Here is a 52,810-nt window from a genome sequence, read left to right on the forward strand (position 1 = left end):
GCCGAACCGGTAGATGCCGACCTTGTCGCCGAGCGCCTGCTTGAACGCGGCGCCCAGCGCGAGCGCGGTGTCCTCGATCGTGTGGTGCGTGTCCCGGCACCGTGACCTGAGCGTTTCGGCCGGCCCGGGGAATCAATCAGGGCCGCCGAACGCTGTCCAGTAGGTGAAGAAGATCGGATTCCTCTCCTTCGGACACTGGTCGCCGAACCCGCACTCCGAGACGCGTACCGCCGCCGACTTCCTGCATCAGTCGATCGATCTCGCGGTCGCCGCGGAAGAGCTCGGCGCGGACGGCGCGTACTTCCGGGTGCACCACTTCGCGCGGCAGGCGGGCAGCCCCTTCCCGCTGCTCTCGGCCATCGGCGCGCGGACCTCGAAGATCGAGATCGGCACCGGTGTGATCGACATGCGGTACGAGAACCCGCTGTACATGGCCGAGGAGGCCGGCGCCGCCGACCTCATCTCCGGCGGCCGGCTCCAGCTCGGTATCAGCCGCGGGTCACCGGAGCAGGTGATCGACGGCTGGCGCTACTTCGGTTACACCCCCGCCGAGGGCGAGAGCGCCGCGGACATGGCCCGCCGGCACACCGAGGCGTTCCTCAAGGTGATCGAGGGCGACGGCTTCGCGCAGCCGAACCCGCGCCCGATGTTCCCCAACCCGCCCGGACTGCTGCGGGTCGAGCCGCACAGCGAGGGGCTGCGCGAGCGGATCTGGTGGGGTTCGGGCTCGAACGCGACCGCCGTGTGGGCCGGGCAGCTCGGGATGAACCTGCAGAGTTCCACCCTGAAGGACGACGAGACGGGCGAGCCGCTGCACGTCCAGCAGCGCAAGCAGATCGAGGCGTACCGCGAGGCGTTCCGAGCGGCCGGCCACCAGCGCACCCCGCGGGTGTCGGTCAGCCGCAGCATCTTCGCCCTGACCAACGACCTGGACCGGGCCTATTTCGGCCAGGACCGCGAATCGCGCGACCAGGTCGGCATGATCGACGACACGACCAGGGCGATCTTCGGCCGGTCGTACGCCGCCGAGCCGGACGCGCTGGTCAAGCAGCTCCGGGAGGACGAGGCGATCCAGGCCGCGGACACCCTGCTGCTGACCGTCCCGAACCAGCTCGGGGTGGAGTACAACGCGCATGTGCTGGAGAGCATCCTGACCCACGTGGCCCCGGAGCTCGGCTGGCGCTGACCCGCCCACCCGGGCCCGGGTCGCCCCGGCCCAGCCGCTCACCCCGGCTGGGCCGCACCCGTTTTCGGGGCCGCCGCCGCGAAAGGACCGTCACCGCGCCGGCGAAGTATACGACCGGCCCGCCCGGGCCGCCGCCCCACCGTTCCGCCTGACAAGCCGCAATACTCCGCGCCACCGGTCCGGCCACCGCACGCGTCGAACGGCCGCTCCGACAGCGACTTCCGTCGACTTCAGTCAGAAATATCCTCGCACGCCACCCGCCGAGGCCGCCCCGGAACGCGCCCGTTGGTCAGGATCGAGCCGACCGGCGCGGGCACACCGGGCACCACCCGCGCACCAGGGCGCGAAGTCGCCCGGACCCGGCTCCGACCTGGGCTGACGACCGCTTTTAGGCATATTCAACCCCGCTCGCCGCTACCCGCGCCGGCCCCGCCCAACCGCCCGATCTCCTTGCCAAAGCGCCTATCTGACGCATCGTGCGGGTTCCGTGGGAGTCCTGAAGGAAGTCTTGACTTCTGCTCATACCAAGCTGAACAGTGTGTCAGCGAGATTTCGTCAGCCCGGCAGGCAGCCGCGATGCACGGTGCGTCGTACGCGAAGGAGACATCGTTGTCATACCTACGCAATCCGCGCACTCCGCGCATGCCACCGTCAAACGGTGCCGGCCTGCTCCCCCATGAACCTGTGCCCCAGCGGGGTATGACGTGAAGGAGACAACCATGCGCTCCCGAAGACTCAGATCAGCAGTTGGACGACGAGTGCTGACCGCCGCGTTGGCGGTGAGCGTGGTCGCCGGGGTGCCGGCGGTGGCGCAGGCGAGTCCGCAGTCCGCGGCGCTGTCCGCCGCGGACTCGACGCAGCCGATCTACCTGAACACGCACTACACCTTCGCCGAGCGGGCCGCGGACCTGGTGTCGCGGATGACGGAGGCCGAGAAGGTCGCGCAGCTGCAGACCAACAACGCGCCGGCCATCCCCCGGCTCGGGGTCCAGCAGTACACGTACTGGAGCGAGGGCCAGCACGGCATCAACCGGCTCGGCGCCGACACCCAGGCCGGCGGTCAGGGCGAGCTGGACGTCACGGCGACCAGCTTCCCGGTGAACTTCGCATCCACGATGTCGTGGGACCCGGAGTTGACGTACCAGGAGACCACCGCGATCTCGGACGAGGTGCGCGGCTTCCTCGACAAGTCGCTGTGGGGGAAGGGCCAGAACAACATCGGCCCGTCCGCGTCGGACTACGGCGACCTCACCTTCTGGGCGCCGACGGTGAACATGGACCGTGACCCACGATGGGGGCGGACCAACGAGTCGTTCGGCGAGGACACCTACCTGGCGTCCACGATGGCCGACGCGTTCGTCAACGGCTACCAGGGCCAGACCCTCACCGGCAAGGCGCAGACCCCGTACCTGAAGGTCGCCGCGACCGCCAAGCACTACGCGCTCAACAACGACGAGAACAGCCGGCACACCCAGAGCGCGAACACCACCGACGCGAACATCAGGGACTACTACACCAAGCAGTTCGCCAGCCTGGTGCAGAACGCGCACGTCTCCGGTGTGATGACCTCGTACAACGCGGTGAACGGCACGCCGGCGCCGGCGGACACCTACACGGTGGACCAACTGCTCCAGGCCACCTACGGGTTCGGCGGGTACACCACCTCCGACTGCGGGGCGATCAGCGACGTCTACTCCTCCGGCGGCCACAACTGGGCCCCGCCCGGCTGGACGACCAACGGCACCACCTGGACGAACACCGCCACCGGCAAGCAGGTCCCCGCGGCCGCGGGCGGGCAGGCGTTCGCGCTGCGCGCCGGCACCCAGCTGAACTGCGCCGGCGGGGAGATGAACACGCAGAACATCGACGCGGCGATCTCGATCGGGCTGCTGACGCCCGGCGTGGTCGACAGCGCGCTGACGAAGCTGTTCACCGTCCGGATGCAGACCGGCGAGTTCGACCCGGCGAGCAAGGTCGCCTACACCAAGATCACCAAGGACCAGATCGAATCGCCCGCGCACCAGGCGCTGGCCGAGAAGGTCGCGGCCCAGGACCTGGTGCTGCTGCAGAACGACAAGGTCTCCGGCACCTCGGCCCCGCTGCTGCCGGCGAACCCGAAGAAGCTGAACAACATCGTGATCGTCGGCAACCTGGCGAACACCACGACGCTGGGCGGCTACTCCGGCCAGCCGACGCTCAGGGTCGACGCCGTGCAGGGCATCACCGCGGCGGTCAAGGCGGCCAACCCGTCGGCGACCGTCACCTACGACGCCTGCGGCACCTCGACGGGCGCCACCACGCCCGCGGCGTGCTCGGCCGGCACGCAGTCCGCGATCAAGAAGGCGGACCTGGTGGTCGTGGACGTCGGCTCGGACATGGGCGTGGCCGACGAGGGCACGGACCGCTCCACGATGGCCCTGCCCGGCAACTACGACTCGCTGATCAGCCAGGTCGCCGCCCTCGGCAACCCGCGTACGGCGCTGGTCATGCAGGCCGACGGCCCGTACGACATCCAGCAGGCCCAGAAGGACTTCCCGGCGATCGTGTTCAGCGGCTACAACGGCGAGAGCCAGGGCACCGCGCTCGCGCAGGTGCTCTTCGGGCAGCAGAACCCGTCCGGCCACCTGGACTTCACCTGGTACGCCGACGACTCCCAGCTGCCGTCGGTCGACAACTACGGGCTCTCCCCGTCCGAGACCGACGGGCTCGGCCGTACGTACATGTACTTCACCGGCAAGCCGACCTACCCGTTCGGATACGGCCTGTCCTACTCGCAGTTCAAGTACTCCGGCGTCAAGGTCGGACCCGGTTCGGTCTCCGCGGACGGCACGGTGAAGGTGGGCTTCGACGTCACCAACACCGGTACGACCGCGGGCGCGACGGTCGCCCAGCTCTACGCGGCGCCGCAGTCCGCGGCGTCCGGCAGCCAGTCGCCGAAGGAGCAGCTGGTCGGCTTCAAGAAGACGGCGGTGCTCGCGCCGGGGCGCACCCAGCACGTCAACCTGTCCGTCAAGGCCGCCGACCTCAGCCAGTGGGACGAGAGCGCGCTGAAGCAGGTCGTCCGCAACGGCTCCTACCAGTTCCGCGTCGGGCCCGACTCCGCCACCGTGGCGGGCTCCGGCACGGTGCGGGTGCACGGCGCCATCACGCCGAAGGTGCGGTCCGTGACGGTCCAGCCGGACGAGGTGCTCTTCCAGCCCGGCGGCACGCTGGACCTCACCGGCACCAACCCGATGAAGGCGGCGGACACGAATCCCTCGCTGGAGCAGAAGCACGCGCCGGCGGACCACATCGTCGAAGCGGCCGACAACGACCAGTCGCTCGCCGACCTGTCGCACGCGCATGTCACCTACCGCAGCAGTGACCCGCGGGTCGCCACGGTCAGCGCGCGTGGTGTGGTCACCATGCGGGCGCCCGGCGCCGCGACGATCGACGTGACGGTGAACGGCGTGACCGGCAGCACCCCGATCGTGGTGCAGAACCCGTTCGCTCTGGCGTCGGCGGCCGTGGTGAAGCCGAACACCACGATCACCGCGACCGCGACGTTCGCCAACACCAGCGCGCAGGCCGTCCGCAAGCTCTCGCTGGGTCTCGACTCGCCGAGCGGCTGGACGGTGAAGGCGACCTCTCCGGTGTCGCTGTCGAACGTGGCGCCCGGTCAGAAGGTGACGGCCACCTGGAGCGTCACGGTGCCGGCGTCCGCGAGCCCGGGCACCCAGGCGGAGTTGGACGCGTCGGCGGAGTTCACCGGCGGTGCCGGTGCCTACTCCGAGGCCGCGGTCAGCGCGGTCACGGTGACCTCGGGTGCCACGCCCGAGCAGGTCACCCCGGTGGTGACCGGGACCAACCCGCCGGCCGGGAAGTTCCAGGTCGTGCTGAAGAACCCGTCGGACACCCCGACCACGGTGACCGGGGTCAACTGGAAGCTCGGCAGCGCGTCGGGCACCCAGCCGGTCAGCGCGACCATCGCGCCCCAGGAGTCGGCCACGGTCGACGTGCCGGTGACGGGCGTCACCTTCGGCAAGGGATCGTCCTTCACGGTGACCAGCGTCATCGCCGGCGACCTGCCCTCGGAAGCCCTGTCCGGGCATGTCTCCTTCCTGCCGGTGGTCAACAAGAGCCTCGGCAAGTCGTGGACGCTCGACCAGGTCAAGGACGGCCCCGCGGTGGACATGTCCGCGACCGCGGACGGGAAGTGGGTGACGCTGGACGGCTCGCAGCCGTACGGCGGCGACTCCGACCTGTCGGGCAAGGTGTGGCTCGACTGGGACTCCGACAACCTCTACATCACGGCGAACCTCACCGATGACGTCCAGTCGCAGCCCGCGACCGGAGCGGACATCTGGCAGGGCGACTCCCTGCAGTTCGCGGCGACCTCGGGCGTGCCGGGTGCCTCGGCCACGGAGAGCACCGCCTCCGCCAACGGGCACTACGAGTACGGCGCCGCCCTCACCTCGGCCGGCCCCCAGCTCTACCGCTGGACCGCACCGACCGAGGGCAGCGGACAGGTCACCGACGCGACCGTCACCGTGACCAGGGACGAGGCGACCCACACCACGCTCTACGAGATGGCGCTCCCGTGGAGCGACGTCAGCTCGGTCCAGCCGACCGACAACACCGTGTTCTCCTTCGCGTTGGACGACAACGACAAGGACAACGGGGTGCGCAAGGGCTACGACCAGTGGGGCGACGGCATCGGCTCCAGCAAGGACGTGGCCGGCTTCAACATGGCCCAACTGATGCCCGCGAGCTGATCGCACCCGCTCCCCGCACGACCCCCTCGTGCGGGGAGCACGGTTCCACCTGACACCCACCACGGCCACCTGCCGCGCTTCGATCCGGTCCAAAGGACCCGAAGCGCGCCAGGTGGCCGTGCCCTTGCGCCCGTCCGGCGGGTCCGCCCGATCTGCGCCGCGGCCCAACTTCCCTATTCGGTAGGCGAGTTCGGGGTGGGCGGGTGCGCTCGGTGTGCTCTCTTCACCACCGGGCGCACGACTGCCCGGGGTGGGGGGTTCGCTGCGATCGTGGGGAGCGCATGCGAGTGCCGTGGATGACCTCGTCGAGGAGTGATCGTGGGAGAACGCCAACTGATATGCCATATGCGGACGTTGCGCGGGCGGAGATGCCAACGTCCGGCGATGGAGGGCTCGTCGCGGTGCGCGGACCACCAGGGTGCGTGGACGTCGTACGAAGCGGAGAAGCGCGGGGGCGCCGAGCGGGAGAGGTGACGGCCGGCCGCGCGGGGGGCGCGACGGGGTCCGCGCGACCACCGGGGCAGGGGGCGCCCGCCGTCGGGGGCGACGGGTGAGCGGGGGCCGGGGGCTGATCTAGTGTTCTGGGCTATGAACGCAGCAGAGGAGCTGACCGAGCCCGATCGGATGATCGCGTACGCCCTGCAGGTCAACGGGCGCGCGACCTGGGGGGCGATCGCCCGGGCGCTCGGGTTGTCGGAGCGGACGGTGCAGCGGCGGGGGCAGCGGCTGCTGGACGCCGGACTGGTGCAGGTCTCGACGTATCTGGACACCACGATCGTCGGCGAGGCGCATCCCCTGGTGCTGCGGCTGTCGACCCGCACCGGGGTCGCGCTCCAGGTCGGCGAGGAGCTCGCGCGCCGCCCGGACGCCTCGTCGGTCTCGGTGGTCGAGGGGTCCGGCGACGTGGTGTGCATGCTGCTGCCGCGCACCCGCCAGGACAGCTCCCGGCTGCTGCTGGCCGAGCTGCCGGCGATAGACGGCGTGGTCTCGGTGGAGGCCAGCACGGTGCTGCGCTACTTCCGGTCCGGTTACGACTGGAGCGTGGGCGTGCTGCCCGCGCCGGTGGTGCAGACGCTGCGCGCGGACACCCCGGCGCGCGGCGCGACCGCGTCGGGGCCGGTGCAGCTGACCCAGGAGGACGAGGCGCTGGTCGCCGCGCTCGCCGAGGACGGCCGCGCGACCGTGATCTCGCTGGCCAAGGCGGCGGACATCTCCGCGCCCACCGCCCGGCGCCGCCTGGAGGCGCTGTTCGGCGCGGGCGCGCTGCACGTACGGACCGAGCTCTCCTCGGCCGTGCACGACCTGCGGGTGGAGGCGCTGATCTGGCTGAGCGTGCCGCCGGACCAGGTGGAGGCGGCCGGCGCCGCGCTGGGCTGCCGCCCGGAGGTCCGTTTCTGCGTCGCCTGCACCGGCTCCTCGCAGATCCTCGTGGACTGCCTGGTCTCCGACCCGGCCGCGCTCTACTCCTTCCTCACCGGGGCCATCGGCTCCCTCGGCTCGGTCACCGTGGCCCGCTCCTCGGTGGTCCTGGAGGCACTGCGACGCGGCCCGATGCAGATGGCGAACATGAGACACGAGTGAGCCTCATCTGTCGGAACCAGAAAGAAACCATTGCCGAAATAGCCGACTAGGCATAATCTCTCCTCATCCAGAACGAGGAGAGATCGATGCGGCTTCACGACGCGGCTCTTGCCGCAGGGCTCGACTGGTCGGCCGGCCACCTGGTGGACGGCCGGCGGGTCCAGCCACACGGGGAGCGGGAGATCACCGTGGTCAGCCCGCGCGACGGCAGCGTCGTCGGGCTCCTGGCCGCGGCCGACCGGACGGACGTGGACCAGGCCGTCCGCGCCGCCCGGCTGGCCTTCGAGGACGGCCGCTGGTCGCGGCTGCCGGCCGCCCGGCGCGGCGAGATCCTCATCCGCTTCGCCGACACGGTCGCCGCCCACGCCGAGGAACTGGCGCTGCGCATCGCGATCGAGATGGGCAAGCCGGTCCGCGAGGCGCTCGACGTCGAACTCGCCGCCGTCGCCGGCTGCCTGCGCTGGTACGGCCAGCTCGCCGACAAGCTCGCGGACGAGAACCCGGCCTCGCCGGGCGACGCGCTCGCCCTGGTCACCCGCGAGCCGGCCGGCGTGGTCGCGGCGGTCGTGCCCTGGAACTTCCCGCTCACGATGACCGCGTGGAAGCTCGGACCGGCCCTGCTGGCGGGCAACAGCGTGGTCCTCAAGCCCGCCGAGCAGACCTCCTTCTCGGCGCTGCGGCTCGGCGAACTCGCCCTGGCGGCGGGACTCCCCGCGGGCGTGCTCAACGTCCTTCCCGGGTTCGGCCCGGAGGCCGGCGAAGCGCTCGGCCGCCACCCCGACGTCGACGTGCTCGCCTTCACCGGGTCCGTCGCGGTCGGCCGCCGCTTCCTCGGCTACGCCGCCGAGTCCAACGGCAAGCGGGTCTGGCCCGAACTGGGCGGCAAGTCCGCCAGCGTGATCCTCCCGGACGCCGACGTCGCGAAGGCCGGGCGCACCACCGCCTGGGCCTGCTTCTACAACCAGGGCCAGATGTGCAGCGCCTCCTCGCGCATGATCGTCCACCGGGACGTCGCGGACGAGGCGATCGCGGCCGCGGTGGAGGAGGCGCGGCGGATGCGGCCGGCCGACCCGCTGGACGCCGACGCTCCGTCGGGCGCGCTGGTGAGCGAGGCGCACCTGGCGCGCGTGCTCGGGCACGTCCGCGGCGCGCTGCGCGACGGCGCGACGCTCGCCGCCGGAACCGCGGAGCGCTTCGTGCCCAGCGAGGCGCTGGTGCGCGGCAGCTACCTCGCGCCCGTAGTGCTCACCGGGGTCACCGAGAAGATGTCCATCGCCCAGGAGGAGGTGTTCGGCCCGGTGCTGTCGGTGCTCGTGGTCGACAGCACCGACGAGGCGGTCCGGCTGGCCAACGCGACACCCTACGGCCTGGCCGCCGGGCTGTGGACCCGTGACCTGTCCACCGCCCACACGGTGGCGCGGCGGCTGAAGGCCGGATCGGTCTGGGTGAACTGCTACGAGGAGGGTTCCATGGCCATGCCCTTCGGCGGTACGGGCGCGAGCGGCTTCGGCCGCGACAAGTCCGCGCACGCGATCGACAAGTACACCGACCTGAAGAGCACCTGGTTCCAGCTGGAGCCCCGATGACCAGCCCGGTGCCCGCCACGCACCGCCACGCGCCCGCCGCCAACGGCCCGGTGCCCGCCACGCACCGCCCGGTACTGGTCGCCGTCACGAGCTGGCGCCGCCCGCTGGACACGTACCTGGGGGACGGCACCGACCTCTACACCCTCGGCACCGAGTACGCCCACGCGGTGAGCGCGGCCGGCGGCGTCCCGGTGCTGACCCCCACCCTCACCGCGGAGGAGGCCGAGGTCGTGCTGGACACGGTGGCCGGGGTGCTGCTGTCCGGCGGCGGCGACGTCCATCCGGCGACGTACGGCGCGGCAGGTGCCGCGGGCGCGGCGGGCGCGGCGGGCGCGGCGGGCGCGGCGGGCGCGGGCGCGGCCGACTCCGCCGACTCGGCCGGCGACCTCGACCCCGGGCGGGACGCGACGGAGACCGCGCTGGTCCGCGGCGCGCTCCGCCGCCGGATGCCCGTGCTGGGCATCTGCCGCGGCCTTCAGATCGCCAACGTGGCCCTGGGCGGCACCCTCAAGACCGACCTCCCGGTCACCGCGGCGCATCCGGCCGTCCACGGCGCGCGGGAACTGCGGAACCTGCGGCACGAGGTGCGCACCGACACATCCTGGCTGCGCGACTGCCTGCCCGACCCCGCGCGGGTCAACTCCATCCACCACCAGGCCCTGGACCGGATGGCCGCCGCGCTCCGCCCGGTCGCCTGGGCCGCCGACGGCGTGATCGAGGCGGCGGAGAGCCGCACGCCGGACTGGTACTTCCGGGGCGTCCAGTGGCACCCGGAAAAGATGACGGCGCCCGGTGAGCGGCACCACGCCGACATCCTCTTCGACGACTTCGTGGCCGCGGCCCGCGGGTACGCCGCGCGGACCCGCTCCGCCGCCTGACACCCCGTCCACCGACGGCCCCCAGCCCGCTCATACCGTGCGCTTCCGCGCACACCATGAGCCTCCTCACAATCCGTTCCTGTCCGAAATAAGACGAACTATCGTTCTTATCACCGCTCGCACGTGTGGCGACGGTCATCACTTCCGGAGAAACCCATGAGCACCGACCGCCGGATCTACCTCCAGTTCGACGACGGCACCCGCGCCGTGGCCACCCTCGCCACGGACGACGCACCCGAGACGTGCGCGGCCATCTGGGACGCCCTGGCGGAGCCCGTGACCGAGAAGGTCATGCACGCCATGTACGCCGGGCCGGAGATCATGTTCGGCCTGCCCGAGCAGGCGCACACCTTCGACCCCCGGGCCCTGCCCGCGGAGAACCAGCAGGTGATCCCCGGCGCCGGCGACCTCATCTGGTTCTTCCAGGAACCCGGCCAGATGTCCGGCCTGAACTTCGAGCTGTGGGAGGTCGGCATCTTCTACGGCAAGGGCGGCCGCGTGTTCGGCCCGCTGGGCTGGACCCCCTGCACCATCTTCGCCTCGATCACCGAGGGGCTGGCGGAGTTCGCCGCGGCCTGCGCGCAGACCCGGGTCAGCGGCGTGCGGTCGCTGACCATCGGCCGCGTCGCGTAGTACGAACGCCCCCGCCCCGAAGCCACACACCCTGCGAGAAAGTACGGCGCCCCTCATGAAGATCAGAAAGAGCATCCTCGCCGGCACCGCCGCGGTGGTCGCCGCCGGCGTCCTGACCGCCTGTTCCGGCTCCTCCTCCGACAACGGCGGCAGCTCGCCGAAGAACTCCGCCGGCAGCGGCACCTCGACCGCCTCCGTGCAGCTGCCCGCCGGCGCCAAGGGCGACCTGGTCGCCCCCATGGTCATCGGCTACCCGCCCTACGCGATGCTGGAGTCGGGCAAGGCGGTCGGCGTGGACGTGGACCTGGCGGACGCGCTCAGCGGGCCGTTCGGCAAGAAGGTCCAGCAGAAGAAGGACTCCTTCGAGAACGCGCTGCTGGGCGTGAACCGCGGCACGTACTTCGGCGCGTTCGGCGCGGACGTCACCGCCGAGCGCGAGAAGTCCTTCGACCAGGTCGCCTTCCTGGAGGACCACTACGAGTTCCTGTCGCTGAAGGGCAGCCCGGCGATCGGCGGCTCGATGGATGACCTGTGCGGCAAGAAGATCTCCATGGTCGCGGCCTCCAGCTCCATCCCGGTGCTGAAGGAGCAGTCCACCACCTGCGTCAAGGCCGGCAAGGGCGCCATCGACGTCAAGACCTTCGCCGACCAGGGCGCCGCGACCCTCGCGGTGCGCAGCAAGCAGGTGGACGCCACCACCGCGACCGTCACCAACCTCGGCTACGTGGCCAAGCAGTCCGGCGACGTGTTCACCCTCGGCGGCCCGCACTACCTGTCGGTCTACATCGGCGTGGCCACCAAGAAGGGCAGCGGGATGGCCCAGTCCGTCGCCGACGGCATCGACGCGCTGATCAAGGACGGGTCGTACCAGAAGATCCTGGAGCGTTACGGCGTCGAGAAGGCCGGCGTGACCAAGGCGCTCGTCAACCCCTCCCCGAACCCGACCAACTGAGGAACCGGCCATGGCCGACACCAGCAAATCGCCCCAGGGGACCGCGCTCCCCGGGAACACCGTGCCGCCCCCGGCCGACCGCGCGGCGGGGGGAGCCGCCGTGCTCCCCCCGCACCCCTTCGCCGGGATGACCCGCTCCCCGCACCCCCACTACGCGCGCAAGGTCGCCGCGGTCGTGGTCGTGCTCGTGTGCGCGTTCTGGCTGCAGGGCCTCGCGCGCAACAAGAACCTGGCCTGGGGCACCGTCGGCGACTACTTCTTCGACCACTCGATCCTGGAGGGCCTGGAGCGGACGGTGATCATCACCGTCGCCTCCATCGCCATCGCGGTCGTCCTCGGCGCGGTGCTCGCCAACATGCGGCTCTCCGCCAACTCCGTGCTCCGCGGGGCGGCCGGCGTCTACGTGTGGTTCTTCCGCTCGATGCCGCTGCTGGTCCTGCTGATCCTGGTCTACAACTTCTCGCTGATCTATCCCGCGCTGGGGCTCGGCGTCCCGTTCGGGCCCCAGTTCTTCGACGTCGACACCAAGAACCTGGTGCAGCCGGTCACCGCGGCGATCGTCGCCTTCGGGCTCCAGCAGGCGGCGTACACCTCCGAGGTGCTGCGCGCGGCGATCCTGGCCGTACCGAACGGGCAGCGGGAAGCGGCGACGGCGCTGGGCATGTCGAACATCCGCACCCTGCGCCGGATCGTCTTCCCGCAGGCCCTGCGGACCGCGGTGCCGCCGATCGCCAACGAGTCGATCAACCTGCTGAAGTCCACCTCCCTGGTGGCCTTCATCTCGGTGCCGGACCTGCTCTACTCCGTCCAGCAGATCTACAACAGCAACTTCCAGGTCATCCCGCTGCTCATCGTCGCCAGCCTCTGGTACATGATCATCGTCTCGGTGATGTCGGTGGGCCAGACCCTGCTGGAGCGGACCCTGCGCAACACCCGCGGCCGGTCCGCGAACCGGCCCAAGGCAATCGAGGTGGACCAACCGTGACCTCCACAGAGACCACCGCGACCACCGCGGGCAGCGGCCCCATCCTGCGCGCGGTGGACATCACCAAGCGGTACGGCGACCTGACCGTCGTGGACCACGTGAGCCTGGACGTGGCGCGCGGCGAGACCATCTGCCTGCTGGGGCCCTCGGGCGCGGGCAAGAGCTCGTTCCTGCGCTGCCTGAACATGCTGGAGAAGACGGACGAGGGAGCCGTCCTGCTGGACGGCGAGCTCCTCGGCTACCGGCCGCACGGCACCGCCGTCCGCGAGCTGCCGAACCGCCTGGAGGCCGCGCAGCGCCGGAACATCGGCATGGTCTTCCAGGGGTTCAACCTCTTCTCCCACATGACCATCCTCCAGAACATCATCGAGGCGCCGGTCGGCGTGCTCGGCCGCAGCAAGGCCGAGGCGACCCGGCGGGCCCGGGAGCTGCTGGCCCTGGTCGGGCTCAAGGAGAAGGCGGACGCGTACCCCGCCGAGCTGTCCGGCGGGCAGCAGCAGCGGGTGGCCATCGCGCGCGCCCTCGCCATGGACCCCCAGGTCCTGCTCTTCGACGAGCCGACCTCGGCGCTGGACCCCGAACTCGTCGCCGGCGTGCTGGACGTCATCCGGTCTCTGGCCAGTTCCGGAATGACGATGCTGATCGTCACCCACGAGATCGGCTTCGCACGAGAGGTGTGCGACCGGTTCGTGTTCATGGAGAACGGGCGGGTGGTGGAGACCGGCCCGTCCGCGCGGCTGACGCCGACGGGCGCCGCGCACGAACGCACCCGGGCATTCCTTTCGACGGTGCTCTGAGGGGCGGCGCAGCAGGTCCCCGAAGGGGCAGGAGAACTCAGAGCCGGATCAGGAGGCCAGGACGCCGAGAGGGCGCCCTGGCCTCCTTTTGCGCGCCCGTCGCCGCGCCACGGTATCCATACGTCACCGCGTGCACCGTATCCATGCGTCGCCGCGCCACCGCATCCATGCGTCACCGCATCACCGTATCCATCCGTCACCGCATCACCGCATCACCGCGTGCCCACGTCGCCGCATCACCGCGCCTGCGCGCCTGCGCGTCCCCATGTCGGCAAATCACCCGAAATCACCCGCCGAGCCGATCGCACGCGCTTCCTTATGTCCGATTCGATGACATAAGCGCTCCTTGGGCAATTTGCACGTCTAAGCCATTGTTAAGAAGGAAAAGCGTCCGCACTTTCCGCGCCCGCATCCTTACGTCGCGTTTCCCCATCGGGCGCTCCGACGTGATGCACGACATAGGACACACGTCACCTACGAAGCCGGTTAGTGCATTCTCGGGCGCCCCCGCCCCGCCATCCGGGGAGAAAACCGCGGAGACCATGTCCGTCTACTAAGCGGCATAGCACATAGGGCAATTGTGGACCCTTTTATCGGCTGCTAACAATGTGCTCGCCACAGCGCATCGATAAACGAAATGCGGGTCGGAATGACGAGGGGGGCCGACCACCACTGAACAAGCAATCGTGAAGAGGTCCGCAGATCATGCCCAAGCATGCCCACAACAACTCGATGAAGAAGCGTCTCGTCTCCACCCGGGGCGCCATCGTCGCCGGCACCTTCGCCGCGATAGCCTGCGCCACGCTGGCCGGTACGGCCCAGGCCGCCGAGCCGTCCGCCGCGAAGAACGCGCCGCACACCGCGGGCACCGCTCACGCCAAGCACGGCGCGCACTGGCGGGGCCACCACTCGTTCACCACGTACACGGTCAAGCCCGGCGACACCCTGATCGGCATCGCCCGCGCCCACAAGTCCCCGGGCGGCTGGCACGCCATCGCGTGGGCCAACAAGATCCACAGCCCGTACATCATCCACCCGGGCCAGGCGCTCAAGGTCCCGGCCGGCAAGGCCACCCCGGCGAAGTCCGGCGCGTCCGCCTCCTCCACCTCGTCCGCGTCCTCCTCGGCCACCACCGCGAAGGCGGCCCCGTCGGCGGCGAGCAGCTCGTCGGCCACGACCTCGACCGCCACCACGGCGTCCGACGCGTCGGCCACCACGACCACGGCGACCCAGACCTACCCGGACAACCTGGACGGCTGGATCAACCAGGCGCTGGCGATCATGAAGCAGAACGGCATCCCGGGCAGCTACGACGGCATCTACCGCAACATCATGCGGGAGTCCTCGGGCAACCCGAACGCCATCAACAACTGGGACTCCAACGCGGCCGCGGGCACCCCGTCCAAGGGCCTGCTGCAGACCATCCAGCCGACGTTCGACGCCTACCACGTCGCGGGCACCTCGAACGACATCTACGACCCGGTCGCGAACATCGTCGCCGCGTGCAACTACGCGTACCACGTGTACGGCTCCATCGACAACGTCAACGGCCCTTACTAAACCGCTCGCGGGGCGCTGTCCCCCGCCCGCGCCTCCCGACCCGCCGCCCTCCTCACCGGGCGGCGGGCCGGGGCCGTTTCGGGGCCGTCACGGGGCCATTCGTCCGGTTCCCCCGGCTCCCGCACCGGACGCCGTGGTTCCGCGAAGCACCAGGTGAGAAGCCTCTGACCGGGGATCGCGCCGCGCTACGCTGCTGCCGGGCCCGGCCGGACCGTCCGGCGGGCCGGAGGGGGACGGCATGACGCGCAGGCAGAGGATCACGACGTACCTGGCCACCGCCACGGCGCTGGCCGGCACCGCGCTCGCCGCCGGCGCGACGCCCGCCGGCGCCGCCACCGCGCGGTTCGAGGGCAACTCCCCGGTCGTCCTCCAGGGCTGCGCCGTCGTCCAGGAGATCCAGCTCCAAGGCTCCCCGGCCCACGACCACATGCGGTGGGAGACCGAGGGCGACTCCCAGGGCTGCCGCGCCTGGATTCAGAACGACGCCGGCAACAGCGCCGACGTCATCGAGTCCCAGCAGGTCACGACCGCGGGCTACCACCACAGCTCCTGGTACTACGACGGCCCCGGCCGCCTCCTGACGGTCTGCGTCCAGCGCGGCACCGACAGCGCCTGCGGCCCGACGAACTGAGTCCACATCTGCCGGGCGGCCGCGCGCTGGAGTAGGTTCGACGGGCAGGCGGCTCTGCCCCGTCAGCACGTGTCGCGTCGCCGCGGTGCAGTCGGCGGTGTTCTTCGCGTACCGAGCGGTCCTGGGGCCCTCCGTGTTCCGTACGAGGTCGACGCTCCTCCGCTTTCCTCCTCGTTTGCAAGTTTCTTGCAAGGGTCCGGCGAGGCTTCCGTCCAGCCCGTCGGGTATCCAGCCAGAGAGCGCGGGATGGGCCCGCTTTCGGAGACTGCTGGGGGGACGGCATGTCGGCGTTACAGACAATGACGACGCAACCACAGAAGGGGAGGAGGCAGTATCTGACGATTGTCGCGGGCAGGAGACTGCTCGTGGTGGCCCACACGGTCACGTACACGAAGCGACTGTTCGACGTACTGGCGCTGTTGGAGGGGGACTTCCGGCTTCAGGTGGTGTTCACGACACCGCCGCACGTCTTCGGCGACGAGGTGCCGGCCTTTCTGGCGAACGCGGGGTGCGCTGTCGTGCCGTGGCACGACGCGGTCCGAATGGACTTCGACCTGGCGCTGGCTGCGGGGCGCGGCGGCATGGAGCAGGTGCGAGCGCCCTTGATCACGATGCCGCACGGCGCCGGCTACCTGAAGAAGGTAACGGGGGCGGAGAACAACGGGATCGCCGGGATGCGCAGAGAGGACCTCCTTCCTGGAGGGAAGGCCCCTGCTGCTGTGGTCTTGCCCCATGAGGACGAGTTACGCGAACTGGCGCACCACTGCCCGGAGGCCCTCCCGTACGCCGAGGTCATCGGCGACCCGGCGTACGACAGGATCACCGCGAGCCTTTCGCTCCGCGGCCGGTACCGACAGGCGCTCGGACTGTCCGCGGATCAGAAGCTGGTCGTACCGGTTTCGACGTGGGGGCCCCGGTCGTCGTTCAGCCGCTTCGAAGCCCTGCTGCCGAGGCTGATGAGCGAGCTGCCTAGCGACTCCCACCGCACTGCCGTGCTCATGCATCCCAACATCTGGTCGGGGCATGGGCCGTGGCAGGTGAGGTCCTGGCTGTCGAGGTGCCGACAGTCGGGAATCGCTCTCGTGCCACCCGAGGCGGACTGGCGGAGTGTCCTGATCGCAGCGGACGCGATCCTAGGGGACCACGGCTCGGTCACGCTGTACGGGACACTCACAGAGGCGGCGTTGCTGCTGACCGGCTCACCGGAGGAGGAGATCAACCCGGCCTCTCCCGCTGCCGCACTCGCCGTCACCGCGCCGACGCTCTCGGCGAGCCATCCTCTTCTCGAACAGATGGAGTACGCCGCGGGCGAGCGCCGGGACGAAGAACGGGCCGCCATCGCCGCACGGATCACGTCCGAGCCGGGTCGCTTCAGCAGGAACATGCGCCGGCTGATGTACCGCGTGATGGGCTTGAGCGAGCCGGCGCACCGGCCCGTGACGTACCTGCTGCCGGAACCGCCGCCGTTGGAGTCCCTGCTGCCGGGGTCTCACCGGGAGTCGGCATGACGGGCTTCGTCACCGTCCTGATGCGGGCGGCGTGTTCGCCTGGTGCCGAGTGTCCCCCTCGCGGGGGTGCGCGTGACTCTCTGCCGGGGTTGTCTGTTGCGGTGCGGTCACAGGGACGCCGGATCGTACTCTCCGCGCGGCTAGGCCCGGCGGACTGCGCGCCTATGCCGGTTGACGAGCACTTCGTCGTGAACGCCGACTCCGGTCAGGAGCGGCGGTGGCCGACGTGCGCCGACGTGGTGACGGCGAGCCGGGCACGGCCGGTCGGGGAGGCTCTGAGATGGCTGGATGACGTGACGGCGAGGCATCCCGCCGTCACACTGGCCGCTGTTCCACTGGCGACGGGCGGGTGGGCGGTTGTCGGGGGCAGGACCGACCCCTGGGCGGGAGCCGCGGCAGGGGCCGGTGCACGATCCCGAGCCCGAGCCCTCGGTCATCGTGCGACCGTGCTTGCCCATGACGTCATCCCCGCCCATCCGCTCTTCCCCTCCTGCATGCACGCGTGGTTGGTGGCCGGCGGGTCCCTGCACGGTCTCGCGAACGCCGACCTCGTCGTCGTGGTGCGGCCCGCCCGACGGCTCATTCCGTCCCGGTATCCCCTGAGCTGGCATGACCCAGCGGCCCGCCCGCAAGACCGCGCAGGCGGTGGGCGTCCGCCGGACTGGTGATCTCGTAGCAGCCCGCCGCCTGGGCCCACAGGTCCCGGGCGGCGGGGCGGTCACCGTGCTCACTCGCGCTCTGCCCCAGCATCTCCAGAGTGCGGGCCTGCCAGTATGCCGCGCCCGAGGAAGCGAAAACAGCAAGCGCCTCCTCCATCCGGCCGATGCCGACCTGATACTCGCCCGCCCGCACGTTCGCACGGCCCAGGAAAGCGAGGGCGCGTGCCGCGTCGTGCGGATCGTCCGCAGCCAGCAGCACGTCCCGAGCCGAGGAGAAGTCGGCCACAGCATCATCCGGTCGGTCCGCCGCGAGTGCGATCTCGCCCAGCACGGTGCGGGCCAGTGCCGCACCACGCGGATATCCGCAAGCTTCCCAAACCTCGATGGCACGGTTCAGGTAGGGCGCGGCCTCGTCAGGGCGCCCGACCTCGCGATGGCACCGGCCAATGCCCAGGAGGGCCTGCCCTTCGTCCCGCACGTCGCCTGCGGAGCGAGCCGCGTTCAGGGACTCCTCGTACCAGCGTGCCGCGTCATCGTGGCGGCCTGCCGCGTTCAACCCGATGGCACCGGAGTTGAGCATCTGCCGTTCGGCCTCGGCGTTTCCGTCCCGCCGGGCGGCGGTGAGTCCGATCTCGTGGGCCTCGATCCACAGGTCGTAGTGACGCATCTTGAGGAACAAAGGCCACATGGCGTCTGCGAGTTGCCACGCGGTTCGATGCCAGCCGCGGTCGGCCGCCTCCCTCATCAGCACCATGAGGTCCATCCGGTAGGCATCCAGCCAGGCGATCGCACCGGCATCGTCATCGAACGGAACGGACAAGTCAAACAAATCAGATGAGTGGGCATAGTCACGGGGCAGCACGAACTGGACGGGAGTCAGGCGCTGTTCGGCGGCTGTCGCGGTCCTCAGATACCAGTCGCAGACACGCCGGACGGTGGCATCGCACTGAGCGGGACTGCCGTCAGCGCTGCCCAAGGTACGGGCATGGGCGCCGATCAGGTCATGGAATCGGTAGCGGTCAGGGCCGATATCCTCCACCAGGTTGGCCTCGACGAGCTCGTCGAGCCGGCGTTCAGCCCATCGCAGCGGCTGGGCGCACGCCGCGGCGGCACCACGGGCATCGAAGGTGGTCAGGGGTAGCCTCCCGAGCCGCCGGTAGGTGAGGGCCGCTCCCGTGCTCAGCACCGCGTATGACGCGTCCAGCGCCTTGCTCACCGTTGTCTCGCCCTCAACCTCGAGCGCCGCCATCCCCTCCGCGTCGGGTGCCAACGCGTCGGCGAGTACTGCCACGGGCTGCCTGGGCCGTGACGCGAGCCGCGCGGAAGCCAGGCAGACGGCGAGTGGAAGCCCCGCGCACAAGCGAACGACTCGGTGCACGTCGGCCAGTTCGCTGGCTACCCGGTCCGCGCCGATCCCGCGGGACAGCAGTGCGACCCCGTCGGCAGCGTCGAATCCTTCCAGGCGGTGGAAGTCCGCCCCGTCCAGGGCCAATCCGGTCAGTCGCCGCCGGCTCGTCACCACGACCACGCTTTGCCGACCGGCGGGCAGTATGGGGCGTATCTGGGCGGCGGTGAAGGCATTGTCAAGGATCACCGCCACCTTGAGCCCCGCCGACCGTGACCGCCATTGCGCCACTTGCTCCGCCAGGGCCGCCGGAACCGAGGTCGCGCCCAACGCCCGGAGGAACCGGCCCAGCACCTCGCCCGGCGGAGTCGGGCCATCCGATGTGTGACCGCGCAGGTCTGCGTAGAAGAGACCGTCGGGAAAGTCCGCGTCCCGTTCGCTGAGCCAGCGGGAGACCAGCGTGGTCTTGCCGATGCCCGCCGGCCCGTTGACCACGATCAGGGCGGCGCCCGAATCGGGGCTCTCTCGCCCCGCCACCAACCGGTCCAGGATTTCGAGATCACGTCGACGATTAACGAAATGGCTTGGAACAGGTGGTAGTTGACGTGGTATCAACCTCTGCTCGGAGTACAGGTGCAGGCCGCCGTAGACATCGCGGGCCTGTATCGCGACCCCCGACAACCGCGCATCGCCGCTGATGCTGTTGTGATGGATCTCGTGCGACGAGCCGCCCATCGGTCCCCCCGGGCAATCGATGTTCGCCCAACCCTGGTCATCCGTCGTCTACCCAGAACAACGCACGGACGAAAAGGAGCCGGAACCCGACACGCCGACGAACAGAGCTATCCGGCCAGAGCTCCCGGACCGTCTGGCGCCCCCAGCACACTGATGTCATCCTCATCGTGAGGGACGGACCAGCGGGGAGGGGCGCTGGTGGATTTCCACATACTGGGGCCGGTAGCACTGCAGGTCAACGAAGAGCGCCTGGAACTCGGGTCGGTGAAGGAGCGGACTCTACTCGCTGCCCTCGCACTGGACGTCGGGCGTCCTCTCGCGCTGGACACGATGGTGGGGCGGTTGTGGGACGGAGCACCGCCGACGCACGCCCGCGAGAACACCCACACCTACATCTCGCGGCTGCGGGGACGTCTGCGACGCGCGGGCGGCGGTCCTGACGCGCCGCGTATCGTCAGCCGTGCGCACACCTACGTCCTCGAAGCCGATCCGGACGCCGTGGACTGGCATCGCTATCAACGCCTCGTGGGCATAGCCGCGAACAGTGACGACGAGCGTGCGGTGGACATGTTCGCGTCGGCCGACGCCCTGTGGCAGGGCGAAGCCCTGGCCGGGCTCTCGGGCCTGTGGGCCGAGACAGCACGGCGGACGCTCTCCGAACGACGCCTGGCCGCCACGGTCTCCCGGCTCGGCGCCGAACTCCGCCTGGGCCACTTCGCAGAGTTCGTGGGCGAACTCTCCGCACTGGCCGCAGAACATCCCGGCGATGAGACACTGTTGGGGCACCTGATGCTCGCCTACTATGGCAGCGGGCGGTACACCGACGCGCTGCGCGTGCACCAGCAGACTCGCCGCGTACTGATGACGGAATACGGCGCACGACCGGGCCCGGCGCTGGAGCGCATCCATATCGGCGTGCTGAACCACACTCCGGTCGCCGATCTTCTTCGAGCCGCGACGACCACTCTCGCGCCGGCGACCTCGGCTGCGTCACGAACCGAGCCCGCGCCGGAACACGCGCCCAGGAACCTTCCCAACCAGCACCCCCTCATCGGCCGGAACGCCGAATTACGCGCATTGGCCGAATCCCTCGATCCGACGGCCAAGGGCTCCGTCCTCGCGTTGGAGACCGTCAGCGGCATGGCCGGGGTCGGAAAGACCGCGGTCGCGGTCCGCACCGCGGTCGAACTCGCAGACAGGTACCCAGACGGACAGCTCTATCTGGACCTGCGGGCGCACTCATTACTCCAGGACCCGCTGAGCCCTGGCGCAGCTCTTGCCACGCTGTTACGTCTACTCGGTTCACCGGCCACGAACATCCCGGTCGATGTGGAGGGGCGGGCCGAACTCTGGCGCTCCATGCTCGCCAGACGCCGCTCTGTCATCGTCCTCGACGACATCGTCGACGCGGATCAGGTCCGCCCCCTGCTTCCCAGCGATACCCAGTCCGTCGTCATACTGACCAGCCGTCGGCACATCACTGGCCTGCCGACCACCCGAAGCATCCTGCTCGATGTCCTGCCCGAAGCGGACGGGATCGCGCTGTTCCGAAGATTCGCGGGCGAGGAACGCACTCGGGACATCGCGGAAGTCTCGCGAATCGTTCACCTCTGCGGCTACCTTCCGCTCGCGATCGAGCTCGTCGCCAACAGGTTCCAGGCGCGGAGGGCATGGACCCTCGCAACTCTCCGCGAACGGCTGACCCGCGATCCCGGGCGCCTGGGTGAGATCCGGGATACCGATCACGAGATGGTCCGAGCCTTCGATCTGTCCTATCGCACTCTGACCAAGCCGCAGCGTACGGCGTTCCGCTACCTGAGCCTGCACCCGGGAGCCGACTTCACCGCCGAGGTAGCCGCCTCCGCCCTAGGCCTCCCGCTGGATGCGACGGAGCGACTGCTGGAGGATCTCCTTGCCTGCCATCTCCTGCGGGAACCTGTGCCCGAGAGGTACCAATACCACGACCTGCTACGTCAGTACGCGTTTCGGCTGGCCGAGTCGGAGGACGACGATCGGGTTCGCGACCAGGTCGCGCATCGGATCGTCAGCTTCTACACGCAAGCCGTCGACGCCGCTGACCGCCTCGCGTATCCCCGCCGCCTCCGCATGGCTCCGCTGCCCGTCACACACCCAGCACCCCTGCCGGCTTGGAGCGATTCCGAAGCCGCCAGGTCCTGGCTGAGCACGGAACGCGAAAATGTGCTGGCTGTCGAGCAGTCCGCCGGCATCGACGGACATCCCGAACGTGCCGCGCAACTCGCCTTCTGCATCGCCGGATTCCTCAACGCTGAGTGTTATTGGCAGGACGCCGGTGAGATCTTGAGGCGCGCGGTCGCCCAGTTGTCGGAGACCGCCTCCCCGCCGGTCCTGTGCCGCGCCCTGCTGGGTCTCTCAGACGCTCTGGCCAGCACAGGGCAGTATCAGGAAGCAACCGGGACGGTAAAACGGGCGCTGGAGATTTCCCGCGCCACCGGCGACAAGGCCGCCGAGGCGGAGGCCCTTCGCGCCGTCGGCGCATTGCAGTGGCACCGCGGAGAACACGCGACCGCGCTCGAATACTTCCAGCAGTCATTCGCCATTCATGCACAACTTGGCAATATCGGGGATCAGGCCCGCCTGCACAACAACATCGGCGTGGCGCAACTGTATCTGGGCGAGAACGACCGGGCCCTCGAGCATTTCGAGAAATCCCGTGAAGGCTCAACGGCGATCGCCGATCAGAAAGCAGTGGCAGTGGCTCTGAACAACATCGCCGACTGGCATTCGAGGGTCGGCCGCCTCGATCTTTCTCGCCAGGCGTTCGAGGAAGCCGTTTCCTTGTTGGACAGTTCGGGAAACCGATATGAACAAGCAACCGCGCGCAGTAGTCTGGCCGACGTTCTCACCGAACTCGGAGACATGGAATCGGCATTGACATTGTGCCGTTCGGCGCTTCCCGTGTTTATCTCGCTCGGAGACATGAAGAGCCAAGCAGACACCCATGTCAGCATGGGCGAAGCGCACCGAAAACGAGGCGAATACGGTGAAGCGACCGCCCATTTCACGGAGGCTCTCCAGGTCGCGCAGAACATCGGGGCAGCTCACCAGATGGCACAGGCGTTCCGCCATCTCGGGCGAACAGAGTTCGACGAGGGTCGACTGGACGTCGCCCAGGCGCATCTTCAGTCCGCCGTCGCGACCGCAACAAGAATCCACGACCTGGACGAGGTCGTGGAGGCGCAAGTCGTACTCGCCGACATACTGACCGCGTCCGGGCAGACGCAGCAAGCGTACACGCTATTGCAGCGAGCCTTCGCCGCAGCCCAGGCTCAGGACCATCGGGCGACGAGAACCATAGCGCAACGACTGAGGGAACCGAACGACAACTCGGACAGTTGATCACACACTCCCATAATCCCCCACCCGGGAGCATGGTGACTCTTCACAGGCCACACACCAAACGCATTGAATTCGCGCCTCAGAGGCTCGATGCACTAACGTCCTTTCGACAAGAGATCGAAAGGAAGATGCGTGGCTCAGATAGGCTTGAGGGTCTCCATTGTCATGGGCATAATAGCACTGGTGGGCTTGACCACGACCCAGTTCGCAACGGCGGCAACCGGTGCGGCCACAAGGACGAACGACGCGACTTCGTGGGCAGCAGCTCCCGACGAAGTCGCGACACCGCCCTCGTTCGACGTCGTGCCGACAGCGGCAACCGCCGACGCGGCGCTTTCCCCGGGAATGGCCAAGCCCGGTAAGTGCATCCTCCTCGCCGAGGAGGATGGCATTCGTCAGGCGTCCACCGACTGACTATAGATCGATCCTGAGTCGACCCCTAACTCTCCATGAGGGAGACCGAGCCGGGGTGGCAAAGCGAGCCACCCCATCGCTCGGTGGGAACAAGAGCAGGCTACATGATCTCAACATCGCTCACATAGCTCACATCCTCGTCTGGCTTCACGGACAACGGCGCATCCACGGCCGTTTTGCGGCCAGGGTGCGCGCGACCTCCCATTCGATGGTGCCAACGCGCGTCGGCACCATCGCCCATATCGCGCCCACAGGCGGATTGTCAGGTCCCGCGGACCAACGCGGCCGCCGCGGACGCCGGGGCAACGCGAGGCGGGCGCCGTCCCGGCCCCCTGGGGGGTGGGGTGGCGCCCGGCGGTTCGGTCGGGTGGGTGGCGCTACCAGCGGTACCAGCGGTTCCGGCTGCCGCTGGAGTGGGTGCCGCGCAGCAGGAATCCCAGCAGCCACACGACAAGCGCCGCGACAGCGACCCACCACAGCAGGTGGATGGCGAATCCCACGCCGAAGAAGATCAGCACGAGCAGAAGAACGACGAGCAACGGTCCCATGGCGATCAGCCTCCGAGGAAGCGCCTGCCCCTGCCCGGGGGGATCATGCGGTGGCCCCTGCCCCGGATGGCTCCGCCGCCGCGGACGGGCCCGGGAGCAGGGCTGCGGGCACGCACCCGCCGGGGGTCAGCCGGAAAAGGCGCCGTTCGTCCTCTTGGTGAGCAAACATCATAAAATTTCCGGTATGGACCTCAGACGGCTGGACAACCTGACGGAACGGACGCCGCCACTGGCGATCGTCATCCCGCTCGCCCTGGTGGTCCTCATCACCGTCGCGGACGCGGTGTCGCCGAGGGACGTCTTCCTCAGCCCCATGCTCGTGGTCGCGCCGGCGCTGACCGCGTCGTTCGCCGGGCCGTGGCGCACGGCGGCGATCGCCGTCGTGGCCGTGGGCGCGCAGGCGTTCGTGGCCTTCGTGACCCAGGGCTCGGGCACGGTGGCCCGCGCATGGCAGCTGGTCGCGCTGATCGTGCTCTCGGTGCTCCTGGTCTTCTTCAGCTACATCCGCGAGCGGCGCGGCCGGCAGCTGAGCCGGGTCAGACTCGTCTCCGAGACCGCCCAGCGGGTCCTGCTGCGGCCGCCCCCGCAGTACGTCGGCCCGCTGCGGATCGCCTGGCTCTACCTGGCCGCCGAGGACGACACGCAGATCGGCGGCGACCTCTTCGCCGTCACCCGCAGACGCCCCGCGACCAGCCGCGTGATCATCGGGGACGTCCGCGGCAAGGGGCTGCCCGCCATCGCGGAGGCGTCGGCCGTGCTCGGCGCCTTCCGGGAGACCGCCCGGTTCTGCGACACGCTGCCCGAACTCGCGGAGGCCCTGGAGGCACGGGTCAGCCTGGACATGGACGAGGTCGCGGACAGCCAGGAGGACCCGGGCGAGCACTTCACCACCGCGCTGCTGCTGGAACTCCCCGACGGCGACGGCGGTCCGGTCCTGATGGCCAGTTGCGGGCACCCGGCCCCGCTCGTGATCGGCTCCGACGGCCAGGTCACCGCCACCAACTGCACCGCCCCCTCGCCGCCGCTGGGCTCCGGTTTCCTGCCGGCCGTCGGGGTCCACGCCGACGAGATCTCCTACGGCGACGGCGACACGCTGCTGCTCTACACCGACGGGCTGATCGAGGCCCGCTCCCGGCAGGGCATCTTCTACCCGCTCGTCGAACGCGTGGCGACCTTCCCGCCGGCCCTGACCCCGGAGGCCCTGCTGCGGCACCTGCGCCAGGACCTGCTCCACCACACCGGCGGCCGCCTCTCCGACGACGCGGCCCTGCTCGCGATCACCCGTACGGTGCAAGGGCAGGGGGCGGGGGCCTCGCACGGCGCCGACCTCATGTGAGGCGGGGCCACGGCCCGGTACGACGACCTGCCGCGACGAGCTGCTACGACGACCTGGCGCGCGACAGGCCGCGGGTCTGCTCGTCAGCGCGGGAAGTCGCGCTTGTGCCGGAACCACGGCCGGCGCGGCGGTCCACCCGGTCCCGGTCCCGGCTGTCCGGCCGGACCCGGCGCCGCGGGCCCGGGCGGGCTGTCGGCGGCGGGCGGCGGCTGCGGGGCGGCGCGGTCCGCCGGGTAGAGCCCCTCCTCCGAGTACAGCGCCGTGGCGATCGCCTCGACCGTCTGCTCGTCGGTGAAGCTCTCGGACCCGGGGATGTGCGGGACGCAGCCGACCAGCACGCCGTCCCTGATCACCTGCGCGTCGAGCCCGGCGGCTCCGCCGGGCGTCCACAGCGCCTCGCTTCCGTCCCCGATGACGACGCGGATGCCGAAGCTGTACACGCCGGTCTCAGTTCGATGGGCCATGACGTCTCGCGCGCGGAGTTGGGAGACCATGCGGTCGATACGGTCGGCTTCCATCGTCTGAGTACCTCGCTTCCGGCCTGCGCCGGCGCCACCGTGTCGTCTGGCGCCGACCGGCAGTCGGTATCGCCCTTTCCACGGTACTGCGGGGGCGCGCCGCTGGTCGGCTGAGCGGCCAGGGCGCCACGGGGCCACGACCAGGACGGTCACGACCAGGGACGCTCAGGACCGGGCCCGCCGCTCCCGCACCGTCCTCGCGTCCAGGCGGCGCGCGGCGAAGGTGAGGCCGAGCCAGCTCGTCCAGCCGATCGGCTGGAGCGCCCAGTAGCTCAGAATCCGGTACAGCAGGGTCACCGCGATCGCCTGGTCCGCGTGCAGCCCGTAGAAGACCAGCAGCGCGGCGAGGCTGGTCTCCACGATGCCGAGCCCGCCGGGCGTGAGCCGCAGCGCCCCCGACATCTGGGTGAGCGAGTACGCGACGAGCACCCCGCGCCAGGGCACGGCGACGCCCAGTCCCCACGCGCACGCGACGAGGCAGGCCGCGTCGAGCAGCCAGTTGCCCAGGGCCAGGGTGAGCGGCGGCAGCCACGGGCGCACCCCCGGCCGTACCTCCCGGACCTCCCGGGCGAGGCGGTACAGCCCGTCCTCGACGTTCCACAGCCGGCGGGAGCGGACCCCGACCCGGCGCCAGATCCGCCACGCCCGCCGCCGTACGAACGCGGAGCGCGGCAGGAGCGCGGCCAGGGCGGCGAGCGCCACGAGGACCGCGGTCAGCCAGAGCACGGCGGTGCGCAGGCCGCTCGGCCCCGCCCTGCCGCTGGCCAGGACGCCGACCACCAGCAGCAGGAACAAGGTGGTGGCCGACATCAGGCCGGCGACCGCGAGGGCCGCCCCGGCGAGCGCCAGCGACACGCCGCGGCGGCGCAGTTGCCCGTACAGCCACGCGGCGGCGAACGCCGCGCCGCCGGGCAGGGTCCCGGCCACGGCGTTGGCCGCCAGGGCCATGGCGCCCATCAGGGCGAGCCGCAGCCGGGCCCCGCCCAGCTTCAGCAGCCGCCACTGCAACGTCGCCAGGCAGGTCAGGGAGAGCGCCTCGAACAGGGCGGCCACTGCCAGCGGCGCCGGGCGGACCACCGCGATCTGGTGCAGCGCCAGCACCAGGTCGTGCCGCCGGTCCACCGCGAGGGCCACGGCGGCGGCCACCAGCACGGCGGAGAGCACCCACCACACCGGGTGCCGGGCCCGCCCCGCACCGGAGTCGGCGCCCCCGGAGTCGGCGCCCCCGGAGTCGATCGTTTCCTCCGCTCCGCCCCTTTTGTTCACCACGCGAGACACGGTACGGCGGGGCCGCCACCGGAACCGTCAGGCCACGGGGGCGCCGCCCGACCCGCGAGGGCCGCCCCGCGCACGGCACCCACCGGGCCGCCGCGCCTACACGTGGTACGGGACGTTGGTGACGACGATCTTCGGCAGCGTCCGCAACGCCCGCTGGAGCCGGCTCGCGGTCCGGCTGTGCAGCAGGCGGTAGCGCCGGCGCCGCGTCACGATCTCCGGGACGACGATGGTGAGGGTGAGCTGCGGCTGCTGCTCGTGCAGCGCCTCGATGTAGTGGACCAGCGGGGCCACGGTCGCCCGGTAGGGCGTGACCAGCACCTCCAGCGGCAGGTGGTCGCCCCACACGTGCCAGTACCCCCGGAAGCGGTCCGCCTCCGCCTCACCGGGGCTGAGGTGCAGCGCGAGGACGGGCTGGCGCAGGGACGCGGCGTAGGCGAGCGCCCGCATGCCGGCCAGGTCCAGCGTGGAGATCGGCACGATCGACAGGTTCCGGATCTCCTCGGGGCTCTCCTCGTCCTCCCGGACCGTCCCGTTCACGACCGGCTCCGCCCCGGCCGTTACGGCGGAGGTCGCCGCGGGCGGGCGCGGGGGCTCGGGCGGGGGCGCCGGGGGGTCGCACTCCTCGTGGGGCGGGGACTCGGGCGACGCGGGGACCTCGATCGCCTGCGGGTGCAGCCGGAGCGCGGCGCGGACCTCCTCGTAGTGGTGGTGGATGCGCGTGGTCACCAGGAGGAACAGGCCGACGGCGAGGATGGCCACCCAGGCGCCCGAGGTGAACTTGGTGATCCCCGCGGTGACGAAGACGAGCGCGGACAGCACGCAGCCGGTCGCGTTGAAGAACAGGCTCTTGCGCCAGTGCCGGTCGCGCAGCCGCCACCAGTGGAGCACCATCCCGGCCTGGGACAGCGTGAAGGCGAGGAAGACCCCGACCGCGTAGAGCGGGATGAGCGACGCGGTGTTGCCGCTGAACGCGACGAAGACCACCGCGGCGGCCACCGACAGCACCCCGATGCCGTTGCTGAAGGCGAGCCGGTCGCCCAGCCGCAGGAACAGCCGCGGCGCGTGCCCGTCGCGGGCCAGCAGGAACAGCACCCGGGGGAAGTCGTTGTACGCGGTGTTGGCGGCCAGCAGCAGGACCGCGGCGGTGGCGATCTGCGTGAAGACGTACATCGGCCCGGACCCGAAGCTGCGGTGGGCGAGTTGGGAGAGCACGGTCTCGCCGGAGCGGGGCACCACGCCGTCGAGCCGGGCCAACGCCGTCACCCCGGCGAACAGCGTGATCAGCAGGCAGATCATCCAGGTCAGCGTGGTGCGGGCGTTGCGCCACTCGGTCGGCTGGAAGGCCGGCACCGCGTTGGAGATCGCCTCGATGCCGGTCATGGCGGTGGAGCCGGAGGCGAAGGCGCGCATGACCAGCAGCACGCCGACGCCCTCGGTGGCGTTCAGATGCGGGGTGGGCGTGGCGTGGAAGTCGCGCCCGGCGGCGTCGGACAGGCCCACCCCGACCAGCACGAACATCGCGATGATGAAGGCGTAGGTCGGGGCGGCGAACAGCGCCCCGGCCTGCCGCAGCCCGCGCAGGTTCCCGACCAGCAGCAGCGCGATCACCCCCGCGCCGATCGGCACGGTGTACGGGGACAGCGACGGCAGCGCGGAGGTGATGGCGGCGACCCCGGAGGCGATCGACACCGCGACGGTGAGGATGTAGTCGGTCATCAGCCCGGCCGCGGCCACCAGGCCGGGCACCCTGCCGAGGTTGTCGCCGGCCACGATGTACGAGCCGCCGCCGTGCGGGTACGCGCGGATCGTCTGCCGGTAGGACACCCCGACCGCGAGCATCAGGAACGCGATGGCCGCCGCGATGGGCGTGGTCCAGCCGAGACCGGCGGTGCCGGCGAGCACCAGCACGGCGAGCATGGCCTCGGGGCCGTACGCCACGGAGGACAGCGCGTCGGCGGAGAGCACCGGCAGCGCCACCAGCTTGCGCATGCGCTCGCGGGTGACCGCGGTGCTCTTCAGCGGCGCCCCGATCAGCGCGTGCCGGACGCGGTAGGCGGCGCGGGCCGCACCGGAGGAGGGCACCGCCTCCTCCGGCGCCGTGGCGGTGCCCAGGGTCGCCACCCGGACCATCCGGCCGAAGCGGTCGGGACCGATGTCCTCGGCCGACGGGAAGCCGCCGAGGTCGGGGTCGACCGGCAACTCGTGGCGCCGCAGGTCCGCGTCGTCCGACACCTGGGCCCACGCCTGCCCGACCTCGCCCAGCACCCGCAGCTGGTCCTCGTCGAGACCGGGCAGCATCTCCGCCGGGCCGGGCACGCCACCCCTTGCATCGGGCGTGCCACCACCACCATCGCCGTCACCACGTGCAGTTGTCACATCACTCAGTGTCACCCACGGCGCGATGCGCGCCCGCTTCCCGCGCGGACGACCCCGGTGGTGGCCCCACCGGGGTCGCTGTCCGCGGGGAGCCGCACCCACGCACGGGTCCCGCTGCGGAGAACGGTTCGCCGGGGCAGCCGGCGAGCCGAAGGGCGCCCCTCAGGCGTGGAGGCCCATTTCGGCGGAGAGCTTCGCCAGGGCCTCCAGGCGGCGCTCCAGGCTCGGGTGGGTGGAGAAGACGGTCGCGAGGGGCGAGCCCTCCTTCAGCGCCGGGGTGAAGAAGAACGCGTTGAAGGCCCGCGCGGTGCGCAGGTCCTCGCTGGGGATACGGGCGATGGTTCCGCTCACCTTGACCAGCGCGGACGCCAGTTCGGAGGGCCGGCCGGTCAGTTCGGCCGCGCTCCGGTCGGCGGCCAGCTCGCGGTAGCGGGACAGCGCGCGGATCAGCACGAAGCTCAGCGAGTACACCACGACGGACACCGCCATGATCATCGTGAGCAGCAGCAGGGTGTTCTGGTCGCGGCGGCCCCGGCCGAACAGCTCCGAGTAGAAGGCGAAGCGCACCAGCAGCCCCGCGAGCACGCCGAGGAACGAGGCGATGGTGATCACCGCGACGTCCTTGTGCGCGACGTGGGACAGCTCGTGGGCGAGCACGCCGTCCAGCTCGCCGGGTTCGAGGCGCCGCAGCAGGCCGGTGGTCACGCAGATCACCGCGTGGTCGGCGCTGCGCCCGGTGGCGAAGGCGTTCGGCAGGTCCATCTCCGAGACCGCCACCTGCGGCTTGGGCATGTCGGCGAGGGCGCACAGCCGGTCGACCGCGCCGTGCAGCTCGGGCTGCTCCTGCGGGGTGACCTCGTGGGCGTGCATCGCGAACAGCGCGATCCGGTCGGAGAACCAGTACTGCGCCGCCAGCACACCGGCCGCGATCACCACCACGACCAACACGGACTTCAGCAGCGCGACGAGCACGGCGATGAACGCCACGAACACCAGGCCCAACAGGAAGATCACCGTCAGCATCCGGACCGTGAGCCGCCAGTCAGGCGCGAAACGAGAGCGCACAACCGCTCACCCCATCTCCACGGAGCCGGCACCGACGCACCGGCCCCATTCCCGCGGTGACCGGCACACCCGACGGCCGGATTCCCGCCACTGTCCAGTGTGCTCCGCTTCGGCGGCCGACGGGGCCGCGAATCCGCAGGCCACCGCCCCGGGGTGGGGCACGGGCGGGGGGTGCGGGCGGGGGTGCGGCGAGGGGTGCGGGCGCGGCGTGTTCTCGCGGGGTGTCCGCCCGGGTCCGGCCGGGTCCGGCCGGGTCCACCCGGGTCCTGGTCCGGGTGGACCCGATGTCCGGCGCGCCCTCGTCCCGGCGGGGTTCCGCCGGCCGCAACCCATCCGGTCGGCGACTGCCCGTGTGTCTGCGCGCCCGCGGACGGGGCGTCCCGGCCGTGCGAGCGGCTCCGTATCCCATTCTGATGGAGCGTCAGCACCACCGCTGGCGGGAGGCGTCGAGAGGCGGGCGTTGCGCTCATGAGCCACCGGCTGCGCGTGGGCTGGGCCGCCGCCCTCTGTGCCCTGTCCTTCGCCGCCGTGTGGGTCCTGCAACGTGTCACGCACGTCTCGCTCATCGACGTCATGGTCTACCGCGCGGCGGGCCGGACCGTGCGCGAGGGCGGCGACCTGTACGCCATGCACGCCACCTCCGCGATGCTGCCGATGACCTACCCGCCCTTCGCCGGGCTGCTGTTCGTCCCGCTGACCTGGCTCGACGTCGCCCACATGCGCACCGCGGCGACCGCGGGGAACCTGCTGCTGACCGTGGTCCTCGCCGGGCTGTCGCTGCGCCTGGTGCTGCGCCGCCGCCCCGGCGCGGCCGCCGTGCTGGGCACGGCCGCGTGGGCGGCGTGGAGCGAACCGGTCTGGACCACCATCCGCTACGGCCAGGTCAACATTCTCCTGGTGTGCCTGGTGCTGTGGGACTTCACCCGGCGGCCCGGCAACCGCTGGGCCGGGATCGGCATCGGGCTGGCGGCGGCCATCAAGGTCACGCCGCTGCTGTTCCTGGTGGTGCTGGCCGGGGCGGCCGCGGCCACCCGCGGGCGCGGCACCCCCTGGCGGCGCCGCTTCCTCACCGCCACCGGCAGCTTCGCCGGCGTCACGCTGCTGACCGCCGCGGTGCTGCCGCACGACTCGCTGCGCTACTGGACCAGTTGTGCCTTCGCCCCCGACCGGTCGGGCTCCGCGGTGAACATCGCCAACCAGTCGGTGCGCGGCGTCGTGGCCCGCGCGCAGCACACCGTGCACCCCACGTCCCTGTGGCTGGCCGCCGCCGTCCTGGTCGCCCTCGGCGGCACCGCCGTCGCGGTCGCGGCGCTGGCCGCGACCGGCCGGGTGCCGAACGCCACCGCGTGGGGAGCGGTGGCCTGCGGTGTCACCTCTCTCCTGGTCAGCCCGATCACCTGGACCCATCACTGGGTGTGGAACGTGCCCATGACGGTCCTGCTCGTCCACGAGGCGCTGCGCCGGCGCGATCCGCGCTGGGCCCTGGGCGCGGCGGCGTGCGTGCTGGTCTTCTGCTGCGACGCGGTGTGGTCCCTCCCGCACGGCGCCGGCCGGCCCGAACTCCACGAGAACGCCGGCCAGATACTGGTCGCCGCGAGCTACCCGCTGGCCGGGCTCGCCTTCCTCGCCACGGCCGCCGCCGTCACCGTACGGCCCCGCGCGACCGCCCCGGCGGAGACCAGCACCGTGTACCCCTGACGGCCGGCCCGCCTGCGGGACCGTCCCCCCTTGTCCTGGCGGCCGGGGGCGGCCCCGGCGGGCCCCACCACCGGCCGGCGGGCCGCACGACGGAAGGACCCCATGAGCGTCGCGTCGCAGAGCAGGATGGCCGGCCTGGCGCGGGAGGCCGCCAGGTTCGGCGCGGTGGGCGTCAGCGGCATCTTCGTCAACCTGGGCGTGTACAACCTGCTGCGCCGCTACACGTCCCTGCTCGTGGTGCAGGCCGGCGTGATCGCCACCGTGGCCGCCGTCGCCTTCAACTACGTCGGCTTCCGCTACTTCACCTACCGCGACTGCGACCGGCGCCGCCGGCTGCGGCGGATCACGCTCTTCCTCGCCTTCAGCGCGGTCGGCGTCGTGATCGAGAACGGCGTCTTCTACGGCGCGACCCGGGGGCTCGGCTGGAGCAGCCCGCTGCGCAGCAGCGCCGGGAAGTTCGCGGGGATCGCGCTGGCCACCGCGTTCCGCTTCTGGGCCTACCGGACCTGGGTCTTCACGGCGCTGCCCGCCGCCCAGGACCCCGTCCGGCCGGCCGGCGAGGAGTGAGCGCCGGCGGATCGCCGCCCTCCGCGCGCACGCAGCCGACACGCACCCGACACGCACGCGCGGAACCGTCACGGACCCGTCTGCCGGAACCGGTCGCGCCCGGCCGTCCGGCCGCGCCCTCACCGGAGCAGACTGGAAGGGGAAGGCGTCCCGCCGGATGGCGGGCCCGCCTGCCGGGAACGGGCGTGGGAGGTGCGATGAACGGATCGCTACCGCTGGGCCGGATCGCCGGTGTGCCCCTGCGGGTCCACTGGAGCGCCCCCCTGCTGATCGTCGTCCTGAGTTTCGGGCTGGCCGGCGGGGTGCTCCCCGCCTGGGCCCCCGGCCACTCCGGGGCGGCCTACGACGCGTGGGCGGTGGTCGGCGCGCTGCTGCTGATGGTGAGCCTGGTCGCGCACGAGGCGGCGCACGCCCTCGTCGCCCGCCGCTCCAAGGTCGAGGTGGAGGACGTGACGGTCTTCGCGCTCGGCGGGGTGACCAGGATGGGGTCGGCCACCACCGCGCGCAGCTCGGGTTGGATCGCCGCGGTCGGCCCGCTCACCAGCCTGTTCCTGGGCGGCCTCGGCCTGGGCGCGGCGGTGCTGGCCGGCGACGTCCTGCACTGGACGCTCTTCGCCGCGCTGCTGGCCTGGACCGGCTGGGCCAACGTCCTGCTCGCCGCCTTCAACCTGATCCCGGCCGCGCCCCTGGACGGCGGCCGGGTGCTTCAGGCCGTGATCTGGCGGATGCGCGGGGACCGCGAGAAGGCGGCCCGGATCGCCGCGCGCTGCGGGCAGGTGGCCGGTGTGCTGATGATCGCCGGCGGCTGGCTGGAGTTCCTCGCGGGCGGCGCGGCCGGACTGTGGCTCGCCCTGGTCGGGCTGTTCGTGCTGATGGCCGCGTTCTCGGAGGTGCGCCGGTCGGTGCTGTTCGAGGCCGTACGCGGGGTGCGGGCCGCCGACGCGATGCGACCGGTGGCCACCGGCCAGGACTGGCAGACCGTGGACCGGTTCCTCACCGAGACGATGCCGCGGGCCGCCGACCAGGTCGTGGTGCCCGTGACGGACCTCGACGGCCGGCCCAGCGGGGTCGTCACGGTGCCCTCGCTGCGCGCGGTCCCCCTCGCGCAGCGGGCCCAGGTCCGGGTACGCGACATCGCCGCGCCCCTGGAGAGCTGCACGCTGGCCGCACCCGACGACCAGGTCACCGACATCCTCGACCACGCCGTGAAGACCGCGGGCCGCCCGATCCTGGTGATGGCGGACCGGCACGTCGTCGGGATGATCACCACCGAGGACATCATCGGCTTCACCCAGCACCGGCCGCCGCACCCGCCGGCGTGGCCGCCCACAGCGCACAGCGCCGGGCACGGCCGCTGACGGGTGCGCGCGTCCAACGGTGGGCCCACGTCCAGCAGCCCGCGCGCGCCCGGCGGTTGGGGCGCGCCCAGTGTCAGGCGCGCCCTCCGCCGTAGAGGGAGGCCACGTTCTCCCGCGGGGCGGGCTGGTGCCGGACGGCGGGTCCCTCGGCGAACCCGGTCAGCACGTTCTCGGTGACCTTGGTGACGAACCCCCGGGTGCGGGCGTCCATCTTGTGGTCCCGCCCGTCCAGGCCGGTGCCCGCCATCAGCCCCTCCACCCAGCGCATGGTGCCGGTGGAGAAGACACCGGCGCCGCTGGGCACCGTGTAGTACGCGGAGTCGGAGTGGCTGTGCTTGCCGTGGCACACCAGCGGCGAGTGGGCGACGACCTCGATCGACCTGGGCATGGGAGAGCCCGGGGTGACCCGGTCGTACTCGACGCCGACCAGGTGGGCGAAGCTCTCGCCCCGGCGCACCCCGGTGCCGCGGAAGGCCCAGTGGTCGGGGTTCTCCACGACGTAGGGCGCGTCGGTCGGGAAGCCCTCGTACAGGACGCCGGTCAGCGAGGACTCCGGGTCGGCCCCCGGGCCGCTGCGGAAGTCGGTGGTCGCCATGTGCGGGTGGTCGGCGAGGTACGGGTCGGCGTAGAAGTCGGTCTTGTAGCAGACCACCGGGGGCGGCGCGGTGGCCGTGGTGGCGGCCAGCCGGACCCGGCGGAAGCAGGTGTTGGCGCCCAGGAAGGCCAGGTTGGTGCCGGCGTCGCGGGCCGCCGTGACATGCTGCCGCTGCTCCGGGGTCCAGTACTCGTCGTGGCCGAGCGCCACCGCGGTGGTCGCGCCCTTCAGCACGCTCGGGTCGCGGTGGACGTCCATCCCCGTGGTGTACGCCAGCGGGATGCCCGACCGCTCGGCCAACACCACCGCGGCCCGCTCGTAGACCAGGAACTTCTCCGCGCCGCTCTTGGCGTAGGGCCGCTCGAAGGACACCTCGTACGCCCGGCGCGCGTACGAGCCGTCCGCGCCGTAGTAGAGGCAGTTGCCGCCCCAGTCGTTGTACGCCTGCCAGGTCGCCGGGGCGTGCATGAGGAGGGTGCGGCCGTGGGCGCTGGTCGAGCGGACCACCAGGGGGACGTACCGCTGGTGGCCGCTGTCGGCCTCCAGCCGCAGCAGGTAGGCGCCCGCCGGCCAGCCGTCGGCCGCGATCTCCAGGCTGCGGTCCCAGCCCGCGTGGATCATCCGCGTGTCCAGGGCGGTGCTGTACGGGCCCTGCCGCCGGCCGGCCACCGTGTGCGAGGCCCACACCAGGGCCGCCTGCTTGCCGTCGTACCAGCCGACCCGGAAGGCGGAGACCCGGAACGCCCGCGCCGTGGTCGACACGTGCAGCCCGAAGGTCTCCCCCGGCAGCACGCTGACCCGGTCGGCGTAGCCCTCGATCGCGTGCGGCGGGCCGATCGGGCCGAGCCGCCAGTCGTCGGTGCCCTTCGGCGCCGCGTGCCCGGTGAGGCGGTAGGCGCCCGGGTCCGGCGCGGGCGGCGTGGGGCGCGCCCGGTGCGGGCTCCCGCCGCATCCGGCGCTCGCGACGACGACCAGCCCGGACGCCGCGACCCGCAGCACCCGCCGTCGCCCCGGCCCGCCCGGACCCGCCGGATCTGCCGGATCTGCCGGATCTGCCGGACCGGTGCCGTCGGCGCCACCCCTGGCCGCGTGCTCCTCACCGCTGCGCATGACGCCGCCCTCTCCACCCGTCTCCACCGATCGCCCCCTCGATCCTGCGCCGGACCCCGCCCGCGGGCCAGCCGAACACGACCGAACGGCGGCACCGGGCACGGCTGTTCGGCCACCAGCCCCCGTCGGACGTCGCCGAGGCCGAACACGGTCGTCGTCGGCGCGGAGCCCGCGCGCGGTCGTGCGGTCGGGTGGCGTACGTTCCGCCCCCGCCGCCTGACGCCACTCGGGGAGATGCCGCGCCGCCGCGGATGAGAAGGTATGCGGTACGGGCGGCGGACCGGGGGCGCCGGTCCCGTCCTGGTGCAGCGGAAGCGGAGAGACCTATGAGCACGCCGGACGGCGGCAACGGTCGGCGTGACGGATACGAAGGTCCGTACGGGGAGGACGGGTACCCGCGGGACGGCGGGTACCCGCAGCAGTACCCGGGCCAGTACGGCGGGTACGACCAGCAGGGACCGTACGACCAGCAAGCACCGTACGACCAGCAGGGACCGTACGACCAGCAGGGCGGGTACGACCAGCAGGGCGGGTACGAACCGCAAGCGCCGTACGGCCAGCAGGCGCCGTACGGCCAGTACGGCGGGTACGAACAGCAAGCCCCCTACGCGCAGCAGCAGTACGGGCCGTACGGCTACACCTCCGTGCCGCAGCAGAGCGCGCCGGACCCGGACCCGTACCGCCACCTCTACCGGGACGACGACGCCGACTACTCCCTCTACTACGCGCCGAACGTCTACGGCGGGGCCAGCGGGGACGTGGCGGCGGAGGCGACCGGGACGTTCCCGGTGATCGACGTGGACCGGGCGCCGCCGCGGGAGGCGGGGCGCGAACCGGCCGCGGACGGCAAGGCCAAGTCCAAGGGCTCGGTGCTCGGTTCGAGTGCCGTGATGGCGCTGGGCACCATGGTGTCGCGGGGCACCGGCTTCGTCCGCAACATGATGATCGCCGCGGCGATCGGCCAGGGCGTGATGGGCGACTCGTACCAGGTCGCCTACACGCTGCCCACGATGGTGTACTTCCTGGTCGGCGGCGGCGCGCTGAACGCGGTGTTCGTCCCGCAGCTGATCCGCAGCATGAAGAACGACGCGGACGGCGGCGAGGCGTACGCCAACCGGCTGCTGACGCTGGTGATCACCGCGCTCGGCGCCGTGGTGCTGGTGATGGTGGCGGCCGCGCCGCTGCTGGTGCGGATGCTCTCCCCCTCGCTGATGTCCACCCCGGCCAGCGCGCACGTCACCGTGGACATGGCGAGGTACTGCCTGCCGACGATCTTCTTCATGGGCGTGCACGTGGTGGCCGGCCAGATCCTCAACGCCCGCGAGCGATTCGGGGCGATGATGTGGACCCCGGTGCTCAACAACATCGTGGTGATCTTCACCTTCGGGATGTACATCTGGGTGTTCGGCAGCTTCGGCCACTCGGCGGTCAGCCCGAACACCATCTCCCCGCAGGGCGTACGGCTGCTGGGTGTCGGCACCCTGCTCGGCCTGGTGGTGCAGGCGCTGTCGATGCTCCCCTACCTGCGCAAGTCCGGGCTGCACTTCCGGCCGCGCTTCGACTGGCGCGGCCACGGTCTGGGGCACGCCGCCAAACTCGCCCGCTGGACCTTCCTGTTCGTGCTGGCCAACCAGGCCGGGCTGATCGTGGTCACCCAACTCGCCACCGCCGCCGAGAAGTCCGCGGCGGCGCACGGCTTCGCCAGCGGCACCGGCCTGGCCGCGTACACCAGCGCCCAGACCATCTGGCAGCTCCCGCAGGCGGTCATCACGGTCTCGGTGATGAGCGCGGTGCTGCCCCGAATATCCCGGGCCGCCTCCGACGGCGACGCGGCCGCGGTCCGCGCCGACATCTCGCACGGCCTGCGCACCTCCGCGGTGGCGATCGTGCCGGCCGCCTTCCTCTTCCTCTCCCTCGGCCCGTGGATCGGCGCGCTGATCTACGGCACCGGCGCCAACGGCGGCCGCTCGGTGGGCTACATGCTCGCCGCGTTCGCCCTCGGCCTGATCCCGTACTCGGCGCAGTACGTCATGCTGCGCGGCTTCTACGCGTACGAGGACACCCGGACGCCCTTCTTCAACACGGTGTGGATCGCCCTGGTCAACGCGGCTGTCGCCGGGCTGTCGTTCCTGCTGCTGCCGCCGCAACGGGCCGTGATCGGCATGGCGTTCGGCTACGGCGTCGCGTACTTCGTCGGCCTGATGGTCGCGCTGCCCCGGCTGCGGCGCCGGATCGGCACCCTCGACGGGCCGCGCATCCGCCGCACCTACGGCCGCCTGATCGTGGCCAGCGTCATCCCCTCGATCCTGAGCTTCCTGCTCGCCCGGACCACCGAGCACGTCCTGGGCGGCGGCCTGCTCGGCGCGGCCGGCGCCCTGCTGATCGGCCTCGTGGTCCAGATCGGCCTCTTCCTCGCGATCGCCAAGCGGATGCGGATCGAGGAGCTGAACGCGCTGCTGGGCATGGTGCGCGGCCGGCTGGGCCGCTGACCGGGCCGGAACGCGTTGTCAGAGGGTCGCCCTAGGGTCGTGGTGGAGTGATCGTGAGGGAGGGGGCGGGCGGCGATGGTGCTGCTGGAGGTGCGCAGTCGCGCGGTGGGGGTGCCGGACGGGCCGACGGTGCCGGCGGTGTGGCTGGAAGTGGCCGCGGACGAAGCCGTGCTGACGCTGCGGGAGATCGTGGGCCGCGCGGTCGAGGCGCAGCTCGCGGCGGCGGACGCGGCGGACCGCGAAGGGTCCGCTTCGGGCTCCAAGACGCCGCGCGCGGCGCGGAGTTCGGTGGGCGCCCAGTTCCGGTCCGGCCCTGACCGTACCGAGCCGGTGGGCGGCGCCGCGGCCGAGACGGAGCGGGCGATGGCGGCGATCGACCGCGGCCTGGTCGCCGTGTTCGCGGGCGGCCGCCGGCTGGAGTCCCCGGACGAGCCGGTGGCGGTCCGGCCGGGCGACCGGATCACCTTCCTCCGCGTCACCGCGCTGGTCGGCGGATGAGCGCCCTCCCGGCCACGGACGAAGTGGCGCACCGGCTCGGCGAGTTGCTCGCCCGGTCACCCGGCCCGTTGCGGCAGCTCGCCGACGAAGTGCCGTTCGACGTCCCGGTGGAGCTGCACACCTTCCTGCAGGAGACGTTCGGCCCCGGGTCCTACGGCCTGCACGAGTGCTGGGATGCGGCGGCCCGCGCGGTCCTGGAGCGCCCCGTCACGCCGGAGCGCACCGCCCTGCTGCGTTCCCTGCTGCTCGGCAACGGCTCCGGCTTCCGCGGTTGGGAGCTGATCCGGCTCGTGCAGGGCTTGTACGACGCGGGGGCGCTGGACGACGACGTCCTGCACCCGCTGCTGCGGGTGCGCCATCGGTCCTGGGAGCTGTGCCCGGTCGATCCGGCGCGCCGGGAGCAGCCGCACTTCCACGACCGGCCCGCGCTGTGGGACGAGGTCTCCGCGGGCTGCCGCGACAGGATCGCGGACTCCCTGGACCGCTTCGTCGACCTGCTCTGTGCGGCGCCCACCGCGGAGAGCGTCAGGCAACTCCCGCCCTGGCGCCCGCGCGGCACGCGGTTCTTCCTGCGGGCGCTGGAGCTGTGGCGGGCCGAGACCACCGCGCCGGGCGGGGACCGCGCCCGCGGCACCGCCGCCGTCTACCTGGCGCGGGCCCGCCTCACCGAGGCCGAACAGGTCTCGCTGCTTGACGAGTTGGGCACGCGTCCCCGCGCCGAGCGCGAGGCGGCCGTGGCCCTCGCGGCGGCCGCGCGGGAACAGCCCCTGGACCTGCTGGAGTTGCTCGACGCCGCCGACGCGCGACCGCTGGCCCGCCTGATCCGCGACGGCGTCGCGCCCGTCGACCCGGAGTCCGACGCGATCGACCTGGGCGCGCTGCGCCGCGTGGAACTGCCGGCCGAGCGGATGGCCGACCTGCTCCCGCTGCTGTGCGCCACCGCGACGACGGTCACGGCCGACCTCGCCGGCCTCGGCGCCGGGTCGGTCGGCGCGGCGGACGACCTGCCGGAGTTCCTGCTCGCCCGGTACGGCCTCAACGAGCCGCGGGTCCGCGAACGGCTGCGCCGGCACGCGTACTCGGCGATCGGGTGTCTGGGCCTGCTGCCGCTCACCGCCGGCGAGACCGTGCTCGACCGCTATCTGGAGCTGCGCGGCTGCGCGAAGGCGGCCACCCGGTTCGGCGCCGAGCGCCGCGCCAACCACCTGCGGGCGGTGCACGCCGGGCTGTGGCACCTCGCTCAGGTCACCGGGTACCCGTCGGCCGACCGCCTGGAGTGGGACATGGAGGCCCGGCTGTCCACGGACACCCCGCAGCGCTGGAGCATCGGGGCGTACACCCTCGCCGTCGACCTGGCCGACCCCGCTGTGCCCCTGCGGGTCGAACGCGCCGGCAAGCGGCTCGCGTCCGTACCGAAGCAGGTCCGGCAGGACCCTTCCTACGGTGAGATCCGCGCCGTGCAGGAGCGGTTGCGCGAGCAGGCCCGCAGGGTGCGCACCGGGCTGATCGAGCCGCTGGTGGCCGGGGGCGACCTGCTGGACGCGGCCGCCTTCGACCGCCTGCTGGCCCTGCCCGCCGCGCGGGCCATGCTGTCCGCGCTGGTGCTGCGCACCGCCGACGGCGTGTTCGGCCTGCTGGACCTCTCCGGCGCCGCCCCCGCGCTGGTCGGCCTCGACGGCGTACCGGTGCCGATCGGAGCCGGCGCAGGGGTCGGGGTCGGGATTGGCGCGGCCCACCCGCTGGACCTCGCCGCCCGGGACCTGCTCGGCGGGTGGCAGCGGGAGGTCGTGCGGCGGCGGATACGGCAGCCGGTCAAGCAGGTCTTCCGGGAGTGGTACCGCCTCACCGCGGCCGAGCGGGAGGACGGCACGTGGTCACTGCGGTTCGCCGGGCGGGACGTGGCCGGAGCGGTCGCCGGGCGGCTGCTCACCGCCCGGGGCTGGCGGGCGTCGGTACGCGAGGACCAGCCGTTCGCGACGCGGCGCCTGGGCGGCTGCCACGCCGTGCTGCGCTTCGACGAGTTGGGCCACTTCCTGGGTGAGGGCTCGGCCAGGACCGGGCCGACCGGGTTCGTCGAGACGGTCGACGGCCCCGGCCACAGCCTGGTGCTCGGCGCGGCGGTGCCGCTGGCGCGGGTGCCGGCGCTCGACCTGTCCGAGGCGCTGCGCGACGTGGACCTGGTGGTCTCGGTCGCCGCGCGGCAACTGCCGTCCGAGGAGTCGCCGTCCGATTCGGCGGCGGCGGTCCGCGCCGCGCTGCTCGCCGCCCTCGTGGCCGACCTCGGCCTGGACCGGGTCACCCTCGACGGCCGGTACGCCCGGGTGCGCGGCACCCGCGCCGACTACCGCGTGCACCTCGGCAGCGGCAGCGTCCACGTCGACCCGGGCGGCCACCTGTGCATCGTCCCGGCCGGGTTGACCCGCACACCGCACCGCGACCTCTTCCTCCCCTTCGCCGACGACGACGAGCAGACCTCGGTGATCCTCAGCAAGGTCCTCCTCCTCGCCGATGACGAACACATAGCAGACCAGGACATATTGGGGCAGATCGCCTACGTATCGGCGCCGGTCGACCGCTGAAAAGATGCCGCGTGGAAACTGTTCTGAAGAAGTGGGAGTGTGGGGGGAGGTCGGGGGTAAGAGGCCGAAGAGCAGTTCCGACGACTGAGGATGATGACATGACGGTGGCCACGCAGACCGCAGAAGCATCCGTCCAGCCTGCTGCGACGGGTTCCGCTACCTCTCCTGGTGCCCCCGTGTCGGGCGCGCACGCAGGGTCGGTCGGTGAACTGCCCTGGATCGAGGAAGCCGGCAAGGTCGCCCCCAAGGACGCGCGGGCGCTGTCGAAGCTCTTCTTCGACCGGCTGCAGACCCTTGAGGAGGGCACCCGCGAGTACAGCTACGCGCGGAACACCCTCATCGAGATGAACATGTCGCTGGTGCACTTCAGCGCCCGCCGGTTCCGCAGCCGCGGCCCGGAGGAGATGGAGGACATCCTCCAGGTCGGCACGATCGGCCTGATCAAGGCGATCGACCGGTTCGACCTGAGCCGCGAGGTGGAGTTCACCACCTTCGCCGTGCCGTACATCGTGGGCGAGATGAAGCGGTTCTTCCGCGACACCAGCTGGGCCGTGCACGTGCCGCGCCGGCTCCAGGAGCTGCGGGTGGAGCTGGCCAAGGCCCGCGACCACCTCACCGCGGTGCTGGACGCCAAGCCGTCCGTCGCCGAGCTGGCCGCCTACCTGGAGATCGGCGAGGAGGACGTCATCGAGGGCCTGGTGGCGTCGAACGGCTACACCGCCGGCTCGCTCGACCTGCCCGCCGGCGACGAGGAGGGCGGCTCCGACAACAGCCGGCCGTACGCCGAGTCGATCGGCGCCTGCGACCCGGCGATGGAGCTGGTCGAGGACTTCCACGCCCTCGCCCCGCTGCTGGGCCGGCTCGACGACCGCGAGCGGAGCATCCTGCGGATGCGCTTCGCCGACGAGATGACGCAGGCCGAGATCGGCGCAGAGCTGGGCTGCTCGCAGATGCACGTCTCCCGGCTGCTGTCGCGCACCCTCACCAAGCTGCGCAACGGGATGCTCACCGAGCGGTGAGCCGCCCCACGCGGCAACCCCGCGCCACCGGGTGAGCCACCCCACACACCTCGACCGGGTGTCGATCCACCCCCGGCCCACCCGCGGCACACCGATCCGCGGCACTCGCTGAGCGCCGCTCCGACTCCGAGCCCCGCATGGTCACGATGCGGGGCTCAGTCGTGTGCCCGTCGCCCGGCATGCCCCCATCTGCGCCAAGCCCGCCACCCGTTCCGCGCGTCCCGGTCCGCGTCGGGGCGCGCGGCCAGCACCCTTGGCCCATGAGGCACTGGTTGGGCGGCACGCACGGCATGCAGACCTCGGGCGCCGGGCGCGAGCAGCTCTTCCTGCTGCTGGCCGGGCTGGTCTGCTCCTTCCTCTTCATCCGGTTCAGCACCCGGATGATCCGGCGGCAGGTGTCGTGGTGGCCGGGGAACGTGCAGCCGGGCGGGATGCACATCCACCACGTGGTCTTCGGCCAGGTGATGATGATCATCGGCGGGGTGGGCGCGTTCGGGATCAGCGGCGGGCCGGTGGCGCACGACATCCTCGCGGTGGTCTTCGGGATGGGCTGCGGGCTGGTGCTGGACGAGTTCGCGCTCGTGCTGCACCTGGAGGACGTGTACTGGAAGGAGGAGGGCCGGCGGTCGGTCGACGCGGTGATCCTCTCCGTCGCGGTGATCGGGCTGCTGGTGGCGGGCGAGGCCCCGCTCGGCGGGTACGTCGGCGGGGGGTCGTACGGGTCGTACGCGGTGGCCGCGGTGCTGCTCGGGTTCGTGGTGCTGTGCCTGCTCAAGGGCAAGGTGTGGACCGGGCTGCTGGGCGTGATGGTGCCGGTGCTCGCGGTGGTGGGCGCGCTGCGGCTGGCCCGGCCGCACAGCCCGTGGGCGCGCTGGCGCTACGCCGCGCGGCCACGCCGGATGGCGCGGGCCGAACGGCGCGAGGAGGGCGCGCGGCGGCGGGTGATGGCCGCGAAGACCGCGGTGATGGACGCGGTCGCCGGGGCACCCACCCCGGTGTCGCTGGCGAAGCGGGCGTCGGCGGTGCCGACGGTCGTGGAGGTGCCGCCGTCCCGGCTGGAGTTGCTGCTGGGCCGGGTGCTGGGGCCGCTGCGCGGGCCGGGCGCGGTGATCGCCGTGTGGTACCTGCGGCTGGCGGCCGCGGTGGACGTCGTCAGCGGGCTGGTCGGCCCGCTGCGCGACCGGGTGCGGGCCGCGAGCGGCGGCGGTCACGTCTCCGCGTTCCTGGTCAGCCCCGGATTCACCGGCGCCGCGCTGGCGTTCGTGCTGTCGGTGAGCCTGCGCCGGCGCAAGCGGGCGGCGTGGCTGCTCACCACGGTGGCGACCGCCGCGTACACCGTGGCGATCGCGAGCACCGTCGCGGCGGCGCCGGGGGCGCACCGGCACGCCGCCGACTGGCTGGCGATCGCCCTGACGTTGGTGCTGCTGGGCGCGCTGCTGGTGTCGCGCACCGCCTTCAACGTGCGCGGCGAGCGGCGCAACATCGCCGTGGGCCTGCTCAGCCTGGTGGTGGGGGCGGCGGTCGCGGTGGGCGCCGGCACCCTGCTGGTCCAGGCCACCGACCAGGACCCGCCGTCGCGTTGGGGCCCCAGCGCCCGGTACGCGGCAGTACGGACGCTGACGCTGTCGGCGATCTTCGACCACCCCGGGATCAGGGTGCCGTGGTGGGCGGACCTGCTGATCAACCTGATCAGCGTGGCGCTGCTGCTGCTCGTGGTGCTGGCGTTCCTGCGTGCGCCGCGCGGCCGGGACCGGCTGCTGCCCGCGGACGAGCGGCGGTTGCGGGCGCTGCTGCGGGCGGACGGCGGCCGGGACTCCTTCGGGTACTTCGCGCTGCGCCGGGACCGCGCGGTGTGCTGGGCGCCGGACCGGCGGGCCGCGATCGTGCACCGGGTGGTGAACGGCGTGACGCTCGCGGCCGGCGATCCGGTGGGACCGCCGGCGGCGTGGCCGGCGGCGGTCGCGCACTGGCTGGACACCGCCCGCCGGCACGCCTGGGTCGCGGCCGTCGCGCACGCGGGCGACAGCGCCGCGGGCGTCTACACCGCGGCCGGGCTGCACGGGCTGGACTCGGGCGTGGAGCCGGTGGTCGAGGTCGGCGCGCTGCCGGCCGAGCCGGCCCGGCTGCGGCAGGCGATGGAGGGCGCCGGCTACACGGTGGTGGTGCGCCGCGAGCGGGAGGTGGCCGAGGAGGAGTGGGTACGGCTGCGGCAGCTCGCCGACGCGTGGCGGCGGCACGGCCGGGCGGCCGGCGGGGTGCGGCTGGGGCGGCTCGGCGACCCGGCCGACCCGGGCTGCGTGATCGCCGAGTGCCGCGACCGGCACGACCGGACCTGCGCGCTGCTGGCGTTCGTGCCGTGGGGCGAGGACGGGCTGACCCTGGCGCTGCTGCGGCACGACCAGGAGTCGGGGCACGGCCCGGTCGATCTCGTCCTCACCGAGGTGCTGCTGCGGGCGCGTACCGGCGCCGAACCGGTGGCGGACGTGGTCCGCGTCTCGCTCAACCTCGCGCCGTCCGACGGCGAGCAGGCGTACGCGGGGTACCGGCCGCGCTGGGTGACCCGGCACCTGCTGTACGAGCGGCGCGCCGAACTCCCCCGGGTGATCGCCGCCGCGGCCTACACCGAGGGCCTGCGCCTCGCCGCCGCACGAACCGCCCGGGCTTCCCACCAGGTGTACTGACCCGCAGCGTTGTGGACGCGGGTCACCACACCCGGGGCCTGCCCGGGGGTGGCCGCGCGGGCGGTTCGGGGGTGCCCCGGCGGCCCCCTCCCTCCGGCCGTTCGGGCACTCCCGCCGCCGGGCGCACCCGTCTCCGCGGATTTCCGCTGCCGAATCGCCTGCGCGGTGCGGGAATTCCGGCGCCTCGGGTCGGCCGCGGAGGAATCACCCGGGCGAATTTCGCGGCGGGCGCATACGGCAGCCGAATGAGGCGGGCGAATGCGTCAGCCGAATACGCCGTCCGGGAACCGAATACCGGATGTCCGGCCGCGTTCCGGCCGCCGGAATCCGCGCTCGCGGATTCACCCGGGCGGGGCCGGGCGAAAGGCGAAGCGCACCGTGCCGAAAGGGAGGAAGCGCGGGCCGTACGGCTCCCTGCGACCGCCACGGCACCCGCCGCGCGGCGGCCGCGTCCCCGGCGGGCGCCCGCCGGTCGTACGGGCGGCACCCGCACCGCGGACGGGAGCCGAGCGGCCGCCCGGCGGGCGCCCCACCATTGCCGGCACCCGCAATTCCGACCGCGCGGCACCATACGCGGCACGGAACGCGGGGGAAGTCGGCGGTGAAGTCCGCGGCTCGCGGGAAACCCGGGCCGGTGCGGCCGACTTGTACCGCGGTGACCAGCGCGGCGGCGCCCAGGACAGCCCGCACCGGACGCCGTCGAGACGCCGAGCGCGAATGCCAGGCTCTCCCCTGAGATCGGACGGAACGTCAACTCCGGTTCATCCAAACGGTGTTGATATGAAGTCATGATGGGCTGACGCTGCCGAGATCCACGCCCGGACCGCGCCCGGACCAGGGCGAGAAGCCCGCCGCACCCCCGCCCGCCGGTGAAGCGGGGGCCGATCGACCGGTCCCCGCGGGACGGCGGCAGGGGCAGCCGCGCCCGGTCGTCGTCGCGCCGACGGAGGGAAACCGGGCCGCCGCCGTCAAGCCGGCGCCGGCGGATCGTCGCACGCGCCACCCGTTCGCGGTCGGCATTCGCGACTCCAACTCCTTCCGGCCTACGTAACGGTAGGCTCCCTCTCCGTACCTGACCGCGATCGCCTGCGACGCCGGCCCGGGGACCGGTGCGCCCACCATCGCGCCCGCCCCGTGGACTCCACCGCGGCCGCGACTGCCACAACCCTCGAAGGGGTGGAGAATTCGGTTGTCTGATCGAGCGACTCGCCCGAATTCGCCGCCTTCTTCCGCACATATGGGCGGCGAGCAAATGCAGCGGCTTGGCGCGGAACGGCCGCCTGTATATGATCGCAAAGTGGCCGCACCAAGGCCGTTCCCCAATGGCCAGGCACAATCGAATCCAGTACGGCGCCCCGAACCACTCGCACCGCGCGACCGTTCGGCCGGGCGATCAGGACACCACCCACGCCCGCTCGTTCCGGTCGCCGGCCGGCGTGATCCAGCGAGCCGCCGCACCCCCGACGGTGAGGACAGGCAAGTGACCACGGCCGTCAGCCGCAGCCTCCGCAAGGACCCGGCCCGGTGGCCGCGCCCCGCCCGGGGGCGGTTATCCGCGGACCCGCCGCCGTCATCGACCGTCAGCGTCTCCCGTGCCGCGGCCGGAAGGGTGTGCCTGGTCCGCGGTGCCCGGTGCGGAGCGTCGCAAGGCGGAGGATCGTCCTCGTACCGGGCGTACGCGGACGACTCCGACCACGCAGCGAGGTGCCGCGCCGGGCACCGCGAACCGGTGCACCTCTCCGGTCACGGCACCCGACACCGCCAACCCCGGACGGGCGTTGAGCCGCGTCCAGATTCCTGAGGATCTGATGACCACGTTGATACAGGAGGCGGCAGCTGCGCTGCTGTTGGCCCTCGCGCTGGCCGCCGGCGGTGCGGCTCTGCGGTTCCGCCGTATCGCCCGCACCCGGCAGCGGCAGGCCGAGCAGCAGCACGCACAAAGCCATGCCACGGTCCTGGCCGAGCGAGAACGGGTACGCCAGCACGCCGAGCAGCAAAGGGCGTTGGAGGACGCGCTGGGCTACCTGGCGTCGGCCGGCCTGGCCGAGGCCACCGCCGCGGCGCTGGAACCCGGCGAGAACCGCGAGGTCGAGTTCGTGCTGCCGCAGCCGCTGGCCGGCACCCTGGCGGCGCAGCGCATCGAGGAACTGGTCTCAAAGCACACCGCGTTGGTCCGGCAGACCCGGCGCGACGCGCAGGACGCCGCCGAGTTGCGGGTCGAGAAGGCCCACGAGGACGCCCGCGACGCCACCCGCGCGGCCGTACTGACCTTCGCCTCGGCCCTGGTGAGCCTCGGTGCCGAACTCGCCGAGGAGGTCAGCGTGGGCGTGCGCCGGCACCACGGCGACGACGCGTACGAGACGCTGATGGAGATCGACCACACCGCCCAGCAGATGCTGCGTATCGCCCAGGGCTACATGGTGCTGTCCGGCGGCACCCTCGGCCGCCGGCTGCCGGCCACCGAGTTCACCGACATCGCCCGGGCCGCGATGGGCCGCATCCAGAACTACGAGCGGGTGCGGGCGCAGGAGCTGGACCAGGCGGTGGTGCCGCGCGCGGTCGAGGCGCTGGTGCACACCCTGGCGATCCTGCTCGACAACGCCGTCCGCTACGCGCCGCCGACCTCCTACGCGGAGGTGTCCTTCCGTACCGGGCACAACGGCGTGACGGTGGTCGTGGACGACGCCGGGCTGCAGATGAGCACCGAACAGCTGGAGCGGGCCCGGGAGATCCTCAGCGGCAAGCAGTCGCTGGACATCCACGCGCTCGGCGCGTACCCGCAGACCGGCTTCCGGGTCGCGGCCCAGCTCTCGGCGCGCTACGGCTTCCGGATCGACCTCGAAGCGCCCAACCTGTTCGGCGGCACCCGGGCGCTGGTGTTCGTGCCCGCCGCGCTGCTGACCACGCTGCCGGCCGAGCAGCCGGCCGGCCACCGCGCGGGCCCCGGCGCCGACCAGCCGTACCTCCCGGCGCAGGGCCACCCGAACGGGCCGCAGCCGGGGCAGCCCGCGCAGTACGCGCAGAGCCCGCAGCCGGTGCAGGCCGCCCACGACCCGCAGCCGTACGCGGCGGGACCCTCGTACGGCTCCGACAGCCGTCACGACGGGTCGCTCGGCGCCCAACCGGCCACCACCGCGAGCGGGTTGACCCGGCGGCGGCGCCGGCCGCAGCCGGCACCCGCGCCCGCCGCACCCGCCGCGCCGGTGGCCGAGACCCGGCCGGGCCGGCCGGACATCGCCGCCGCGTGGGCCGACGGGTCCCGCCGCGGCCGGGCGCTGTCGGAGCAGGCATCTTCAGCGGCCTCCTCCTCGGCGGGGAGCCGGCCGGACCCGGACGAGGGTCCGCGGGAGGACCTGCCGGACCGCCCCTGGGGCACCGACCGGCAGGGCACGTCGGAGAACACGTCGGCCACTTCGAAGGGCGATTCCTGACCATGTTGAAAGCTCACGACGACAATGCGCTGGGGTGGCTGCTCGACGAGCACCTCGGCAATTGCCCGGGCGTGCGGTTCGCGGTCCACATGACATCAGACGGCCTGCTCAGCTCGTACACCAAGACCATCGACAAGGACACCGGCGACAAGCTCGCGGCCGTGACGGCTGCGCTGCGGGCGGCCGGGCTGGCCTGGGCCGAGGTCACCGGGCGGCGGGGTGAGCCCAACTCGGTGCGCCAGCACCTGATCGAGACCGACCAGTGGATCGGGCTGACCTCGGCCGCCGCGGAGAACTCGCTGCTGGCGGTCTGCGCCGAACTCGACAGCGACATCGGGCTGATCAGCGAGCGGATGAACGCGCTGGCCCAGCGGGTCGGCCACGAGCTGGTCAGCAGGGAGCGCCGACCCGTCGGCGAGGGCGGTCGAGCGAGGTGAGCGGCCCGCGGCGTGACCCGGATGTGGTCCGGCCCTACGTCCGCACCGGCGGGCGCAGCCGCCCCTCCCGCGACGTACGCCTGGAGTCCCTGGTGATCGCCGCGCCCGCCCCGGTGCAAGGACTGGAGCCGGACGCCCGCCGGGTGTTCCTGCTGTGCCGCGGCGGGGTGCTGGCGGTGGCGGAGATCGCCGCCGGGCTGGAGCTGCCGCCGTCGGTGGTCAGGATTCTGGTCTCCGGCCTGATCGACTCCGGCCACCTCGCGGCCCCGGTCCGGCGTACCCGCGCCGACGCGCCGTCCACCGACCTGCTGAAGGAAGTGCTGCATGGCCTCCGCTCCATCGCCTGACGCCGGCCTGTCCGAGATGACGGGCCCGTCCGGCGAGACCGCCCGTCCCGACGACGACTCCGCCGCCGAGCCGCTCGGCTTCGACTACCTCCCCTCCACCATCACCCGCTCGGCGAAGCTGCTGGTCACCGGGCCGTTCGGGGTCGGCAAGACCACCTTGGTGGGCACCGTCGCGCCGCTCGTGCTGCGGATGGACGAGCCCATGACCGAGGCGAGCGTCGGCGTCGACGACCTGCGCGGCACCCCGGAGAAGACCACCACCACCGTGGCCATGGACTTCGGCCGGCTGCACCTCAACGAGAGCCTGGTGCTCTACCTGTTCGGCACCCCCGGCCAGGTGCGGTTCAAGCCGCTGTGGGAGGGGCTGGCCGACGGCGCGCTCGGCGCGCTGGTGCTGGTCGACACCCGGGACCTGGACCGCTGCCACGACGTCCTGGACCTGCTGGAGGAGTACGACACCCCGTACGCCGTGGCGATAAACCGCTTCGACGACGGGATGGAGTACCCGCTGGAGGAGGTCCGCCAGGCCCTCGACCTGGACGACGCCACCCCGCTGACCACGTGCGACGCGCGGGACCGGCAGTCGTGCCTGGGCGCCCTGATCACGCTCGTCGAATTCCTGTCCACCCGCCAACTGGAGCCCCGCCCGTGACGTCCCCGCCCTATGCCGACCCCGCGCCCGCCACGCACGCGCCGGGCCGGCGCGTCCCGCTCTACACCGAGGAGTTCGCCGCCGACCCGCACGGCGCCTACGACCGGATGCGGGCGGAGTTCGGCCCGCTGGTGCCGGTGGACCTCTCGCCCGGTGTCCCCGCCACCCTCGTCATCGGCTACGCCCAGGCGCTGCGCATCCTCAACGACCCGCAGCGCTTCCCGGCCGACCCGCGGGTGTGGCAGCGCGACGTCCCCGACGACTGCCCGGTGAAGCCGATGATGGAGTGGCGGCCGAACGCGCTGCGCTCGGCCGGCGAGGAGCACCACCGCTACCGCGGGGCGAACACCGCGAGCCTGGACCAGGTCAACCAGCACCAGCTGCGGGCGACCGTGGAGCAGGTCGCCGCCGAGACCATCGGCCAGTTCAGCCCCACCGGCACGGCCGACCTGCTCACGCAGTACGCCTGGCCGATCGCCTTCCGCGTGCTCAACGAGATGCTGGGCTGCCCGCCGCAGATCGGCCAGCGGGTCGCCGACGGCATGGCCGCGATCTTCGAGGGCGTGGACGCCGCCGCCGGGAACGTGATGCTCGGCCAGGCGCTGCGCGACCTGACCACCAGCAAGCGCACCTCCCCCGGCGCGGACATCACCAGCTGGCTGATCGGCCACCACGCGGCGCTCACCGACGAGGAGATGGACCACCAGCTGGTCACCCTCTACGGCGCCGGCATCGAGCCGACCACCAACCTGATCACCAACACGCTGCGGCTGATGCTCACCGACGACCGGTTCTCCGGCAACCTGCACGCCGGCAGCCTGTCGGTACGCGACGCGCTGGACGAACTGCTCTTCACCGACCCGCCGATGGCATCGTACTGCGTGTCGTACCCGCCCCGGCCGATGGACGTCGACGGGGTGCGGCTGCCCGCGCACCAGCCGGTCGTCATCTGCATGTCCGCCGCGAACAACGACCCGTCGATCGGCGCCGCGCCCTCCCGCCGGGTCGGCAACCGCGCCCACCTGGCCTGGAGCAACGGCCCGCACGCCTGCCCGGCCAAGTCGCACGCCTACCTGATCGCCGAGACCGCCCTGGTCCACCTCGTCGACGCGCTGCCGGAGATGGATCTGGCCGTCCCCGCCGAGGAGTTGACCTGGCGGCCAGGACCGTGGCACCGCGCGCTCACCGCGCTGCCGGTCACCTTCCCGCCCGTCCCCGCCCCGCCCGCGCCCCAGAGCTGAACGGAGCACTCCGCCGTGTCCCTGCCCACCCCTCTCGTCCTGGACCCCACCGGCTCCGACCCGGACTCCGAGCACGAGAAGCTACGCTCCCAGGGCCCCGCCGCCCGCGTCGACATCCTCGGTGTGCCGGCCTGGGCCGTCACCGACCCGACCCTGCTCAAGCAGCTCCTGACCGGCCCCGACGTCTCCAAGGACGCCCGGCAGCACTGGCCGGCGTACGACCACGCGGTCGCGACCTGGCCGCTGGCGCTGTGGGTGTCGGTGCACAACATGTTCACCGCGTACGGCGGCGACCACCGCAGGCTGCGCCGGCTGGTGGCCCCCGCGTTCACCGCCCGCCGGATAGCCGCGCTCGGCGACCGGGTCGAGCAGATCGTCAGCACGCTGCTGGACCGGCTCGACGAGCTGTCCCACGACGCCCCGGACACCCCGGTCGACCTGCGCGAGCTGTTCGCCTACCCGATCCCGATCCAGGTGATCAGCCATCTGATGGGCCTGCCCGAGGAGCAGCAGGCGGACTTCCGTACCGTGGTGGACGGCGTCTTCTCCACCACCCTCACGCCCGATGAGGCGATGGCCAACACCGTTCGCCTGTACGGGGTGTTGGACGACCTGATCGCCGCCAAGCGGACCGCGCCCGGCGACGACATGACCTCCCTGCTGATCGCCGCGCGCGACGACGAGGGCGACGGCTCGGCGCTGTCCGAGACCGAACTGCGCGACACCCTGCTGCTGATGATCAGCGCCGGCTACGAGACCACGGTCAACCTCCTCGACCAGGCGATCTCCGCGCTGCTGACCCACCCCGACCAGCTCGCGCTGGTCCGGTCCGGGGACTCGGACTGGTCGTCGGTGGTGGAGGAGACGCTGCGGCTGGAACCGGCGGTGAAGAACCTGCCGATGCGCTTCGCGGTCCGCGACATCCCGCTGCCCGACGGTCAGATGATCGCCGCGGGCGAGGCGATCCTCGCCGCGTACGCCGCCGCGAACCGGCACCCCGACTGGCACGGCGACACGGCCGGGCAGTTCGACCTCACGCGCACCGCGCCCGGCCCCGAGCACCTCGCGTTCGGCCACGGCGTGCACTTCTGCCTGGGTGCCCCGCTGGCCCGGCTGGAGGCGGTGGTCGCGCTGAGCGCGTTCTTCACCCGCTTCCCCGACACCCGCCTGGCGACCCCCGCCGACACCCTCCCCCGGGTGCCCTCCCTGATCACCAACGGCCACCAGACCCTCCCGGTGGTCCTGCGCCCCACCGACTGACGCTAACCCACGACCCACCCGCGGCGGGGGGGGCCCCCCCCGGGGGGGCCGCCCCCGGCGCCCCCCCCCGGCCCGCGGGGGCGCCCCCCCGCCCCAACGACGCGGAAAAAGTTCACAGGGTGAAGGGGATTTGTGGCTAAAAAAA

The 52,810-nt window shown here is 72.1% G+C and carries 36 protein-coding genes and 1 pseudogene; 29 read left to right on the top strand and 8 right to left on the bottom strand.

Annotation, left to right across the window (positions count from 1 at the left end):
* Positions 1–93, bottom strand: a pseudogene (locus AB0399_RS28045) (imidazoleglycerol-phosphate dehydratase); the annotation flags it as partial.
* 70 nt (positions 94–163) lie between these two features.
* Here AB0399_RS28045 and AB0399_RS28050 point away from each other — a divergent pair.
* From AB0399_RS28050 to AB0399_RS28105, 12 genes are all read left to right on the top strand, one after another.
* Positions 164–1,186, top strand: coding sequence for an LLM class flavin-dependent oxidoreductase (locus tag AB0399_RS28050; protein WP_366413240.1), 1,023 nt, complete (start codon positions 164–166; stop codon positions 1,184–1,186).
* A gap of 719 nt (positions 1,187–1,905) precedes the next feature.
* Positions 1,906–5,940: a glycoside hydrolase family 3 C-terminal domain-containing protein gene (locus AB0399_RS28055; protein WP_366413241.1), complete on the top strand. Its 4,035-nt coding sequence runs from the start codon at positions 1,906–1,908 to the stop codon at positions 5,938–5,940.
* Between the two features lie 588 nt (positions 5,941–6,528).
* Complete coding sequence (locus tag AB0399_RS28060) at positions 6,529–7,521, top strand: Lrp/AsnC family transcriptional regulator (RefSeq protein WP_329364645.1); 993 nt, start codon at positions 6,529–6,531, stop codon at positions 7,519–7,521.
* Between the two features lie 86 nt (positions 7,522–7,607).
* On the top strand, positions 7,608–9,107 hold the full coding sequence (locus tag AB0399_RS28065; protein ID WP_329364647.1) for an aldehyde dehydrogenase family protein: 1,500 nt from the start codon (positions 7,608–7,610) through the stop codon (positions 9,105–9,107).
* The gene (locus AB0399_RS28070; RefSeq protein WP_366413242.1) at positions 9,104–9,985 is read left to right on the top strand and encodes a gamma-glutamyl-gamma-aminobutyrate hydrolase family protein; all 882 of its coding nucleotides are present in this window, start codon (positions 9,104–9,106) and stop codon (positions 9,983–9,985) included. Before AB0399_RS28065 ends, AB0399_RS28070 begins: the two co-directional genes overlap by 4 nt.
* 156 nt (positions 9,986–10,141) lie before the next feature.
* Positions 10,142–10,618 (top strand): DUF3830 family protein, encoded by a 477-nt coding sequence (locus AB0399_RS28075; protein WP_329364652.1) that lies wholly within the window; start codon positions 10,142–10,144, stop codon positions 10,616–10,618.
* Positions 10,619–10,673: 55 nt separating this feature from the next.
* Positions 10,674–11,570 carry a transporter substrate-binding domain-containing protein gene (locus AB0399_RS28080; protein ID WP_328469393.1) on the top strand — a complete coding sequence of 299 codons (897 nt, stop codon included), beginning with the start codon at positions 10,674–10,676 and terminating at the stop codon, positions 11,568–11,570.
* 10 nt (positions 11,571–11,580) lie between these two features.
* Positions 11,581–12,555 (top strand): amino acid ABC transporter permease, encoded by a 975-nt coding sequence (locus AB0399_RS28085; RefSeq protein ID WP_329364656.1) that lies wholly within the window; start codon positions 11,581–11,583, stop codon positions 12,553–12,555.
* 41 nt (positions 12,556–12,596) lie between these two features.
* Positions 12,597–13,352, top strand: a complete 756-nt coding sequence (locus tag AB0399_RS28090; RefSeq protein ID WP_366413262.1) for an amino acid ABC transporter ATP-binding protein — start codon at positions 12,597–12,599, stop codon at positions 13,350–13,352.
* Positions 13,353–14,057: 705 nt separating this feature from the next.
* Positions 14,058–14,912 (top strand): LysM peptidoglycan-binding domain-containing protein, encoded by an 855-nt coding sequence (locus AB0399_RS28095; RefSeq protein WP_329364658.1) that lies wholly within the window; start codon positions 14,058–14,060, stop codon positions 14,910–14,912.
* A gap of 238 nt (positions 14,913–15,150) precedes the next feature.
* Positions 15,151–15,543 carry a hypothetical protein gene (locus AB0399_RS28100; protein WP_366413243.1) on the top strand — a complete coding sequence of 131 codons (393 nt, stop codon included), beginning with the start codon at positions 15,151–15,153 and terminating at the stop codon, positions 15,541–15,543.
* 281 nt (positions 15,544–15,824) lie between these two features.
* Positions 15,825–17,051, top strand: a complete 1,227-nt coding sequence (locus AB0399_RS28105; RefSeq protein WP_366413244.1) for a hypothetical protein — start codon at positions 15,825–15,827, stop codon at positions 17,049–17,051.
* A 579-nt stretch (positions 17,052–17,630) separates the two neighbouring features.
* On the opposite strand, the gene AB0399_RS28110 is transcribed toward AB0399_RS28105, so the two are convergent.
* Complete coding sequence (locus AB0399_RS28110) at positions 17,631–19,790, bottom strand: tetratricopeptide repeat protein (RefSeq protein ID WP_366413245.1); 2,160 nt, start codon at positions 19,788–19,790, stop codon at positions 17,631–17,633.
* Positions 19,791–19,988: 198 nt separating this feature from the next.
* Between AB0399_RS28110 and AB0399_RS28115 the strand changes: the two genes are divergently transcribed.
* Both AB0399_RS28115 and AB0399_RS28120 read left to right on the top strand, forming a co-directional pair.
* Entirely contained in the window at positions 19,989–23,168 is a 3,180-nt protein-coding gene (locus tag AB0399_RS28115; protein ID WP_366413246.1) for a tetratricopeptide repeat protein, read from the top strand.
* 132 nt (positions 23,169–23,300) lie between these two features.
* A complete protein-coding gene (locus AB0399_RS28120; protein ID WP_366413247.1) occupies positions 23,301–23,582 on the top strand; it encodes a hypothetical protein in 282 nt (93 codons plus the stop codon).
* Between the two features lie 377 nt (positions 23,583–23,959).
* Here the strand turns inward: AB0399_RS28120 and AB0399_RS28125 are convergent, their stop codons facing one another.
* Positions 23,960–24,130: a hydrophobic protein gene (locus AB0399_RS28125; RefSeq protein WP_329364661.1), complete on the bottom strand. Its 171-nt coding sequence runs from the start codon at positions 24,128–24,130 to the stop codon at positions 23,960–23,962.
* 184 nt (positions 24,131–24,314) lie between these two features.
* On the opposite strand from AB0399_RS28125, the gene AB0399_RS28130 reads away from it, so the two are divergent.
* Positions 24,315–25,466 carry a PP2C family protein-serine/threonine phosphatase gene (locus AB0399_RS28130; protein ID WP_366413248.1) on the top strand — a complete coding sequence of 384 codons (1,152 nt, stop codon included), beginning with the start codon at positions 24,315–24,317 and terminating at the stop codon, positions 25,464–25,466.
* Positions 25,467–25,549: 83 nt separating this feature from the next.
* Here AB0399_RS28130 and AB0399_RS28135 read toward each other — a convergent pair whose 3' ends face one another.
* From AB0399_RS28135 to htpX, 4 genes are all read right to left on the bottom strand, one after another.
* Positions 25,550–25,984 carry a hypothetical protein gene (locus tag AB0399_RS28135; protein ID WP_366413249.1) on the bottom strand — a complete coding sequence of 145 codons (435 nt, stop codon included), beginning with the start codon at positions 25,982–25,984 and terminating at the stop codon, positions 25,550–25,552.
* Between the two features lie 165 nt (positions 25,985–26,149).
* Entirely contained in the window at positions 26,150–27,253 is a 1,104-nt protein-coding gene (locus tag AB0399_RS28140) for a YbhN family protein (RefSeq protein WP_366413250.1), read from the bottom strand.
* A gap of 105 nt (positions 27,254–27,358) precedes the next feature.
* On the bottom strand, positions 27,359–29,560 hold the full coding sequence (locus AB0399_RS28145) for an APC family permease (RefSeq protein ID WP_366413263.1): 2,202 nt from the start codon (positions 29,558–29,560) through the stop codon (positions 27,359–27,361).
* Between the two features lie 240 nt (positions 29,561–29,800).
* Positions 29,801–30,703, bottom strand: coding sequence for a zinc metalloprotease HtpX (htpX, locus tag AB0399_RS28150; protein WP_366413251.1), 903 nt, complete (start codon positions 30,701–30,703; stop codon positions 29,801–29,803).
* Positions 30,704–31,171: 468 nt separating this feature from the next.
* Here htpX and AB0399_RS28155 point away from each other — a divergent pair, with 468 nt between their 5' ends.
* From AB0399_RS28155 to AB0399_RS28165, 3 genes are all read left to right on the top strand, one after another.
* Complete coding sequence (locus AB0399_RS28155; RefSeq protein WP_329364670.1) at positions 31,172–32,401, top strand: glycosyltransferase 87 family protein; 1,230 nt, start codon at positions 31,172–31,174, stop codon at positions 32,399–32,401.
* Between the two features lie 102 nt (positions 32,402–32,503).
* Entirely contained in the window at positions 32,504–32,968 is a 465-nt protein-coding gene (locus AB0399_RS28160; RefSeq protein ID WP_366413252.1) for a GtrA family protein, read from the top strand.
* A 197-nt stretch (positions 32,969–33,165) separates the two neighbouring features.
* On the top strand, positions 33,166–34,326 hold the full coding sequence (locus tag AB0399_RS28165; protein WP_366413253.1) for a site-2 protease family protein: 1,161 nt from the start codon (positions 33,166–33,168) through the stop codon (positions 34,324–34,326).
* A gap of 73 nt (positions 34,327–34,399) precedes the next feature.
* On the opposite strand, the gene AB0399_RS28170 is transcribed toward AB0399_RS28165, so the two are convergent.
* Positions 34,400–36,031: a N,N-dimethylformamidase beta subunit family domain-containing protein gene (locus AB0399_RS28170; RefSeq protein ID WP_366413254.1), complete on the bottom strand. Its 1,632-nt coding sequence runs from the start codon at positions 36,029–36,031 to the stop codon at positions 34,400–34,402.
* A 326-nt stretch (positions 36,032–36,357) separates the two neighbouring features.
* Between AB0399_RS28170 and murJ the strand changes: the two genes are divergently transcribed.
* The 11 genes from murJ to AB0399_RS28225 all read left to right on the top strand — a co-directional run bounded on the left by murJ (position 36,358) and on the right by AB0399_RS28225 (position 52,665).
* Positions 36,358–38,520, top strand: coding sequence for a murein biosynthesis integral membrane protein MurJ (gene murJ / locus AB0399_RS28175; protein WP_366413255.1), 2,163 nt, complete (start codon positions 36,358–36,360; stop codon positions 38,518–38,520).
* Between the two features lie 75 nt (positions 38,521–38,595).
* Entirely contained in the window at positions 38,596–39,018 is a 423-nt protein-coding gene (locus AB0399_RS28180) for a hypothetical protein (RefSeq protein ID WP_366413256.1), read from the top strand.
* Positions 39,015–41,597, top strand: a complete 2,583-nt coding sequence (locus AB0399_RS28185; protein ID WP_366413257.1) for a DUF4132 domain-containing protein — start codon at positions 39,015–39,017, stop codon at positions 41,595–41,597. The genes AB0399_RS28180 and AB0399_RS28185 overlap by 4 nt, the downstream gene beginning before the upstream one ends.
* 176 nt (positions 41,598–41,773) lie before the next feature.
* The gene (locus AB0399_RS28190; RefSeq protein ID WP_366413258.1) at positions 41,774–42,616 is read left to right on the top strand and encodes an RNA polymerase sigma factor SigF; all 843 of its coding nucleotides are present in this window, start codon (positions 41,774–41,776) and stop codon (positions 42,614–42,616) included.
* A gap of 260 nt (positions 42,617–42,876) precedes the next feature.
* The gene (locus tag AB0399_RS28195; protein ID WP_366413259.1) at positions 42,877–45,297 is read left to right on the top strand and encodes a phosphatidylglycerol lysyltransferase domain-containing protein; all 2,421 of its coding nucleotides are present in this window, start codon (positions 42,877–42,879) and stop codon (positions 45,295–45,297) included.
* A 1,808-nt stretch (positions 45,298–47,105) separates the two neighbouring features.
* The gene (locus AB0399_RS28200; RefSeq protein WP_366413260.1) at positions 47,106–48,728 is read left to right on the top strand and encodes an ATP-binding protein; all 1,623 of its coding nucleotides are present in this window, start codon (positions 47,106–47,108) and stop codon (positions 48,726–48,728) included.
* A gap of 2 nt (positions 48,729–48,730) precedes the next feature.
* Entirely contained in the window at positions 48,731–49,165 is a 435-nt protein-coding gene (locus AB0399_RS28205) for a roadblock/LC7 domain-containing protein (RefSeq protein ID WP_328469353.1), read from the top strand.
* Positions 49,162–49,512: a DUF742 domain-containing protein gene (locus tag AB0399_RS28210; RefSeq protein ID WP_328469351.1), complete on the top strand. Its 351-nt coding sequence runs from the start codon at positions 49,162–49,164 to the stop codon at positions 49,510–49,512. The genes AB0399_RS28205 and AB0399_RS28210 overlap by 4 nt, the downstream gene beginning before the upstream one ends.
* Entirely contained in the window at positions 49,490–50,164 is a 675-nt protein-coding gene (locus tag AB0399_RS28215) for an ATP/GTP-binding protein (RefSeq protein ID WP_329364692.1), read from the top strand. Before AB0399_RS28210 ends, AB0399_RS28215 begins: the two co-directional genes overlap by 23 nt.
* Entirely contained in the window at positions 50,161–51,405 is a 1,245-nt protein-coding gene (locus AB0399_RS28220; protein WP_329364694.1) for a cytochrome P450, read from the top strand. Before AB0399_RS28215 ends, AB0399_RS28220 begins: the two co-directional genes overlap by 4 nt.
* Positions 51,406–51,420: 15 nt before the next feature.
* Complete coding sequence (locus AB0399_RS28225) at positions 51,421–52,665, top strand: cytochrome P450 (protein ID WP_366413261.1); 1,245 nt, start codon at positions 51,421–51,423, stop codon at positions 52,663–52,665.
* The last annotated feature ends 145 nt before the right edge of the window (positions 52,666–52,810 follow it).

It is taken from the genome of Streptomyces sp. NPDC088194, from assembly GCF_040702025.1.
Taxonomy (GTDB): domain Bacteria; phylum Actinomycetota; class Actinomycetes; order Streptomycetales; family Streptomycetaceae; genus Actinacidiphila.

Excerpts from the sequence above, each read along its gene's own strand:
- AB0399_RS28185 (WP_366413257.1), top strand. The coding sequence starts at position 39,015 with ATGAGCGCCCTCCCGGCCACGGACGAAGTGGCGCACCGGCTCGGCGAG.
- murJ (WP_366413255.1), top strand. The coding sequence starts at position 36,358 with ATGAGCACGCCGGACGGCGGCAACGGTCGGCGTGACGGATACGAAGGT.
- AB0399_RS28080 (WP_328469393.1), top strand. The coding sequence starts at position 10,674 with ATGAAGATCAGAAAGAGCATCCTCGCCGGCACCGCCGCGGTGGTCGCC.
- AB0399_RS28155 (WP_329364670.1), top strand. The coding sequence starts at position 31,172 with ATGAGCCACCGGCTGCGCGTGGGCTGGGCCGCCGCCCTCTGTGCCCTG.
- AB0399_RS28205 (WP_328469353.1), top strand. The coding sequence starts at position 48,731 with ATGTTGAAAGCTCACGACGACAATGCGCTGGGGTGGCTGCTCGACGAG.
- AB0399_RS28130 (WP_366413248.1), top strand. The coding sequence starts at position 24,315 with ATGGACCTCAGACGGCTGGACAACCTGACGGAACGGACGCCGCCACTG.
- AB0399_RS28215 (WP_329364692.1), top strand. The coding sequence starts at position 49,490 with ATGGCCTCCGCTCCATCGCCTGACGCCGGCCTGTCCGAGATGACGGGC.
- AB0399_RS28065 (WP_329364647.1), top strand. The coding sequence starts at position 7,608 with ATGCGGCTTCACGACGCGGCTCTTGCCGCAGGGCTCGACTGGTCGGCC.
- AB0399_RS28200 (WP_366413260.1), top strand. The coding sequence starts at position 47,106 with ATGACCACGTTGATACAGGAGGCGGCAGCTGCGCTGCTGTTGGCCCTC.
- AB0399_RS28095 (WP_329364658.1), top strand. The coding sequence starts at position 14,058 with ATGCCCAAGCATGCCCACAACAACTCGATGAAGAAGCGTCTCGTCTCC.
- AB0399_RS28105 (WP_366413244.1), top strand. The coding sequence starts at position 15,825 with ATGTCGGCGTTACAGACAATGACGACGCAACCACAGAAGGGGAGGAGG.
- AB0399_RS28070 (WP_366413242.1), top strand. The coding sequence starts at position 9,104 with ATGACCAGCCCGGTGCCCGCCACGCACCGCCACGCGCCCGCCGCCAAC.
- AB0399_RS28055 (WP_366413241.1), top strand. The coding sequence starts at position 1,906 with ATGCGCTCCCGAAGACTCAGATCAGCAGTTGGACGACGAGTGCTGACC.
- AB0399_RS28075 (WP_329364652.1), top strand. The coding sequence starts at position 10,142 with ATGAGCACCGACCGCCGGATCTACCTCCAGTTCGACGACGGCACCCGC.
- AB0399_RS28125 (WP_329364661.1), bottom strand. The coding sequence starts at position 24,130 with ATGGGACCGTTGCTCGTCGTTCTTCTGCTCGTGCTGATCTTCTTCGGC.
- AB0399_RS28135 (WP_366413249.1), bottom strand. The coding sequence starts at position 25,984 with ATGGAAGCCGACCGTATCGACCGCATGGTCTCCCAACTCCGCGCGCGA.
- AB0399_RS28165 (WP_366413253.1), top strand. The coding sequence starts at position 33,166 with ATGAACGGATCGCTACCGCTGGGCCGGATCGCCGGTGTGCCCCTGCGG.
- AB0399_RS28170 (WP_366413254.1), bottom strand. The coding sequence starts at position 36,031 with ATGCGCAGCGGTGAGGAGCACGCGGCCAGGGGTGGCGCCGACGGCACC.
- AB0399_RS28085 (WP_329364656.1), top strand. The coding sequence starts at position 11,581 with ATGGCCGACACCAGCAAATCGCCCCAGGGGACCGCGCTCCCCGGGAAC.
- AB0399_RS28160 (WP_366413252.1), top strand. The coding sequence starts at position 32,504 with ATGAGCGTCGCGTCGCAGAGCAGGATGGCCGGCCTGGCGCGGGAGGCC.
- AB0399_RS28100 (WP_366413243.1), top strand. The coding sequence starts at position 15,151 with ATGACGCGCAGGCAGAGGATCACGACGTACCTGGCCACCGCCACGGCG.
- AB0399_RS28110 (WP_366413245.1), bottom strand. The coding sequence starts at position 19,790 with ATGGGCGGCTCGTCGCACGAGATCCATCACAACAGCATCAGCGGCGAT.
- AB0399_RS28195 (WP_366413259.1), top strand. The coding sequence starts at position 42,877 with ATGAGGCACTGGTTGGGCGGCACGCACGGCATGCAGACCTCGGGCGCC.
- AB0399_RS28180 (WP_366413256.1), top strand. The coding sequence starts at position 38,596 with ATGGTGCTGCTGGAGGTGCGCAGTCGCGCGGTGGGGGTGCCGGACGGG.
- AB0399_RS28060 (WP_329364645.1), top strand. The coding sequence starts at position 6,529 with ATGAACGCAGCAGAGGAGCTGACCGAGCCCGATCGGATGATCGCGTAC.
- AB0399_RS28145 (WP_366413263.1), bottom strand. The coding sequence starts at position 29,560 with ATGCTGCCCGGTCTCGACGAGGACCAGCTGCGGGTGCTGGGCGAGGTC.